The sequence below is a fragment of the Vibrio sp. 10N.247.311.14 genome (assembly GCF_041467715.1).
Taxonomy (GTDB): domain Bacteria; phylum Pseudomonadota; class Gammaproteobacteria; order Enterobacterales; family Vibrionaceae; genus Vibrio; species Vibrio crassostreae_C.
The window spans coordinates 1-42,586 of sequence record NZ_JBFSVE010000048.1; the positions used below are offsets into that span (position 1 = coordinate 1).

Here is a 42,586-nt window from a genome sequence, read left to right on the forward strand (position 1 = left end):
TGTACGGTGGTGTGAGAGGACGGAGGCCGTGAGGCCTCCTCCTACTCGATTGGGTTGAATATGGAATTAACAAGGTTACCTAACGTACGTGCCTAGCGATTATCTTCGCTAGTGTCACAAGCCCTTCTTTCCACTCTTTGCTCTCTTCAATGTTGGCGACAGTGAAGCGCAGACAGTGTTTATATTGGTCGTTGGTGCCAAATACTGTTCCGGGTAAGATCCCCAATTTATGCTTCAAACAATCTTGATAGACCGCGTAGCTATCGACTGATTCAGGCAGTGTTATCCAGTTTAAAAAAGAGCCTTCCGGTTTTGATAGGTGGTATTGCCCGACAAGGTGTGGGTGGCTATCTAGTGCTTGTATTAACAGGCTTTGGAATTGCTTTTGGTTGGTTTGGTAGAGCCGTTTCATTTTGGATAAGTGGCTGCGATATTTACCGGTAGTGAGGAATTGCCCCACCGCGGATTGCATCAGGTTTGAGCTGCCCATGTTGTCGCATAAAAGGTACTTTTCGACTAAAGGTTGGTAGCGCCCCGACAATAACCAACCGATTCGCAAGCGTGAGTCTAAGGTTTTAGACAGTGAGTTGACGTAGATGACTCTATCTTGGTCATCAAGCTCTTTGAGGCTCGCGATTGGTGGGTATTACCTGCGGCACTCTGTATCAGAAGCGTTTCTGTCAGGGGACCGATATGGTCGGCGGTGCGATGGTGCAATACTTGGCTTCGGCTGCGCTGTTTCTGCCGTTCGCAATGCGCTACGAAACGATGCAAGTGAACTGGACTGTAGAATTCACGTTAACTCTAATCTGGCTGGTGGTTGTTTTGTCTTGTGTTGCCATCCTCTTGCTGCTTTACATGGTAGAACACGGTGCATCTTCAAGTGTGGCATCAGTGTTTTACTTAGTTCCACCGACGACAGCAATTCAAGCTTGGCTTATTTTCGGTGAGTCGTTCGACATCTATGGCGCAATGGGCTTTGCGTTGTCGGCAGCTGCAGTTTATTTGGTGGTGAGGAAGCCAGAATGGATTAAGGTTCGCAGACGAACAGTGTTACAGCGGTAGTTTGTATACCAAAACTCACTCTACTTAAAGTCGATGACTAGAAACCAAAAAGAGCCTGACAATGCAGGCTCTTTTTTTACTCATTTTTTCGCTAGCGATTGATGACTAGCGTTTCATCAAACAAGCGTAAGCCGTTGTAAACGGTGCTTCTTGGTATTGCTTAAGGCCAGTTTCTTTGAACTTCATCATTAGAGGGTTACGCTTAAGGCTCTCTTTGATTTCAGCTGGAGACACAACGGTTACATCTAGGCCGTCGATTAGCTGAATTGCTGCTTCAAGTTTGAAGCCGAAACCACCGCCAGCAAATTTGCCTTTAGTCTGACGTTGGCGAATTACAACTTTTTCTACTTGGTAATCTTCCATTAACTTTGCAAAAGAGAATTGAAAGTCTTTCATATTCTGTGTGTCGTTTGCGTCGCTAATCGCAACCTTAGAAACTCGGCAATCAGGAATGTTAAATACGCCGTCTGACAGAGAAAGAAGACAGATGACTGCATCGTTACCTTTGATTTCAACACCACAAATTTTCATGTTCTTACCTACTTATTTTAGAGCCCTACATTATGGTGTTATTTCTAACACTTCTCCAGTATTTGCGCGTATCAGCAGCAAATAAGTCTAAATCAGAGAGTATTTTAGTCGCCGAAAGTTAACCTTTGATTGAAAAAACACCACACGAATTTACGGTATCGTTTGCTATGAGATGAAGCTCACAAAAGCTTAGCGGGATTTCATATGTGTGCTGTATATTGCGCGCGCATCCCTATTTGAAGTGTGGTTATTAATCCCAATGAATATCAATAATCTTTCGATTAAGAGTAAAATCGCGATCCCGCTGTTGGTGATTGTGATTGTTTTTTCTACCGTTACTGTGCTCAACGTTATCAGATCAAATGCTCAAGCTGCGATTAATAACGAGCTCAATAATGTGGTTCAGCCAGTGCTAGATAACCTAGAAGATGGCTACCGAGATATCTACCAAATTATCGCTTCGGCACAAGGTCTGTTGCTTGCTAAAGACCAAGCGGCGGTCGAGTACCAAAAGTTTGAATTTAAAGACAACGCTTACAAAGCGGTTCCTCGTTTTCAAAGTGTCGAAACCTTGTATCAAGCGGGCGTGTTGGACCCATCTTCACGTGGCGAGTTAGCAAAGCTTGTTAACGCGATGAGCAAGTGGGTGGCACTGCACGAGCCAATGTTCGCTGATCCGGCAAACGCAGACCAATACAATATTGATTACTCACCAGCGCTTGACGCAGAGTTTGCGATCATTCGTACTCAATTGCGCGATATCCGAACTCTGATCGAATTGAAACAGAAAGAGCTTCGCCAGCAAGCCGATGACTCTATTGAATCAAGCAAGTTGATCATTGAAGTGGGTATGGCAGTTGCTGTTTTTGCCGCGCTTTTTGCTATGTGGTTATCGAATCGCTTTATCGTTCAGCCAATCCAGAACGTAGAGAAAGCGATGAATGAGATCGCATCGGGCGACGGTAACTTGTCTCAACGTATGAAGGTCGAAGGTAATGACGAGATCGCTCGTTTGAGTTCTGCTTTCAACCAGTTTGTTGGCAAGATCCATGTCACCGTGGAGCAAGTTATTCTCACATCGAACGCAGTACGTGGCGAGATGGAAAACATCAAATCACTCACGCAAAGTGTTGCTGAATTCTCGTCTAATCAACAGCGAGAAAGTGAAGTGGTCGCGGCTGCAGTTCATGAAATGCAAGCAACCAGTGAAGTGGTGAGTGGTAACGCATTAGATGCGGCAACCGCAAGTAACGTTGCAAACCATGAAGTGGAATCGGCCGATACTACGCTTGGCTTGACCGTGACTTCGATTGAACGCCTTGCGCAAGATATCGAGAACGCGGGTGGTGTGGTTCAAGAACTAGATACAGACGTGAAGAACATCGCCTCAATCCTTGGCGTGATCAAAGGTATTGCAGAACAAACCAACCTACTTGCTTTGAATGCGGCTATTGAAGCGGCACGAGCGGGTGAACAAGGCCGTGGCTTTGCGGTTGTGGCTGATGAAGTTCGAGCGCTTGCGAGTAAAACTCAAGACAGTACTGGCGAAATCCAATCAATGATTGAACGCTTAGAAGTGGGTGCTAAACACGCGGTTGGTGTGATGACTGAAAGCAAAGTGAGTGGCGAGAAAACCATTGTTCAAGCAGGAACTGCAGCATCTTCATTGCGTGAGATTCGTAACTCAATTGGCAAGATGAATGACATGAACACACAAATTGCTACGGCGGCTTCGCAACAGTCTCAAGTGTCTGAAGAAGTGAATAAGAATGTTCAACGCATCGCTGAAAGCACCATGCAAATGGTTGAGATGGCAAGCAGCGCAGAAAATGCATGTATGGCATTGGCTGAACAGTGTGAAGCGCTAGATAGCCTTGTGTCTCAGTTTGAAGTGTAATTTTCAAAATTAGACAGACGAATATGAGCTGATAATGGTTGCTCGTTTGAATTCCATTAATCAGCGCTGAACGAAAAAAAGCCCGTACTCTATGAGTGCGGACTTTCTTTTTGACTAGGTGATCAGTTTTTAGACCTGATCAATCACTCAGTGTTAGCTGCTAAGACCGTCTTTGTATGTGTAACGGTAGTCCACTTTTACGTTCGCTTGGTAGTGGATGTCGCCGTTCATGTTAGTGATCTTTTTCACTTCCATATTTGCATCATCAATCTTGAACGAATCGTATTTGGTTGTCTGTTGGAACTGTGGCAGTTCTCTTGAAAGCTCAAAAGGTGTTTTTGCGCGTAACTCATCCATAAGGTTGGTGCCTGCATCGTATGCTTCGACTTCACTAGCATATGTGTCAGATTTTAGCGTTGTTTCTTGAATTGTTGTTTTAGTTGCTGCAAACGCAGTGGTGCTGAGTACAAGAGTTGATGCAAGTATGATTAACTTCTTCAAAGGGATACCTTACTTTGTTGTACCAGTGTTTTAGAGATTCTCACCCTAGCAATAGAGGATGAGGTTAATGTTAGGACAAAAATATGGTTCTGTAAGGGAATGACTATAGGTGCCGAAGATTAATGCACAGCGCATATCAAGCAAGGTGACACTGATATCTAACTTCAATACACTGTATGGGTAACCAAAGTTCAGCATAAGGTAAAGGCATGGCCAATTGGGAAGGGGTAAGTGAGTTTGTTGCAGTGGCAGAGCGTGAAAGCTTTACTGGTGCGGCGCAGAAGCTCGCTACGTCGGTGGCTCAAATCAGTCGTAGAGTAGCAAACCTCGAAGAACGACTCGCAGTGAAACTGCTCAATCGAACGACTCGAAAGGTGTCTCTTACAGAGGCTGGGCAACTCTATTACCAACAATGTAAGTTGTTGGTCGAAGGTTTAGAAATTGCTGAGCTTGCGGTCACGCAGATGCAATCCACACCCAAAGGCTTACTGAAAGTCACCGCGCCTGTGACTTATGGTGAGCGCCAACTCGCCCCAATACTGCATCAATTCTTAAAGCTTCACCCGCAAGTAGAGCTTGAGCTGATGCTGACCAATCAAAAGCTCGATCTTATCGATTCGGGTGTTGATGTTGCGATTCGTCTTGGCCGCTTGGAAGACTCAAGCCTTGTGGCAAAGAGGCTGTCTCAACGCCAACTTTATGTATGTGCAAGCCCTGAATATATTGAACGTTATGGCGAGCCGCATACATTATCAGAATTAAATAATCACCAATGTTTAGTCGGTGGATTTGAACATTGGCGTTTCAAAGAAAATAGACGCCCTCGCTCAGTTCGTGTTAACGGACGCATTAAGTGCAACAGTGGTTTAGCCTTGTTAGACGCAGCTAAGCAGAGCATTGGCTTGGTGCAGTTGCCTGAATACTATGTGAGTGAAGACCTTGATTCTGGTGAGTTGGTTGAGGTGCTGTCCGATTATCGAGATGACAAAGAAGGGATCTGGGCGCTTTATCCTCAGAACCGCAACTTATCTTCAAAGGTTCGCCTGCTGGTGGACTTCCTTTCTGAGCAATTGGATTAGTGTATGGCTTAAAACCTCCACCGATAAAAACGGGCTTCAGAATAGAGATTCTGAAGCCCGACGTGTTTTAGGATTAATTATCGTTTGATTACGGCTTACTAGACCGAAAATGTATTAGACGGTGAAGCGATCCACCAAGTGATACAGCTCATTTGCACGACTGTTGAGGTTTTGGCTACCTGTACGGTTTTGATTCGCGAGTTCGGCCGATTGTGAGCTTTGGTCAGAAATCACCACGATGCGTTGAGATATCTCTTGGCCGACAATATTCTGCTGTTCAGTCGCTGTCGCAATAAGCGAGTTCATGTCCATGATGGTATCAATCGACGCTTGGATCTTCGCCAGTGCTTCGGCTGCGGCATTCGCTTCTTCCACGGTTTGCGCACTTCGGTTTTGACTTGAATCCATCGCTTTCACAGCAGCATCTGAGGCAGCTTTAAGTTGCTCAATCATCTTGTGAATGTCGCCAGTGCTTTCTTGAGTACGGCTTGCCAGTTTACGAACCTCATCGGCAACCACAGCAAACCCACGACCTTGTTCGCCTGCACGTGCAGCTTCAATCGCGGCATTCAACGCGAGTAGGTTAGTTTGCTCGGCAATGTCTTGGATGACCGCCAACGAAGAGGAGATATTCTGCACATCACCTTCTAAACGAGACACGACAGTGTTGGCTTCTGATACTTCGCTCGCTAGGCCTGCCACCGAATCTGCAGCGGCGTTTACTATCTGTTGCGCTTCTTTGGCATTGCCCTCTGCAAGTTTAGCGGAATCCGCCGCTTGGCTAGCGTTGCTCGAGATCTCTTGCGCCGTTGTGGTCATTTCAGTCATCGCCGTTGCAACTTGTTCAGTCTCTTCACGTTGCCCAGTAGCAATCTCGTCGACCTGCGCAGCGCGAGAAGACATGCTAGATGTCTCGGCTACGACTTGCTGACCGACATCGCTTACGCTGCGAATGATGGTTTGAAGGCTTGCCACGAAGGCGTTGAAGTTCTCGCTGAGCTTAGTGAACTCAGGCGCTTTAAATGTTTCCATTCGAGCGGTTAAATCGGCTTCGCCACTCGCGAATGCGCTGATTGAACGATCAAACTGCTCGAGTGGTCGCATGATTGTGCGGTTGACGGCAACGGCAAACGCAGCAACTACTAGGGCAATCAAACCACAGAATATAGCGATCGCCGTCAATGAGCTTTGTAACGCGACATTCGAGCTCTCTTTCATCTCTGCGATTACAGCATCGATGTCGTCAGTATAAAAACCTGTGCCTAGCATCAAGTCCCACTGGGGAACGAATGTCGAGTAGCTCAGTTTCGGTAGAGCTTCTGATTGACCAAGTTTTGGAAAGTAGTAGGTGGTGAACTCACCAAGCTTTGAGTTCTTGATCAAGTCACGAATCAGGTAGTTGCCTTTTTTGTCTTGCAGGTCGTAGTAGTTTTTACCAATGCCATCGTTATTTTGCCCAACAACTACTCGAACGCCTTTAGAGTCGTAGCCAAAGATGTAGCCAGACTCGCCATATTCGAGAGTTCTTAATGTCGGTAAGGCTTCTTCTAATGTTGCACCTCTTTCCAAGAACGGGCTAATAGAAGATTGAGCCATTTGCAGATACGCTTTAAGTTCCTTTTCTTTCATCGCCATCATATTGCTACGCGTCGATTCTACTTGTTGTGCGGTTAGCTCGGTGCTCTTCATATACGTCACGCTCATCATCCCAATTGCCATCAGTAGCAGTGGAATAAAAGAGAGAATATAAAGGCGGTTTTTGATGGTTAGGGTCATGTCACGCTTCCTGTGTGATTGTCTCATGCAATTTTCAACACATTATTAATGTGGTTTTAAAATGTAAATGGACTTGTTGTTGAATTGTTATCCAGAAATGTTTTTGTTTTATAAACATGATGGCGGTTAGGTTTTTGACGTTAGAAGACTTGCAACTAGGGGCTTAATGATAAAAAGAGCGGTTTGTTACGATGCTTTTGAATTTGGCGCTGCTTTGGTAGAATGCGACGCTTTGTAGCACCCTGCTATGTCTATTCGTTAAGTGAGAAAGATTCATGAACAAAAGCCATGTGACTATTGGTTTAACTAACCCAAAGAGCCCGACAAACGTTGGTGCTGTTATGCGCGCGGCTGGTTGTTACCAAGTCGACGAAGTTAAATACACAGGGCAACGCTACGAAAAAGCCGCTAAATTTCATACCGATACCAAGAGTGCTGCGCGTACTATCCCACTAACGGGTGTCGAGTCGTTTTTGGATAACCTTGATTCAGAAACGAAAATTGTTTGTGTAGAACTCGCTGAGGGTGCAACACCACTGCCGCGTTTTAAACACCCAGAAAATGCCATCTATATCTTTGGCCCTGAAGACGGTTCTATTTCTCAAGATGTCGCCGACAGAGCAGATCATGTTGTTTATGTACCAACAGTAGGCTGCATGAACTTGGCTGCGACAGTTAACGTGCTGCTTTATGATCGCCTTGCTAAGTCAGATGAAATGGACGAGAGCAACGAGCTGATTAAGAAAAGCCGTGATAACCGTAACCATCTGCTAATCAAAGAAAAGTAACTATTTACTTCTAGTAAAAGTAACGATCTGCTTCTAGTGTTATCTATCCCGTAAGCAATCGGATATTATCTTTGGTTCATCATTAGATAATTGAAGGGTTAGATAACACCATGGAAGACAAGCAATTACTTGCCGCGCTACAGCAACACTCTGTCCTCGATCTCTATCAGTTATTCCAAGAAGTTGGTCAAAACCGCTCTTTGTATGCATTACTAGAGAGGTTATCTTCCCTTAAAGAACATCATCAACTGAGTACTCGTCTTAGCCCTTTTAAGCCTCATATCGAAGGATTGCTAGCTCAATTTGATAGCGCCACGCCAGATAGCGAGATCCTCAAGGCAGTCGCTCTTCAGTCTGAGATTCAGCAACGAGGCCACAGTATGAGTCGTTACATCATGACATCAGATAACCATCGCCATTTTTCCCCAAGTGCAGACCTAGTCATGTTTGGTGATTCGATCACCGAATGGGCCCCGTGGGCGGATATCTTTCGCGATGTTTCGATGGTCAACCGTGGCTTAGCGGGTGACACCACAACTGGCATGTTGCGCCGTATTGATACCACGTTGAATGTGAAGCCAAAGCTGGTGTGTTTTATGGCAGGGATAAACGATTTAGCTCAGGGTTATGATGTCGACCATATCTACCAGAACTACATTGATATGCTTAAGGTGTGGCAAGAAAATGAGATTCGCATATTGGTGCAATCAACGCTTTATGTTGGCTCTAAACTGCAAGGTTTAAATCCGTCGGTTGAACTGCTCAATAGCAAGCTAAGCGAGTACTGTACACAGCAAGGCATTGCGTTCTTAGATGTGAATTCAGTATTGTCGCCTAATAAGCTGTTGTCGAACAAGTACTCGTGTGATGATCTGCATTTGAATGCGAAGGCTTATCAAACTTGGGCTGAGATACTTCAACCTACGATAGCTGAGCTACTAAAATAGACTCACGCAAAACGCTAGCTAGACCGATAAACAGCTTAGCTAATACAAGAAAAGCCAAACCCTAGATTTGTTTCGCGAACCATAAGGACATCAATGTGAACCTAAGACAATTGGAAGTCTTTTACGCCATTATGCAGACCGGAACCGTATCTGGAGCCGCGCGCAGCTTGCATGTGTCGCAACCAAACGTGACCCGTATTTTGGCGCACACGGAGCAACAACTTGGGTTTGGCTTATTTGAAAGAGTTAAAGGGCGTTTAGTACCAACGGTTGAAGCGAAAACCTTGCTGCCAGAAGCGGAAAAGGTGTATCAGCAATTGGGGCAATTTCGATCTCTGACCAACAAAGTGAAGCAAGGCCATCAGCATTTACGCATTGGTGCGCCGCCGATTTTAGCGACTAAATTACTGACTCCGGTAATCGCCCAAATGTCTCGCGAGCAAAATGGCAGTAAGCAAGAGCTCTCTTTTGAGTTGCTGACTGCAAACCGTGATGAACTGTGTGCTGGGTTATTAAAGCATGAGCTTGATATTGCTATCGCGTTTGGCGATGAAGCACCGCCTGCGATATTAAGTGAAACGCTATTAACCGAATCACTAAAGGTTTTGGTTCCTTCCAATACGGTTGATCATTTCCCCGCGGAATTAACGTTAGATGATCTGATCAATTATCCGCTGCCAATCATCGGGCTCGATAGCCGCGATCCATTAGGCCTCCTGTTACATCAACGCCTTATTGCACGTGAGCAGCATTATCACCACCCGATATCTGTACGTGGGTATAGCGCCGCTGCGGAACTGGTCAAGCACCAAGCGGGGTTTGCGATTGTTGATCCGTGGACGGCAGAGCAATATCAAAATGACGATGCGGTCTGTGTGTTGCCGCTTCAACCAGACATCCAATTTTCGGTATCGATGCTTTGCGCAGAGCACACCCCTCAGTCGATTTCCGTTAAGCAATTTATCGCTTCATTGAAAATCCATACTCACCCTATAACTTAAGGTTATAGGCTCGCCATAAATAGGCATTCGGCAGCTTCGAAGTTCTTAATTAAAGTAAACCCATACAAGGGCTTATTAATTAGGAATACTCATGTCGATCGCTCAACCTTACCTTCTTTTTCTTGGGGATGTTACTGACCCACTCGCTGCAAAAACAGCTCGCGGTATTCATCAATGGCGACCAGAAATCTGCCTAGGTCAACTGCGTTTAACGGGTGATACCGTTTCACTGGGCTTAACGGATATGACCCTGCAAGAGGCGCAAGCGCAGGGCGCGAAGACGCTAGTGATTGGTACCGCAAATCCGGGTGGTGTTATTCCTGATTTTTGGCAGTCAACCATTATGGCCGCTGCAGAAATGGGATATGAGATTGCATCAGGCATGCACCAACGATTGAGTGAATTTTCACCGCTTGCTGACATGCAGCAACAAGGATTGACTAAGCTTCATGATGTACGCCATTTTGACGGTGTTCTTAATGTTGGTAACGGTAAGCTTCGTCAAGGTAAGCGCCTGCTTACTGTCGGAACTGATTGCTCAGTAGGCAAAATGTTCTCGGCATTAGCGATTGAAAAGTCGCTTAAACAAGCGGGAACATCCGCTCAGTTTAAAGCGACAGGGCAGACAGGTATTTTGATTGAAGGCAGCGGTATTTCGATTGATGCGGTGGTTGCGGATTTTATTTCTGGCGCAGTTGAAGCGATTAGCCCTGATTTTACCGACCACGATTGGGACATCATTGAAGGGCAAGGCTCTTTGTTCAACCCTTCGTTTGCAGGCGTGAGTTTGGGTCTTTTACATGGCGCACAAGCTGATGCCTTAGTGCTGTGTCATGAAGTTGGGCGACCACATATTCGTAACCTTCCTCATGCTAAATTACCAAGCATAGAACAGACGATTGAAGCCAACTTGCAAGCGGCGCGACTGACTAATCCAGACGCGAAGCTGGTGGGTATCTGCTTGAACACGTCGGCGATTAGCATTGAAGAGGCTGAGACATTGTGCCAAGAATGGACCACACTCTATCAAGTGCCAGTGACGGACCCAGTGCGCTTTGGTGTACAACACATTACTGATCATTTGCGACATTCACTTTAACGACTTCATCATTTCGACGTTTCCATTTGTTAAAGTGAACATCAACCGAGTGAAATTATGAAGATTACAGCTGAACCCATTATTATCGCGATGCAAACGCCTTTTCGCATCTCTCGTGGCAGTCGAACTGAGTGTCACGTTGTTCGTGTTTACATTGAACATGGTGGCAAACGAGCTCAGGGCGAATGCACGCCTTACCCACGATACGGCGAGTCATCGGAGTCTGTGTTAGCGCAAATCCAACAAGCTGCTAGCTCTCTTGAAATGGCCTTTGAGCGCGGCATGACTGATCCTGAAGAATTACGAGATCATCTTCAGTCTTTATTGACCGGAGGGGCAGCGCGCAATGCGGTCGATTGTGCGCTTTGGGATTTTGAAGCTCAGCAGAACGACCAGACGTTTCCGAATAGCTTGTTTGAGTTGCCTGCTCAAATCGTGACTGCAATGACAGTCTCGATTGGCACGCCAGAAGGCATGGCGACTCAGGCTCGAGACTATGTCGCGAATGGTGCGAAACTTCTGAAAGTGAAGCTTGACGGCGAGCAGGTGGTAGAGCGTGTTCGCGCGGTACGAGAAGCTGCGGCAGATGTTCAAATTGTATTGGATGCGAATGAAGCGTGGACAGGATTGAATCTCGAAGAGTTGTTCAATCAACTGGTAGAATTTGATATTGCGATGATCGAGCAGCCGTTACCCCAACAGCACGATGCCTCATTGGCGCACATCAAGCACCCGATACCACTGTGTGCTGATGAAAGCTGTCATACCACTTCGCAACTTTCATCTTTGTTAGGCAAATATGAAATGGTCAACATCAAGCTCGATAAAACAGGTGGTTTGACCGAAGCATTGGTACTTGCTGAAGAAGCTCAAAGGCTAGGATTTACGCTGATGTCGGGTTGTATGCTCGGTACATCGCTGGCGATGCGTGCAGCTCTGCCTATCGCCGTTCAATCTGAAATCGTCGACCTCGATGGCCCAGTCTTACTTGGTCAAGATGTAGCACCATCACTGACTTATCGAGATGGGATGATTATTCTCTAAGTTCGTTGAGCCCGTTTAATCGATGGACATGACATGAATGAAATCGTATGAGTGAAAACTTGTGCGATTTTTGCTTCAAAGTCTGAGCGATTATCTAAATTACTTCACTTTTAAGCCTCAGCAGCGCATCCACAAATTCTGCAAACCCATAGCCACCAGGCTGCGACATGACCCTGCTTGGATGATGCTCTAGCTTATCCCAATAATGTTGAATGTTTGCCACGCCAACGGTAAGTGGAAGTGATTCGAACATCTGCTGATCATTCATTGAATCGCCGACATAGCAGGCTTGATTGTGGATTTGCTCAAGCGATAAGCCTTTATTAGCCAGGAAACGGTGCACGGCGTTTTTCTTTGAGTGTTCGCCGTACCAAGCGTTGATATGAATCGAACTTGCCGTCGCGTGTGCGCCTAAAGCGTGTATTCTTTCGAGTACCGCTTGAACAGTTTCAGGATCAACAGGCTTACGGTTTTGGCCGATATCAATCGCGACCTCACACAAGCGGTAAGATTGATCCAAAGTTAGCGATAGGTCGGGGTAACTCAACAAGATCGCTTCAACTTCTTGTTTTAGCTTAGCTTGGTTCTTACGCACTTGTTCTAGCGGTGTTTCAGATGAGAGTTGTAATGCATCATCTTGCTTCTCTAGTAAGAAGGCGCCGTTTTCTCCAAGCACGGCATCGACAGGCCAGAGCTGCGCAATATGGTCACACCAACCAGCACAGGCTCCCGTTACAGCGACCACTTTGATTCCATTGTCTCTCAGCTTTTGTAACACAATCAGGGTTTCTGGAGGGAGTGAACCTTGCCAAGTGAGCGTGTCATCGACGTCGGTTAATACCCATTCGATGTGCTTCCAGTTGTTGTCTAGTTGGTGTTCCATTAAAACTCACTTATTCCATGGATTGTTTTACACAGAGCGTATTAATTCAGCCCAATGTAGAATTAGAAGCTAACGTGTTTAGAAAATACAGTGTTTAGCAAAATCGCCCGCTTCATTAGCCGTCCAGTCACCTTTAGGCTTTTCTTTCATATCCGCACACCAAGCTTCACTGCCAACCTCGGTACAAGCCATTAATTGAGTAGCAAGGAAAAGTATCAACGCGATTTTCTTCATAATAAACATTCCGTTGTGGTCTAAATTTCTGCTTATAACTGTATCAAATCCCACAAGTGATTGTTATAGCTGCTAAGAACTTAAGGGCGTTAATAATGATGTGGGGTTGAGCTGAATTCGAGGGACGGTAAAGAAGCGAAGGTTTGCTTGGCTTTAAGATCGAAAAAGCCAGCAATGTATGCTGGCTTTGAAATTCTTAATAAGTTTCTATTCGTTATTTCGCTTTAACTACTTATCGATTTATACCAATTTCATCTCTTGGATGATGTCCGAAGCAATCTCTGGCTTCGTGCTTGTTGGTTTCTCGTGTAGGTCGGCTTTCAATTGTCCCTTACGGTTACTTAGGCCCGCTTCAAGTTTCTTAAGTGCTGCAGCGATAGCTGGGTACATAACATCGTCTGTCGATTTTGCTGTTACTCGTACACCTTCGTAGTTGGTGAATACTTCAACCTGATGTTGACCGTGTTCTTTAGTAATGATGATGTCGCAACTGATCAGTGATGGGAAATGGTTAGATATCTTCTCGAATTTACCTTCGATGTCTTTGCGTGACTCGTCGTTAATTGATACATGATGTGTTTGAACATTTATTTTCATAAATCATACCTTTCCAATGACTGTGTCATTTAAACGTAGCAAACATCGCATAGATTAACCAACTGAGAATTAGCACATGTGTGATTGACTTCAGTGTTATCAAATATTCTCTTGTTACTCCCTTGAAAGTCCGATGAACTGATCGCATATTATGTTTCGTGTTTTAAAGACATGTTCAAAAAAACTCCATCCTTGATAATTTGCGCTAACCTACAGCGAATTCCCAGTGAATCTCTCTTTATCGGTTTTATAATTCCGAACTTGTCACTCCATTGATTTTCTTTCCAGCTCACTCACTTTTTCTTCTTTGATTAAAAACTCAGCTTAAGTTACTAATTTATAGACACTCAACTGCCCACTCCATATTGAAGTGAAACTCTCCTGCTGTGAGTTGAGACTCGGGTATGGTAATGCGTGCTCGAATATCGACTTCTTTATTGGATGCCAGTTGATCGACAGGAAATTCGACGCCCTGACGCCAATAATTAATGTCACCGTCATAACGAACCGGCGTTTCGACTTTGAATCGCACAAGTTCTGAAATGCGAGACTCATCAATTGAGCCTAGATCAATATGTTGCAGTTTGAGCAACAATCGAGAATCTTTGCGATTGGACTCAAGCTTAAGCGTTATCGCTCGGCCATCGTATTCTCGGCCACTGAATTTAAGCCGTTTAAGCGTATTAAAACCATCAAAGCCATTAAGATTGATGCAGAAATGCTGGAGCTGTTAGGCAGTGAAGATGGCAACACGGCGATGATCAAAGTGAGCTGGGATGAGAAGGGAATGAAGGTCTATAAGGATGGCTACTTAGCGGATTATGAGTACGGGATTGCCCCTCATGAGATGTAAGAAAACTACGAATTAGCACCTAAGTAACTCGATTCGATTGCAGAAAAGCGCCTTACTTATTAGTGGGCGCTTTTCTTTTGCTCACCAAAGCATGACGAAACTCACACTTTTCTGACAATTAATGACTCGTTATGCTAGTATGCGCCGCTTGTCTTTGTAATTGATAAAAAACGCATTACCCAAACAGTCTTTTTCTGTTTATCTGCTTGTAATGACCTCATTCAGTTTGGCCTGACTTGGCCGAACATCTGCATTTTGCTCGGACGCAAAGAGAGTAGTTCTCACTACTTCACTATGTACATTTGAGAGCACCATCTATCAAAGGCCTTTTAGAAACAGCCTAGTTAGCGTGAACTATGTTCTGCGTGAAGGGTTTCGTTTTTCCAAAAATCCCTCCGGCGGCTAAGTGAACCTTAGTTGCTGACAAATAAGGAGTCTATATGACGACTACGGTATCTACGTCCGTACCTACATCTCAAGCTGGTAACACAGCTCCGATAGAGAAAGAAGTAAACCACCCGTTTCTCTCTTTGGTTATCATGGTGATCGTTGCTGCAATTGCAACTTACTTCATCCCTGCTGGTGAATTCGAGCGAGTGGTCATGAATGGCCGCACGGTTATCGACCCAGACAGCTACACACAATTGACCAGCAACCCAACAACATTAGCCTCTTTTTTCGAATCATTTTTTAAAGGCTTCAAATCCGCTTCTGGCGTGATGGGCGTTGTGGTATTTGTGGGTGGTGCTTTTGGCATTATCAAACACATGGGTCTGTTAGACGCATCCGTTGTTGCACTAACTACTAAGCTAAAGAAGCAAGGCTTATACGTGATTGCGCCTGTGATCATGACGGCGATCTTCTTCAACGTTACCTTCACCGGTATGCGTGAACTTGATGTCATTTTCATCTCTTTGATGATCCCGATCTGTATCAAGCTTGGCTATGACGCGATTACGGCACTTGGCGTTGTTTTACTGGCAAGTTGTGCCGGTTTCGCGGCCGCTTTGGCTAACCCATTCTTTACGGGTATTGCACACACTATCGCTGAACTGCCTATGTATTCAGGCATGTGGTACCGCTTTATTGTTGGTATGTTCATGTTGTTAACGGGTGCATGGTATGTGCTTAACTACGCGCGCAAAGTTAAGCAAGATCCGACCAAAGGCTTGTTACACGGCACGGGTTACCACTATGAATCAAATGTTGAAGCGAAAACACTGACCACACGTGAAAAGCTTGCGGGCATCGCGTTCTTGGGCGTATTCGCATACATGATCTTCGGCACGTTGACGATGGGGTTCGGCTTCACCGAGATTGCGGGTGCATTCGTGGCGATGGCTATTATTCCGGGTTTGGTGGCGGGTTTATCTCCGAACAAGATCTGTGAGTATTGGACCAAAGGTGTTAGCGACGTATTGATCGCGGTACTGATCATCTTTTTTGCTCGTTCAGTGCTAACCATTATGGAAGACGCGAAGATTGTTGATTCTATTATCTTCTATCTTGCACAGATCATTTCTGGTAGCTCTAAACTTGTGGCAGCAGCAGGGATCTACTTCTCGCAGGCTGCGATCAACCTGTTCATTCCATCGGGCAGTGGCCAAGCGGTGATCACCATGCCAATCATTATTCCGTTGGCAGATATTGGTGAAGTGACTCGTCAAGTGGCGGCACTGGCTTCTCAATTGGGTGATGGTATTTCTAACTATATTTACCCAACCAATGGTGGCTTGTTGGCGGTATTGGCTATAGCAAAAGTACCTTACACCAAGTGGGTTCGTTTCTTCTTACCACTGTTCTTGTTCTGGTCGGTAGGCGCTTTGGTTTCTGTTGTGATTGCTCAAATGATTGAGTTAGGGCCTTTCTAAGGTTTCTGTTTAATCGAATACATGGACAGTTAAGGCTTAACTGAAGCTGTGTGAGTAAATAAGAAGGCAGCGAATTCGCTGCCTTTTTTCGTTTAAAGAAAAGCTATTCCAACGTTAAAGGTTACTCTTCAAATTGGTAAGAAGAGGGCACCACAATCACGCCTTGTTTTGATATGTGGAAGCGTTTCGCATCGGCAAGGCCATCAAGACCGATCTGGGTTCCGTCAGGCACCTTAACGTTCTTGTCGATGATGCAGTTTTGTATGTGGCAATTTTTTCCAATCTCAACATCTTCAAACAGAATACTATCAATCACAATCGCGGCATTGCTGACTTTCACTTTCGGGAAGAAGATTGAGTTTTGCGCCGAGCCGCCTTCAATTACAACGCCATTCGCTATCATCGAGTTGATGAATATTCCTTGATTACCTTCAACTGAAGCAATGGTTCGTGCGGGTGGCAGCTGCGGTTCGTAAGTACGAATCGCCCAATCAGGTTGATATAAATCGATAGGCGAAGCTGGCTTTAACAGGTCCATGTTGGATTGGTAATAAGAGTCGATAGTACCAACATCTCTCCAGTACGCATCTTGGGTCACTCGGCCTTCTTCATCCCCAAACTTGTATGCGTAAACACTGTTGTTGCCCACCAATTTAGGAATGATATCTTTACCAAAATCGTGGCTTGAGTCTGGATCTTCTGCGTCTGCCAATAATGCCTGTGTCAGTACTTCTTTATCAAAGACGTAAATACCCATTGAAGCCATGCTTCGAGTTGGCCTTCCAGGTACACATGCAGGGTAACGTGGCTTTTCGGTAAAGTTATTGATCTCTAGAGATTCATCTATCTCCATCACACCAAACTCTTTGGCTTCGTCAATCGAAACCTCCATGCACGCCACAGTTAGGTCGGCCTCGTTCTTTTTGTGCTGCTTGAGCATTGGTGCGTAATCCATGCGATAGATATGGTCACCGGATAACACCACCACATGCTTGGCTTCACTGCGTGAAAGTAGATACAAGTTTTGATAAATCGCATCGGCAGTACCGCTGTACCAGCTATCACCGGTTCGCATTTGTGGAGGAACATTGGTGATGTATTCGCCGAGCTCAGGGTTAAGCACCGACCAACCATCTCTTAAATGTTTTTGCAAAGAGTGAGATTTGTACTGAGTCAGCACCAAAATTTGGCGTAGCCCAGAGTGTAAGCAGTTCGCGAGTGTGAAATCGATGATTCGATATTTGCCACCAAAGGGTACCGCAGGTTTTGCACGGTTATCGGTGAGAGGGGAAAGCCGAGAGCCAACACCGCCGGCCAGAACGATTGTTAGAGTGTCTTGCATGATCAGAACCTCAATGTATTTATGATTATGAACATAGACTTGCAAGCACTAAGCCAAATGTAACTCATTGAATATTATACGAGGCGAGATTGATTCTTGTTGTTCTGCACCAAAATGATGCACGTGAGATATTGGCTTGCTCTATTTTGATCCAAAAAAGATCCGAATAGAGTGAATTGACTGGATTAACAAAATGACGCACGGAAAAGCTGCATTACAAAACTGTCAATAAAATGAAGGAATAAAGTGATCGGGTCGATATAAATTTACATAAATAATCACAACTTTTCACAAATTGATTTCCATCAATAAAGTAGGGTTATTCTATGATACCTTGCACGCAAAATAAGAAATGATTACTCATTCACCAATAAAGATTAAGCCCCCCAAAAGGAAATTATAATGAAAAAAACAGTATGTGGTATTGCGGTTATTGCGGCTCTTATGTCAACCAATGTTCTTGCTCATAAAGAAGGTGATTTCATCATCCGTGCAGGTGCAGCAATGGTATCTCCTAACGATAGCAGTGGAGATGTTCTGGAGACATCGGGGTCAAAATTTGGTGTGGATTCAAACACCCAACTTGGATTGACATTTGGTTACATGTTTACAGACAACATCAGTCTCGAGATTCTTGCAGCGACACCGTTCTCCCATACAATTTCTACAAACCATGGTGGTTTAGGTGATATCGCCGAGACAAAACACTTACCACCAACGTTGATGGTTCAGTACTACTTCGGCGAAGCAAACAGCAAGTTCCGCCCTTACGTAGGTGCGGGCATTAACTACACCGTATTTTTCGATGAAGAACTTAATGGTACGGGCAAAGATGCTGGTTTGAGCGACTTGTCTCTTGATGACTCTTGGGGTCTTGCTGCAAACATCGGTATGGACTACATGATCAATGAAGATTGGTTCTTGAACGCATCGGTTTGGTATGCAGATATTGGTACAACAGCTAAGTACAAGCAAACAGTGGGTGGAACTACAACACAATACTCAACAGACGTTGATATCGACCCATGGGTATTCATGATTGGTGGTGGTTACAACTTCTAATCTCCCTATTCAGTTTACTAAAGGCGCTCAAGCATCAGCCAGCTTGGGCGCTTTTTTTTGCTTATTTGTTAATGGATTGCTCGCCTTGACCCTCTGTTGTTATGGGTAAGGAAAACCTATTGTCGTCATTTATTGTTAATAAAAGGGAAAGATAAGTGTCATAACAGCCCTCTATGATCGCGATTCAAATTATGGAGGATATATGAATCGTAAATTTAATAAGCTGACATTATTACTGCCTATCGCGGTAAGTTCTGCTCTAGTAGGCTGTTCTCAACCAACATCACCAACGACTGCTACGCCATCTCAAACATCACTTGATGCTTTTAGCCTTCAATGCCAATCCATCGAGCAGCCAAGCGCTTCCAATGCTGAGGTAACTGGAATCAGCCTAGTTGGCCGTTCAATTGCTGACGCCCCGTTTGATACTTCTGCAGCCGAAATCGTCAGCTACGATTCATGTACCGACAAGCTTTATGTTGTGAACGCTCAAGCTCAGAAAGTTGATGTTTTATCAATGAACTCAGCTAGCGAACCAACATCTTCGGATTCGATTGATCTTCAATCAGCGGCTGCAGCTTCTGGTATTGATATTGGTGCAGCGAACAGTGTGTCGACTCATCAAGGATTAGTTGCTGTCGCGATTGAAAATACTGACAAGCAACAAAACGGCATCATTGCACTTTATCGTTCAGACACGTTAGAGCTGATCACTACTTATGCGGCTGGTGCATTACCGGACATGGTGAGCTTCTCGAAAGATGGTCGCTACATTGCCTCTGCAAATGAAGGTGAGCCGAATGCGGATTACAGCATTGATCCTGAAGGTTCAGTGACATTGGTTGATTTAGCCAATGGTCCTCTGCAAGCGACAGTCACTCAAATCGATTTCAAGGCATTTAATCAAGGTCAGCCTCGCCATGCAGAATTGACCGACAAGGTTCGAATCTCGGCGCCTAATGCAACCGTTGCTCAAGATCTAGAACCGGAATACCTAACGTTTGCTGATAACGGAAAACTCTACGTTGCCCTTCAAGAGAACAACGCTTTGGCCGCGATTGATGTGGCGAGTGCACAAGTGGATGCGATTCTTGGACTAGGCGGAAAGCCTTGGGATAGCGCTAAGCTAGACGCGTCAAATAAAGATAAAAACATCGGTAACCTACAAAGCTACGCAATGTTAGAAGGTCTCTACATGCCAGATAGCATCACTAGCTACAGTGTTGAGGGCAACACCTACATCGTGACTGCGAACGAAGGTGATGGTCGTGAATATGGCATCAAGACCACGCAAAAAATGTGTGATGAGAAAGGTTTTGAGTGGGACGGTGACGATTATCAAGACACCGAAAACTACACCACAGAAAAAGACTTTTGTATCGCGTATGTCGATGAAGTACGCGGCAAGAAGTTAGACGTTGACGCTAACCACCCATTAGCTGGCGCATTGAAAGACAACAAGCAACTTGTACGTCTTAAAGTGATTAAGCCACAAGGGACACTCGCTGCTGACCAAAAGGTTCAAGCATTCGGCAGCCGCTCGTTCTCTATCTGGGATGAGTCAGGCGAGTTAGTGTTTGATAACGGTGATGATTTTGCTCGAATCGTACTTGAGCAAGATCCTGCAAACTTCAACAGCACCAATGATAACAACCAAAGCGGTGACGATCGTAGTGATGATAAAGGCGTAGAACCTGAAGCGATCGAAGTGGCTGAAATCAACGGCAAGCACTATGCCTTTATTGGACTTGAGCGCCAAGGTGGCATCATGGTTTACGACGTAACGCAGCCTAAGAGTACAAGTTTCATCAGCTATCTAAACAACCGCGACTTTACTCAGCCAGTGTGCACCAAGGTTGATGAAGACGGTGATTGCGACAACGATACTTACAACTCGAAAGCGGGTGACTTAGGTCCAGAATCAATCAAGTATTTCACTCGCTCTGGTAACCACTTTATCGCGGTCGGCAATGAAGTGAGCGGCAGCACATCAGTTTACCGCGTTGAGTTTTAATCACGGTTACTGCTTGTAGCTAGACTTAATAAAAACAAAAGCGCCACTACTGGGTAAGTAGTGGCGCTTTTTAGTTTATTGATGGCTTGCTGAAACTAAAATAAACGATAGTAAGTTGTAGGGTTTAGTCGCCGAACAACAATCAGAGAAGAGCAAACGTTTTGATAAAAAAATTTCATACCTTCATTTTGGGAAGGTTTAACATAGTAACGTCTCTTCAGCCATGCTCGCTTACTGGTATCAAAAGTTCCTCTAGCGCTTATATAGAAAGCTTGCTTTTTCTGCTGCGTAATAAATATGTTTGTCAAACGACATCTATTCAATGACACACTTTTAAAGAAGTAGGTAAACGTCGATTTCAACTGTTTCCCCATCAGTTAAATGGGGGAGATTAAGTTAATTCATCATAGGTAAGTTCACGATTGCAAAGACTACCGTGATATACGACAGACGTGTTGATAAAAATAGGCACCCTATAGATTTAGCGCTTACGGTTGTTGAATTAACAGTAATATATTCGGGCAACAAATGTACTCCGAAGTTACCTCACCATTTTGTAAATGACCTTTCTAATTTATAAAATAATCATTTGTCGGGCTAAGTGTTGCTGTCTCATATCTCAGTTTAATAACTAGATGATAAGTATTTGTTGCTCAAATGTTAATAAAAATTAATGTGGTCTGACCAAGTGGTGGTTAAATTTACACCTTTTTTGGGGAGCTTGAATTTATCGAAGTGCTGTAGCGTTGTTGAATTTAAGGTCTGAAACCGTTTAATAACTAAGGAAAGTTAAACTATGACAACTTACTGTACGCCGTTAGAACAGTTGAAAGCTAATGTTAAAAAGCACCCTGACAAAGTGTGGCTTCATCAACCTGTTGATCGTAAGTGGCATACTTATACATGGTGTGAGGCAGATATCGCGGCACGGAAAGTCGCAAAAGGTTTAGTTGACAATGGACTAGTCGAGGGGGACAAAGTCTCCATCATCGCTAAAAATTCGGCTGAGTGGTACATATGTGACTTAGCAATAATGATGGCTGGTCTGATTAGTGTCCCGATTTACCCAACAGCAAGTTCAGACAACATAAAGTACGTGTTGGAACATAGTGGCGCTAAAGCGATGTTTATTGGCAAGCTTGATGATTCCAAAGAGCTCAGCAAAGCTTTACCTGATTCATTAATTACCATAGCAATGCCTAGTGCTAAAGTTGATTGTAAGCTTGATTGGCGTGCTTGGTTGCCGATGTTAACGCCACTTGAAAATATTAACATCCCCAGCCTTAACGATACGTTTTCGATCATCTACACCTCTGGTAGCACTGGTTTGGCAAAGGGAGTTGAACTTAGTTATTTAAACGTTGCGTCGTCAGCAACATCTGGCAGTGAGATATTTTTTCAACCGGGGGAAACTCGCGTTATGTCTTATCTGCCATTAGCTCATATCACTGAGCGTTGTGTGGTTGAACTTCCATCGATTTATAATCCAGCTGAAGTGTTTTTTACTGAATCAATTGATACCTTCATTGAAGATGTTAAATATGCTCGCCCAACTGCTTTCCTCTCAGTACCAAGACTATGGACTAAGTTCCAGTCTAAAATCTTGGCGAAGATGCCAAATAATCGTTTACAGCTACTACTAAAAATCCCGATTATTGGCCAAATTGTTGCGCGTAAAATACGTGAAAATCTAGGACTTCAAGACACGGTTTTATTTGGGTCTGGTAGTGCACCTATTTCCCCAGAAGTGCTTCTGTGGTTCCATAAGATCGGTATTAGTATCGGTGAAGGTTGGGGGATGACAGAAACGTCAGGCCTATCGTGTAGCAATGTCCCTTTTGATTTCGAGCACCTTGGAACAATTGGAACGCCTCAACCGTGTGTCGAAATGAAATTATCTGAAGAAGGTGAAGTTCTGATCAAAGGGGATGCTGTCTTCTCGGGATATTACGCAAATGAAGAAGCCACCAAAGCCGCTTTTGAAGAGGGTTGGTTTAAGACGGGTGATAAAGCCGAGCTTAATGCTAATGGCTCGTGGCGAATTATTGGACGAGTAAAAGAACAGTTTAAGACGAGTAAAGGAAAATACGTTTCACCTGTACCCATTGAAAGCAGCTTAGGTAGGAATCCAGATATTGAACAAGTGTGTGTTATGGGAATTGGTAGAAAACAACCGATTGCATTAATTGTTTTAGGCGAAGGCACACCTAGTACCGCTGCGCATGTACGAAAAGAACTTAAAGCTACTTTAAGGAAAGTAAACAGAGAATTAGAAGCTCATGAGCGGCTAGATCACCTGATTTTAGTTGAGCTGCCCTGGAGTATTGAGAATGGCTTGCTAACGCCTACATTAAAGCTCAAAAGGGATAAAATTGAAGAGCGTTATGAACACTTACTTAACTTGAATTTACCTTATGAGGTCATCATTGAAAGTAAATTAACAGAGAAAGATAAGTCTTCTAACACTGCTTACTCTAAACGAGTGTCTGCAAGCGCATAAATAATCTAAATTAGACGGAACTAACAATGTCACAGCTATTAAGAAGGACAGACAACTTATCTAAGTTGTCTGTGAATAAGCACAACTATGCATTTAGTTTTTTGCACGTTATCTAAAATAACTTACATTCCTCTCAACAATACATTTCCTGTTGAAAAAATTGCCTCGATTATTCGTACGAGCGGATGCAGTACTTTATTAGTCGATGAAGAAAGCATTGACTTACTAGAGTCTCTATTACCTTTGTGTGATAGGAAGCTGAAAATTATTCGTTCATATGATTTAGCGATAGATATCCATGAGGATAAGATTTTCAAAATAGGTTCTAGGCGTAGTGATCTTACTTCAGGTTGCAATGAACAAAAGTTTGATAATTTGCAGAGTTCTTATGTTTATCTAATGTTCACTTCAGGTAGTACAGGATTACCAAAAGGCGTACCAGTTAATGAGCAGAACTTACTTAGTTATTTAGATGGCATTACTTCACTGTACAACTTCGATCATCTAGATAGACATAGTCAGTTTTTCGATTTTACGTTTGATCTATCGGTTCATGACATTTTTGTATGTTTGACCACTGGTGGGTGCCTATATGCAGCCACTGAGTTTGATAAATTGCTTCCGACTAAGTTTGTTAACACCCACAAGTTAACAGTCTGGTTTTCCACGCCATCAATGGTGACATTTGCGAAGCAGGCAATGGGAGAACGTTTTCAGTTTGAAAAGATGCCAACATTGAAACACAGCCTTTTTTGCGGTGAGGCTTTAACGGACAATGTTGTTGAAGACTGGAGTTGTTTGGCTGAAAACTCAACATTGGACAATCTGTATGGGCCAACAGAAGCAACAATTGCGTTTACTTTGTTTAGGGTTAATAGAGACGATGAAGCAGCGCATCCAATAGTCCCAATTGGAAAGCCTTTTGGCCAAAACCGCTGCGTTATTTTGAATGATGAGCTGCTCCCTGCCGAGTTTGGTGAAGTGGGGCAACTTTATTTGACTGGCCCTCAGGTTGTAGACGGGTACTGGACAGATAGTGATAAAACAAACCAAGTTTTTATAGAATGGTCACCATGGAATGATAGCGTTGTTCAACGGCTTTATAAGACCGGAGATCTGGCGAGCTATGACTCTAGTGGCGTAATGTACTTCCATGGACGTGTCGATCATCAAGTCAAGCTCAGAGGCTATCGTATAGAGATACAAGAAATTGAATCATTGATTCGTCGTTTTACTGCTTCAGATAGGATCGTAGTCGTTCCGTACCCTTATGGAGAAAAGGTGTGTACTGGTTTAACTTTGTGTCATAACGAGCTTGGCTTTAGTGCAGAGGATCTAGTTGAACTTTGTCGTTCGTCGCTACCTACATATATGGTGCCCGATACCATCGTTTTTTTAGATAAGATTCCTACAAACAGTAGTGGAAAGTTAGATCGTAGAGCCATTATGGAGCTGTTGAAAGCCAATGAATAAAGTTTTTAACGCTACTCAATCATGTATTTTTTGTCAGATTAATCGTGATCAATCTGCTCATTTCCTCATTGCGAAGTCTAACAGTTTGAGAGCTGTACTTGACATACATCCGATAACGGAAGGTCACTTACTTATTCTCAGTAGAAGTCACGTTTCTCATCTTGAAGAGCTAAATGATGATGAATACAAGGAGTTGTTCTTGTTCGCTAAGAAGTTGGGGCTGAGAGTTATCGAGGCATTTGATGATGTCAATGATTATACATTGGTGGTAAACAATGGAACATATTCAGGACAGCATATTCCTCATGCTCATATTCACTTAATTCCACGACGGAAATGGGACAACATTAATTTTTACTGGCGATTACTTACAAGGTTTATTAACCCGACCGTTTCAAAAAGGCGCTTGCTAAAAGTGTCTCAAAAACTGAAAAGTCATTTTTGAAGTCGACGACTGTTTGTATCAAGCGAAACGCAATGGTAGAGACAGGGTAGAGAGCAGTTCTGACAGAGATACAAAAACGTGTTTTCAGCGAACAAGCAGCAAATAAAGAAGGGACCTGCAATCTATTTCTAGTTACAGGTCCCTTCTTTATTCAATGTCAATTATGACGTGATGTTTGTTATTGCGTAAAGCCTATGGCTGTTGCTTAGTTGGTGCTAGAGCGATCTCACGGATACATACGTTCTGTGGTTGTTGGTAAGCGAATGATACAGCGCGAGCGATATCGTCAGCTGCCAATACGCCGCCCATGTCTTCTTTCCAAGAATCGTAACCGTCTTTGATCTCTTGAGATGTAGTGTGAGACAGAAGCTCAGTCTCAACAGCACCCGGTGCGATAGTAGTAACACGAACATTTGAAGCTGCTACTTCTTCTCGAACGTTCTCAGAGATAGCGTGTACCGCGAACTTAGTACCACAGTAAGCAGCGTGGCTTGGGAATGTTTTCTTACCCGCAATTGAGCTGATGTTGATGATAGTACCTGTGTTGCGTTCCATCATAGGAGCAAGTACAGATTGCATGCCGTTTAGAAGACCAATTACGTTCACATCGAACATTGTCTTCCACTCTTGTGCGTCTTGAGTATCGATTTGACCAAGAAGCATTGCGCCAGCGTTGTTGATAAGTGCATCGACAGGACCAAATTTCTCTTCACCTTGTGCGATTGCTGCATCAAATGATGCTTTGTCTGTTACGTCTACTTTCACTGACAGTGAGTTTGGTAGATTCAGCGCTTCAAGGCGGTCAATACGACGAGCTAAAAGTAGCAGAGGGTGACCTTCATCGCTTAGACGACGAGCGATTGCTTCACCAATACCAGAGCTTGCACCTGTAATTACGATTAGTTTTTTCATTTTATTTCCTCTGTACTTTTATTGCGTCGGTTGGCTACGACGTATTGTTTAAGTGCATTCGAATCAAGTGCTTGTTGCCTTGCTTCGTTGCGATGGAGGTATATTAAGGAAAATAGCATTGTTGATATATAGCGCTTTACTTGAAACACTGTTGCTGTGGTGCAACAATAAGTGCGTTCATTTTATTACTTCATGCTTTTTAAATTTCACAAGTAAGCTGGCGGCCATGCTCAATCAAATTAACCTGTCTGATATTCGTTCTTTCGTGCTTATCGCTCGTTTAGGTAACTTCACCAAAGCGGCGGAGGAGCTGGATGTGTCACGCTCTCACGTATCACGCCAAGTGAGTAGCCTAGAAAAGCAAATGGGAGTGACTCTGTTTATCCGCACTACTCGAACCTTAAGGCTGACTCACGCTGGGCAAGATCTGTACGCGAGATGTGAACAAGCCTTAGATAATATAGACCAAGCTCTGATTGCTGCTGTGGATGATGTCGAAGAAGTACGTGGCGACATAAAAGTAAACTGTGTTGGCGGTTATTTGGGTGAAGTGATCATCGCGGATTTGGTCAATGAGTTTATGCAGCTCTACCCAGACATCAGCATCAGCCTTGATTTCAGTAGTAACCGAGTCGATTTGATTGAAGACGCCTTTGATATCGCTTTTCGTATGGGGAGCTTAGAAGACGCGGGCTTTATCGCAAGAAAGCTATTGGATATTGAAATGGGAACACTCGCGAGCCCTGAGTATTTCACTCGCAAAGGGAAGCCAAGCCATCCTAAAGATCTCATTCACCATGACTGCTTAACGGGGTCTGTGCGTAAGTGGAGCTTTCAAGCTTTGGATGACACCAAGAAAACAGTCGATGTTCATGTCACGGGTAGGCTGCAATGTAAGAATGGGCGAGTGTTAGTACAGGGCGCGAAATCGGGCAACGGAATTATTCGTGTTCCAACTATCTATTGCTTACAAGAACTCAACGACGGGCAACTGCTGCAAGTGTTTGATGAGTGGATAGTACCTAAAGTGGACTTTTCAGCGATCTACCATCGAGACCGCTATCAACCAAGTCGAATTCGAACCTTCATTGATTTTGTAAAAGGTCGCTTTGAGCAAATGCCAGTGAGCTAAGTGCTGCTTGTTGCCTTCCTTTTTCTGTCTGCTGTTTTTGGCAATAGTTGGACTGGCTCAAACTTACATCTCGTCGATTTCGTTTTGTAGGTTTTCCAGCTGGTCTAGAATCAACAAGAACTTCTCGCCGAACGGCGTCACTTGGTATTCAACTCTTGGTGGCAGTTCGTTGAACATCTGCTTATCTAAAATCCCAAACTCCACATTTCGCTTCAAGCATTCATTCAATACCTTGGTCGATAACCCTTCGACCGAGCGCACCATTTCACCAGGGCGCTTAATGCCATTTGCCAGTAATTGGTAAACCGTTAGCGACCATTTACAGCCGTAGATGGTTTCTACCATGCGAGCCGAGCGCTCTGGTGCCGATTTTCTTGAAAAAAAGTTTTCCTGATTTTTCATAAAGATGTACCAATAAGTACCTACCTAACCGATTTGTACTTACTATTCATAGTGTTAGTTCAAAGCCTAAGATTACCACGTTCACATGACTTAGGAGATAACAAAATGAACTTCACTAAAAATGGTATTGCAGTAGTAATCGGTGGCACAAGCGGTATGGGCTTTGAAACAGCGAAGCAATTAGTCGCTCAAAATATCCATGTGTTGGTTGTCGGCAATAACCCAACTAAGTTAGATAAAGCAGTGGCAGAATTGCAATCGTTAGGTCACGCTTCAGGTTGGCAAGCTAACCTTTATGATGATGCAAGTGTGTCTCGTCTTATAACGCATCTAGAGTCGTTAGATGAAGGTATTGGTTATCTTGTGAATGCTGCGGGTTACTTCAACCCTAAAGCGTTTATCGAGCACCAAGAATCTGATTACGAGCAGTACATGCAGCTTAATAAAGCAACCTTCTTCATCACTCAAGCTATAAGCAAATTGATGATCAAGAATGGCGGTGGCAGTGTGGTTAACGTTGGTTCTATGTGGGGTAAGCAAGCAATCAAAGCGACGCCATCTTCTGCGTACTCAATGGCAAAAGCTGGCTTGCACGCATTAACACAGCACATGGCGATGGAGCTTGCGGACCACAACATTCGAGTGAATGCGGTTTCTCCTGCTGTTGTTAAAACGCCAATCTACGAATCTTTCATTAAACCTGAAGAAGTGGACCAAGCGCTAGAAGGCTTCAACGCATTCCATCCGATTGGTCGAGTAGGTTTGCGGAAGACATCGCAAACAGCATCTCTTTCCTATTGTCTGACAGTGCCGATTGGGTAACGGGTGCAATCTGGGATGTTTGATGGTGGCGTGATCGCTGGCCGCAATTAATCAGGATTCTTTTTAGGTGGCTGTCGCGCAGGCAAAATAGCAGCGAGATGGCCTCCTTGATGAGTATTCGCGTAGAATAGAAGCTAGAAAGACAATCATAATTAAAACAATATTTAGAGTAAGGTCGTCATTATGCTCAACATGGACTTTTCAAAGAGATTGGTTATCGAAACCGATAAACAAGATTGGGTTGCAAGCCCTGCCAAAGGAGTGTGGCGTAAGCCCCTAGAAAGAGAAGAGAAAGAATCAGGTCACACGACTAGCGTGGTGAAATACGATCCTGACTCTTCGTTTTCTGAGCACCCACATCCGCAAGGTGAAGAGATCTTCGTATTAGAGGGTGTGTTCTCTGATGAAACCGGAGATTTCCCAGCGGGCACTTATATCCGTAATCCGCCGGGCAGCGCGCATTCCCCATCCAGCAAAAATGGCTGTACGATCTTGGTTAAGCTCAACCAGTTTGACGCGAGAGACTTAACTCAAGTTCGTATTAATACTTTGGAAACAGAATGGCTTCAGGGTATTGGCGGCTTACAAGTGATGCCACTGCATGAGTTCGAACACGAGCATGTCGCGTTAGTGAAGTGGCCGGTTGGCGAACGTTTTCAGCCGCATCACCACTTTGGCGGTGAAGAGATATTTGTACTTTCTGGCACCTTTAAAGACGAACATGGTGAGTATCCAAAACACACATGGATGCGCAGCCCACACATGAGTGAGCATTTTCCTTATGTGGAAGAAGAGACGGTTATCCTAGTGAAAACAGGGCATCTGCCATTGGATTAAAGGAATGCTCAGTAAAAGATGAGAAAGCCGCATTGTTTTGAACAAGCGGCTTTTTTTAGTTTTTATATATGATCTGACTAGTACGCAACACCAATACGTTGGCGTGGGAATTTGCCAGCTTCGAGTTCATCAATCATCGCAATAGCGTAATCGCTGACTGAAATTTTGCTGTTACCATCTTCGTCGGTGAGCAGTTGATCGCCACCAGTGCGGTAGGTCGATAGTTTCTCGCCCGGGAATATTTCTGCGGCAGGGCTAACGAACGTCCAGTTAACTTCGCTATTAGATTGCTTGAACACTTCAAGAGCTTCGCCCTGTGCTAGCGCTTCATTTTTGTAATCCGCAGGGAAGTCAGGAACAGTCACTAGCGGTACGTTTGGCGCTACTTCTAATGAGCCAGCTCCGCCAACCCAAAGTAGGCGATCGATACCGATGCTTGGCAGTGTATCAAGCAGCTTAGTTGCTGTACTTTTTACGATGTCGTGATTGCCTAGAGCACGTCCGCCAATCGAAGCAATAACCGCATCAACGCCTGAGAAAGCATCCGTTAGACTGTCTGTTTCATCTTGTAAATCAAATGAACGAACCTCAACATCACTGATTTCTACACGGCTTGCATCTCTTACAACAGCAACGACTTCGTGTCCGCGAGCTTGAGCTTCTTGAGCGATGTGACTACCAATCCAACCTGATGCGCCTAATACTGCAATTTTCATAATGTTTCTCCAATTATCTAATTTATTGAGTCTGTTTCTCGACAGCCATTGCAGTCTAATAGCTCACTAGATTGCAATAAATATCGTAAAATGATGTAGATTGTATCTATATGGTTAACTAATAGGCTTGGTTCAGTGGATAAGGGAAAGTGTGATGGATAGATTGACGGCGATGCGTAGCTTTGTTGAAGTCGCAAATTGTGCCAGCTTCACCCAAGCAGCTGAGCATTTGGGCATGAGTCGGTTGCAGGTTTCACGTCATGTTCAAGAGATAGAAGGGTGGCTGAAGCAGAGGCTATTACATAGGACGACTCGAAAGGTGAGCTTGACGGCGGCAGGGGAAATCGCTCTGCAGCGCTGTGAGAAAATCCTCCATGAGACCGCTGAGTTAGAAATTACGTCACTCAATCAAACCGATGATCTTTCTGGAACCATTCGAATTGCAGCCCCCATCGGGTTAACTCAGCATATGTTGTTGGATGTGGTCGAGCAGTTCACCGAGCGCCACCCTAATATCACGGTCGAACTGTTTGCCTCAGACCGCTTTACTCAGCTGGTGGATGAGAGGATCGATATTGCACTTCGTTATACCGATCAACCTGACGATAGCTTGATTGCACGAAAGCTAATGGTTATTGATTCAGTGGTGTGTGCCTCGCAAGCCTACTTGGACAAACATGGTGAACCTGAAACGGTCGAGGCGCTTCGAAAACACAATTGTTTTCGTCACTTGAATGTTTCTAAGTGGGATTTTGTTAAGGACAATCAACACTATTCGGTTGAGGTGTCTGGCACTATCAAGGCTAATGATGTTGGAGTGCTAACTCGTGCCGCACAGCACGGGAAAGGGGTAGTTCGTTTACCTTGTGACTTAGCCAACCCACTGATTGCGAATGGCAAATTGATACGAATATTGGATGAGTTTGTTTCACCGAGTAGTGTGCTGTGGGCGGTGTATTTGTCTCGTAGTTATCAGCTGCCGGTTGTTCGTCAGTTCATTGATTTTGCCGCAGAAGCTTGGTCTAGCGATATCAAATCTGGCGATGTTTGAAACTTCATAGGCAATGATACATAGCGATAGAATTTTAAAAGCTCATAAATACAAAAATCCGATATCAATGGTGATATCGGATTTGAACTCAATAATTCAGAGTTCCAGCACGCTCTCCTCTCACGAAGTCTTTACATGTAATGATGTACGGATAATCGGGTATTTATTACCTTTTCGTTTACGTCTGGTAAAGGCTGATACAAGCTTCTCGTAATGTCGGATAATACTTGGTCGTAAACTTGCGACACGACGCTAGAGATATCACTGGTTAATTCGTACATGCTATCTGCCGGTTGGGTCGCTTCGTTACTTGATGCGATCTCTGAGAGTGCATGCATCGCTCGCGTACAAACCGGTGACCCACTACTAAGAGGGCAGATAATCGATAACTGGTTGAGTTTTCTGTGTGTCTGAGAGGCGTAGAATTTGAATCTCGCGTACTCCTCAGGCTTCTCCATATCAGGGATACACATTCGTAATTTGGTCAGGATCTCCATGCAATCTAAGATCTGTTGCCAATTCATGTGGTACTCACGGCTCATGTCTTCACGCTCAGACTGAATTAGCCAGATGATCATTACTTCATCCATCAAGAACATGCTATGGCGAATTGTTTTGCCATGAATCGATTGGTTACGCACCAAGCTACGGTTTTGCCAGTCGCTGTGCATAGCGATGAGCTTGAGGTGATAGATGCGATACATAGGGCGGCTGTCAAACGACACATGGGATTGAAGCAGCTCAGATACCTCAAGTATGTTGTCGTAAATCTCGTTCACTTTACGAATCGAGTCGCTAGACAATTTATACGCCAGAGCGTAATGCGTTGCCGCGCGGTGTTTGCGTGATAACAACAATAACTCTCTAAGCAGAACTAAGGTTTCAAACCTGTGTGATAGCGCTGTTTGTCTCTTCCTTGAGAAATGAAACAGGGCTGCAAGTACTAATAGGGATAAACCCACTGAAATAACTACAAACATATTCAACTCCTAATATTTGTATACCTACTTAGTGGTAGTGCAGACACCATGCCAAAATAAATAAGTGTTATATTTCATTGATTTATGATTTTTCTCAAATTATGGATGATCAATCATGGTGCATGACTTCACCATTCGAGTGAATGTTTCTCATATTTTGCAGGATTTTTTGAGAGGTTACGCTTTTCTAACGATAGGTTGGGGAGGTTTCGGTAAGTAGAGACACTTTGGCGATCCATTTCAGGCTCGTTTCAAGCTACGGAAATTAAAAAGGCCTCACCCTATATGCTTTAACTCTAAAAGCAGTAAGAGTGAGGCCTTTCAATGTTCACTTCGCAGTGTAGTTGACTTAACGACTAAGTGTTTAGCATTGAGGGCTAAACGTTATGCAAGCTTAAGGTCGAACTCAGTGCGGTACATCACCATGTCTTCAATGGTCAGTACTGGCATGTTGTGTAGTTTGCCGAAAGCAACGATCTCTGGCGCTTTTGCCATCGTACCATCCGGATTGGTTACTTCACAAAGTACACCGGCAGATTGAAGACCAGCCATTTGCATAAGATCTACTGTACCTTCTGTGTGGCCGCGACGAGCAAGTACACCACCTTTACGAGCACGCAATGGGAATACGTGGCCAGGGCGAGCAAGGTCAGTAGGCTTAGCTGTTGGATTTGCAGCTGTCTTGATCGTTGTTACACGGTCAGCGGCAGAAACACCTGTTGTTACACCAACTTTCGCTTCGATAGTGACGGTAAACGCAGTTTGGTTTGCGCTGTTGTTATCAACAACCATAGGTGGAAGTTCAAGTTGGTTCGCTTGCTCGTCAGTTAGACACAGACACACAATGCCGCTGCATTCGCGGATCATAAGCGCCATTTGAGCATTCGTCAGGTGTTCTACTGAGTAGATGATGTCGCCTTCGTTCTCACGATCTTCATCGTCAAGTAGAAGTACGCCACGACCTTCGCGTAGAGCTTGCAGTGCGTTTTCAACGCGAGTGATTGGTTCGCCAAATTCGGCAAGTAGTGAAGACTGATTCATGGTTAAACTCCTAAAATATCACCAGAATCAGGGCTGTATGAGGGATCTCAACCGAGCACGACAAAGCCAACTCATTACAAGTCGATCTGTACCAATCGTAGTAAACAACTGGTCATTCTAGCTGGTTAAAACTCTTGATAACGGCGTTAAAATTTTTGACTGTAGAATAACTACTTATCGAAAAATTTTGCCTTGTTCTCAAGCGTTTTTCCTGCGCTATCTCTGATCATTTATTTACTGTGATTGGTATTAGCTCATTATGGTTTTATCCAAAACGAAATGCACCCGTCTGAGTTGGAGGCATCAACCCAATAGATAAGTGCGCCTTTCCAACTTAAACGAGTGTGTTTTCATTCTCTCTCATCCGGACTATAACCGTCGGCTCTGGCATCTCACCAGATCTGCTGACCTCGACGAATCGAGCGCTCGCGGGCTTATCTTTAGATTTTGCTAAGGACATACCGCCGGTGGGGAATTTCGCCCCGCCCTGAGAATAAAAATTAATAATCTGTTTTGCTTTTGAAAGCAGACCAGATGGTAATCCTTTCAATAGTGGATTTAAAGGACTGACAGCAAAGTTTTTAAGATTCTGGCCTTATAATCCGGTAAGTGTTCACTTTATCAGCAGAACGCGTCCGGTAGTCTGTTAATGGGATGATGCCTTTGTCTCGTCTGGTTTCAGTGGTTTTTGCTATCTCTATGAACATAAATGGATGTTGAACATTATTGGTGCTGGCGTGGCTGTTCACCGAATCAATACTCAAGAGGTCCATTAATCGAATATTGTTACACCATGACGGCTGACTGACCGTTTTGACATAAAATTGATATTGACGATGCTAAGCTGCGATAGCATCCGACCACTTTATCTAAAAGATCTTAGCCATGACTTCTCTGTTCTCTAACAAATCCAAAGGCTTATTACTGCTCGTTCTAAGTTTGTATTCCCTCATACCCTTTTTGATCTTTGGATCTGACTTCGACCTTGGAAGTGCTGTTTTGCCTTTCTATGGTGCTGTGATGACATTCGTGACTTATTCAGCGGGTAATCAAGGGTTCCTAATCACACTCGCGATTCTCTCTTTGTTGGTGCTGACATTAAAGTTCTCAAAAGCAAAGCTAGTGAGCCTTTGTTTGCAGCTTGGTATTTTATTGGTGTTAAGCTTTGCAGCAAAGACATTCCTTAAATCAAAAACGGAGAGTCCACGCCCATATACTGAGTACTTAGTTACCCAAGAAGTGGTTGATATGCCGGAGCTGTTTTATGAACTGCCACTAGAAGAAAAGAACGTGGCCATTGAGTCAGTAGAAGATAAGGTGAGCGAGTGGCGAACGCGTCACTGGTTGGGTGAAACTGACTACTCTTTCCCATCTGGACATATGATTTTCGTCGGTGTGTGTTTGGCGTTCTTTGGTGGTCTTCTCCTAGAGGCGAAACGCTTTTATCTAGTCGGCGGTTTACTGGTTTGGACTGGTGGTGTCGCCTATAGCCGTGTTTGGCTTGGCATGCATCGACCAGAAGACTTAGCCGGATCTATTGCCTTTGCGGGTTTGATCTATTTATTGGTGCCGCTTATCTCAGAGCAAAAAATAGAACGCTATTTACCTGCATTTTTGAAACAGACTTCTTAGGGATCCGTCCTCACTGCAAAAGAAGGGCTCAGATTAGCAGTACGTAATAAACGCTACTGATTGAGCCCTAGCTCTGCTTGCTTCTTTTTGGTTAGACCTAAGGACACAATTCGGTGTGACTCAATGAGATAGTATCTCAGCTCCTCATCCCTTTGTGGCGTGCTTTCAAACAGCTGAATCCATTTCATACCGCGTGAAGCAAAGTAGGGTGCGGGTTTATAGCCCGGCTCTTCTTTGAGAAAGTCGAAATTCTGATCGGACGCCTTGAAGATAAACGCAGGCTCATCTTTCGGTCCCCAACCACCAATCGCAAACACCTTGCCACCCACTTTCCAAACGTGCGAGTTATTCCACTGCATCACATAACTGGTTGCAGGCAGTGACTCGCAGAATGCGTTGAATTCGTCGTAAGTCATAGAGCGTCCTTTTATCTACTGGGTGTTTGTGTTGGTTTTCTAAGATGTCTTTCTTCTTCTTGTCTTTATCGCCAATAACTAGCCAGCTAAACCCTGCCAGATTGCCGTAAAGCCACTGAGAGAACATAGCAGTAATGAACCAATGCGTATCTTCTCTTTAGGGATGCTTTGTGTCGTCATTAACGCCACTTTGTAACCCAACCAAGCAGCAGGCAGCAAAGGTATAGTGATGATCAAGTGGTGTAGCGTGAAGAAGCCAATTGGGATCTGTACAACCAACGAAATGATCGAACTAAACACGAAAAACGCAGAAAGGTTACCACGAAGCTGATTGGCATCTTGGTGTTGGAGTAGCAGTGCCATCGGTGGACCACCAATACCAGAACTGGTGCCAAAGAACCCAGAGAAGAACCCTGCAATACCCATCTTAGTTGGGGTTGGTTCGAGTCTAAAGGGCAGTAGGCTAACAATCACGGCAAATACTACCAATAAGCCCAACCATAGTGATAACACGCTCGTTGAAACCATCACCAACAAAGCACCACCTGCCAGTGACCCAGGAATACGGCCCAGCAATGCGATTTTTAATCCGCCAATAGAGATATTTGCTCTATGTTTAAAAGCGTTGAATAACGAGATAAACAGACCGATCAAACAGATAGGCGCAGGCACATAATCTGGAGAGACCAAAAACAGCAGTGGGGCTGCAACAATGGCCAAACCAAAGCCGATTGCGGTTTGCACAAACGAGCCGACAAAAATGAGTGTCATTGCGATAAGGACAGTCTGATCTATGTATTCCATAAGCCTGCGGATTAGTTTTAAAGGAGCGGGTGGATACTATAAATGAAAACTAAAATAATAGTCTTATTATTCAGTGAGCTTTATGCCAGTTTCGCTAGTTATAATTTCTACTATAACGACCAACAAAAAAGCGAGTGAGTATCTCAGGATGCTTCCTTTCAATACTCACTCGCTTTATTGGAACGACTTGTTTACGCTAGTGGGGGAGTCAGCATAAAACGTTAAGCCATTGCCAATTTCAGTCGCTCAATGGGCTTGTCATTGATTGGTAAATGGATAAGTGCTGCTGCAAATGCCAGCACCACCGTTGACCACCAGATTGGCTCGTAAGAACCGTAGTAATCGTAAATACGACCACCCACCCAAGCGCCTAAGAAGCTACCCACTTGGTGAGTAAAGAATACCAAGCCGTACAACGTTGATAGGTAACGGGCACCGAAGATCTGACGAACTAAACCAGACGTTAGCGGAACTGTACCCAACCAACAGAATCCAATGGCCGCACCGAAGATAGCCGCGGTTGATTCAGTCACAGGCAGAGTCACAAACGCACCGATAACCACAGTACGCACTAAGTACAGTGCAGACATAACGTGGCGTTTGCTGAACTTGTCGCCCATTACACCCCAGAAGTAAGACCCAAAGATGTTGAAGATGCCAACGTAAGCCAGTGCCATCGCAGCGCTGCTCGCGGGTAGGTCTTTATCTGCTAAATAGCTCGGTAAGTGCGTTGCGATAAACATTACGTGGAAACCGCACACGAAGAAGCCCGCGTGAATCAACCAGTAACCTTTGTGAGCAAACGCTTCAGACAACGCTTCTTTGAGTGTTTGGTTCTCTTCAGCTTGCGCTTGTTTGTTTGAGGCTGCTTTAGGCGCTCGCATGAACAGCGCAAAAGAGATCATCAAACAACACAGTACGCCAAACACTTGCATCGCACTCTGCCAGTCAAATTCATTCAGCATGTATTGTGCGCCCGGAATTACCGCGAACATACCAAATGAACCTGCAGCCGTGGTTAAGCCAAACGCCTTAGCCGCGTGCTCTGCTGGTACAACTTTCGCTACTGCGCCAAGCACGATCACGTAACTTGTCGCACTCAAGCCAAGACCAACCAGTGCGCCTAACGAAACGTAAAGCATGCTCGATTCGGTAGAAATTGAGGTAAGAAGTAAACCCAAACCGTAAGCACATGCGCCAGCAATAATGATGCGTCTTGCTCCCCATTTGTCAGCGGCCATACCAACAAAAGGTTGGAACACACCGAACAATAAGTTTTGTAGAGCAATAGAGAAGCTGAAAAACTCTCGACCCGTGCCGAAATGCTCTGAAATTGGCATCATGAAAATGCCGAATGATTGTCTGATCCCTAGACTGATAATAAGTGTGCCTATCCCTAGCCATACCAGTAAAGGAAAACGGAAAATGCTCATTCTAATACTCTTAAATTAATGGTGGTGATGTGAGTGGTCTTGCGCTGACATGTGTTGGTCAGTCATCTCATGGTGATGTTCGTGCCCAGAATGATCATGCCCTGACTGCTGGTGGCAACCACTGCTTACGGCATGCTGAGCCAAGAGATCAATCAATGGCTGACTGTGATGCACAATAACCAAACTAATGACGAGGAATAACGTCATTCTGGCAAGTTGGGCAAAAAGAGATTGTGAAAACATACGGTGTTGACATGCGCTCAATGTTGTAAGAAGTCGCGCATCATAGTGATGAGTCGGGTATGTATCAAATGACCATTTGTGATGTAGTCTATGCGTTTTATGCATAGATTGTCGCTTGATTGGAATTGGTATAAAACGCGCTCAATAAATAAGAAAACTTGAAGCTCGTTAGTTAATAGAAACAAGTATCTAATTAAGAATGAAAGTCTAAATTAAGGCTTATAACTAGCTGTTTAATTTAAAGTTTCACAAAGCTGTAAAAACTAATATACAAACTAATCACTAAGCAACATTGCTCGTTCACTCGACTTATCTGTCAAACATCGTAAATTTGGGCATAAATCGTTTCAAGACTACTGAAACGCGATGTTAAAAGATTCAGGGAGAGTCATTCACATGGATAAAGATCATAATCTTCGCGAAAACTTACTGGCACTGATCTTAGGTAGCGCATTGGTTTCACTCGGCGTTATCTTTTTCAACCAAGTCGGTTTGCTCACCGGGGGCACGGCTGGTCTAGCGATCTTCATTACCAAAGTAACAGATTTGAGCTTTGGCCAAGTATTCTTCGCACTTAACTTACCTTTCTATATTTTGTCGGTTGCTCGTATGGGCTGGCGCTTCACAATCAATACGTTTATCGCGGTTTCGATTGTTTCGTTCGCCGTGGATCACTTGTATCACGTGATTCAAATTGCCGAAATTCATGCATTGTATGCAGCTTTACTTGGTGGTGGCTTGATTGGTACCGGCATGCTGGTGATTTTCCGTCACAAGATGAGCTTAGGTGGCTTCAACATTCTGGCGTTGTTCTTACAAGAACGTTTTGGAATTCGAGCAGGTAAGGTTCAGATGGCATTAGACTGCACGATTGTTGTGCTTTCTCTGTTCATTGTTGATGTGTCATTGGTTCTTCTGTCTGTGCTTGGTGCGATAGTCACCAACTTGATTCTAGCAATGAATCATAAACCGGGGCGCTATCAACCTGTGGTAAAAGCGGAAGCAGCATAGTTCGGTTCGCTCAAGCTCTAGATTTGCTTAAGTAAAGAGTGATTTGCAGATTATGAAAACAACAAAGCCAGCATTAATTGCTGGCTTTGTTCTATTGAAATAACGGATTCGATGTAACGATTAACACTTGCCGCAGCTGGCGTTCGGCTTAAGCTCGCAATCAATCACATTGCCTTGTTGATCAAGGGACAAGTTACAACACTCTTCAAACAGGTTCTTAAGATCAGCACGGCTTTTTTGCACGCGGGATTTAACCGTTGAATAGCTGACGTTCTGCGCTTCTGCGATCTCTTTTTGGCTTTGGCCTTTGATGTCGACCGCAAGCAGTAGCGATGAACTTTGTTCTGGCAATGCCTGAATAAAAGGTTCAATACACAATGAAAGTTTCTGCTTAAATTCAGAGTCGTGGTCTAAATCGGTAAACCACAGATCTTCAGCATCAATTTGGCTATCACGTTGTTGGCGTGCATGCTTACGGTAGAAGTCGATAATGGTGTTGTTGGCTAACTGGAACAGCCAAGCCTTAACACTGCTAGCATCTTGTACCTTATCTAAGTTCTGATAGGTCTTAATCAAGATATCTTGGAGCAAGTCGTCTACATCCGCAGAGTTGTTGACCTTTGAATGCAGGAATGACTTTAATGCTTGCTGATACTCGGCCCAGACTTGTTCGAGCTTCAAAGGTGCATTAGTTGCACTGTTCATTTACGCAACATTCGTCTTGTAAGAAATCAATCACACCTTCTAGGCACTCATACTTCGCCACGCAGAATAGAGTTCTTCCTTCTCGTCTTTGGCTGATTAGGCCCGCAGACGCCAAGCTTGATATGTGGTGAGACAAGGTAGAACCGGGAATGCCTAGCTCTTCTTGTAGGCCGCCAACTGCAATGCCTTGGTAGCCAGCTTTAACGACACTCTTATAAATGGTTAGGCGAATAGGGTGCCCCAACTCTTTAAGTGCTTTCGCAACGACTTCTAAGTTCATATTAACTCCTCAAGATTTAATTTCGATGTTAGTCGAAATGTATGTCGAATTCAAATTTAAAAACGGTGTCTGTGTAAGTTATTGAAAAACTGTGTTTTCGAAAATCATTTCGATTTTTATCGAAATAATGCTTGTTCTGGAGCTGTTTATTTCTATAATTCGAGAATATTCGAAATTAAGGGTTGGTTACTTTTCTCATAGAGCCCGACCTTCAATCCAGTTTGGAGTTAATTATGAGCAATGAAATGTTAACAATGCTAAAAGACGCGCTTGATATGTTTGCTTTCTTAGCAGTAGAGCTAATCATCCTTTTCTTGGCAATTAGCTACATTGTTGGGATTCTGCAAGAGTTCCTTACGCCTGAGAAGATTCAATCTATCTTGAGCTCACGCAACGGTAAGGGTTATGTGATTGCCGCACTACTAGGTGCGATTACACCTTTCTGTTCATGTTCGACGATTCCTTTCCTAAAAGGTTTACTGCGTGCACGAGCGGGTTTTGGTCCAATGATGGTGTTCCTATTTGGTAGTCCACTATTGAACCCAGTGATCATTGGTTTGTTTGTGATTACCTTCGGCTGGCAAGTTGCTGTGTTCTACTTCCTTGTAGCAATGACGGTGTCTGTAGTGGCTGGTTACGCACTTGAGAAGCTTGGCTTTGAGCGTTACGTAAAACCTGAAGCGTATGAATCAACAGGTTCAGCTTCAAGCTGTGGCACTAGCTGTGGTGACTCTGCTCCTAAGAAAGCAGCACCGGTTAAAGCAGAATCTTCATGTGGTACAAGTGCATGTGGCGAACCCGCACCCGTAATGGCGAAAGAGACATCTTGCTGCGATTCTAAAAAAGAAGAGCCACAAGTAACGGTTTCATGCTGTTCAGCGGATGGAAGCGCAACAGCTGAAATCGTAGAGAAGAAAGAACCTAGCCGTTGGATGAGAATTTGGTTCTCAACTTGGAAAGATTTTAAACAAGTTTTCCCTTACCTAATGATGGGTATCGCGATTGGTTCATTCATCTACGGCTTCATTCCTACAGACCTTATTGCACAGTACGCTGGTGAAGGTATGTGGTATGCGATTCCAGTAGCAGCCGTGATTGGTATTCCACTGTATATTCGTGCTGAAGCGGTAATCCCACTAAGTGCAGCTCTAGTACAGAAAGGCATGGCGCTGGGTTCAGTTATGGCATTGATCATTGGTAGTGCAGGTGCAAGTTTGACGGAAGTTATCCTGCTTAAATCAATCTTCAAGAACCAAATGATTGCAGCATTCCTATTCGTTATCCTAAGCATGGCGATGGGTGCAGGCTTCCTATACAGCTTCATCTTTGGTTAATCAGGCTTGATTATGAGATAACACCATTGATACAAAGAGATAGATAATAAAAAAGAGCTCACATAGTTGAGCTCTTTTTTGTTTAGCTTATCAGTCCGGAGGCTAGAAACCGCGAATATCTAGCTCATTGTTGATCAACACGACGCACTGAGAAGCGAACAGCATATTTGGACCCAAACTGATTTTCTCTGTTCCTAGACGTTTTAAGCTGTTGTAGCTTTTCTTCGGCATAGGGATGTGGTCAGTCAGAAGGAAACATGGGTTTTCAGCAATCTCTGCATCACGGATAAAGTCGCCTTTCTTATCCATCATGTAGAGCTGGTGGTCTTCAGCTAGCTCTTTAACTAGCTTTTCAAAACTCATAGTACGAACAGTGATACCCGATTCAACCTGACGCGTCTGTTCTTTTGTCATACCTTGAGAAGCGTCAACCGCTCTTACTACCGCAGACAACAATGCTGACTCATGGAAGCCACCAATATTGGTGATCTCGTTTGAATCGAATGTAATCGTACGTGAAAAGTCTTTAGTACTTTCTAATACAAGGTGCACGGTGACATTCTCACGGTGAGATTGAGCAACGAAGATCGTGTTCATCAGAGTATGAGCCAGAATCTCAGTATGAGCATCTTGCCCAACACCTTCTAAGATAAGTTTGCTCTCTGTAGGGGCTGCGCGAGCGCGTAATACAAATGAACGCATGGAATGTACCTTGTCAGTATGTGATAAAGCGAAACGGGCTTTATCAACATGAATTGATGAATAACCAAAATTGTGGCGGTATGTAACTCTTTTCTATTAATGAAGTCAAATAGAGTTGCGTATAGCGCCAACCAGAAGAACTCTGCGTATTAAATAGAGAATGACCACATTACAAGATGGTAAGGGTTGAAGCGACCCAATGTTTACGTAGATAGTATGCGCAAATTATTAGGTGACTTACATAAGGAAGTAGTCGATGAAGTTACAGAAGATCAATAAAGAAGAATATAGAAAGAAGATGAACCTGCTGTTGGTTTCGTTGGTTGGGTCACTCGCAGTGTTCGCCATTGTATTCGGAACCATACTGATCGAGCTATTCGGTTCAGGGCAATCAATCGCAGGCGAATCGACAGGTAATTTCCACTTGAACGTATTAGGTGTGATCTTATCAGTCGCATTGAATGCATTTATCGCGAGCCGTGTGAAAGGGCATGATTACTTCAAAGAAGCGCTTTATGTATGGAACCTTAAACAAATCCATAATCAAATCTATCGTAAGCTCAAGCGTATTCAACCCAAAGCTGAGCAAGGCGACCGAGACGCGCTGACCATCCTTTATTTCTATTACACCACGCAAAAACAGGTATACGACCTAGACAACAACACATTGACGATAAAAACAGTTCAGCAATCGCTAGATAACATCCTAGAAGTGAGTGAGAAATGGAGCATTGAGCTAGATATAGAGGCTTTTTCGAAAGATCTAATCGCAAAGTTTTAAGTAATACACCCATTATTGTATGAGCTTTGAGCTACGAAAGAGCCTTTTGACGTAAAAGTAGCCACTTAAGCAAGTTTTTTGAATTTTTATCAAAAAAGGGGTTGCCATGTTTTCGATGATCTCTATAATGCCGCCTCACTGACACGGCAGATGCCATAAGGCTTCAGCGGTAATCAGTAAGACGGAAAGTTCGAAAGAAATTAATTTTAAAAAGTGTTTGACACTTAAGATTAAATCGCTAGAATTCACGTCCGCTTTCAAGGGTTTCTTTGTAAAAAGAAAGTTTCGACAAGCAAAGCTCTTTAACAATTTAAACCTATCAATCTGTGTGGGCACTCGTTGATGAATAT

40 protein-coding genes, 4 pseudogenes and 1 riboswitch are annotated in these 42,586 nt (G+C 44.1%); of the genes and pseudogenes, 24 read left to right on the forward strand and 20 right to left on the reverse strand.

Annotated features, from left to right (window positions below; all coding sequences use genetic code 11):
• Positions 1-79: 79 nt before the first annotated feature.
• A pseudogene (locus AB6F11_RS16465) lies at positions 80-640 on the reverse strand (aminotransferase class I/II-fold pyridoxal phosphate-dependent enzyme); the annotation flags it as partial.
• On the opposite strand from AB6F11_RS16465, the pseudogene AB6F11_RS16470 reads away from it, so the two are divergent.
• Positions 637-1,065 (forward strand): annotated as a pseudogene (locus tag AB6F11_RS16470) (DMT family transporter); the annotation flags it as partial. The pseudogenes AB6F11_RS16465 and AB6F11_RS16470 overlap by 4 nt on opposite strands.
• Before the next feature lie 105 nt (positions 1,066-1,170).
• On the opposite strand, the gene AB6F11_RS16475 reads toward AB6F11_RS16470, so the two are convergent.
• Positions 1,171-1,596 (reverse strand): DUF3010 family protein, encoded by a 426-nt coding sequence (locus AB6F11_RS16475; RefSeq protein WP_017061669.1) that lies wholly within the window; start codon positions 1,594-1,596, stop codon positions 1,171-1,173.
• A gap of 259 nt (positions 1,597-1,855) precedes the next feature.
• Here AB6F11_RS16475 and AB6F11_RS16480 point away from each other — a divergent pair, with 259 nt between their 5' ends.
• Entirely contained in the window at positions 1,856-3,493 is a 1,638-nt protein-coding gene (locus tag AB6F11_RS16480) for a methyl-accepting chemotaxis protein (protein ID WP_104216081.1), read from the forward strand.
• Between the two features lie 153 nt (positions 3,494-3,646).
• Here the strand turns inward: AB6F11_RS16480 and AB6F11_RS16485 are convergent, their stop codons facing one another.
• Positions 3,647-3,994, reverse strand: a complete 348-nt coding sequence (locus AB6F11_RS16485; protein ID WP_017064934.1) for a DUF3316 domain-containing protein — start codon at positions 3,992-3,994, stop codon at positions 3,647-3,649.
• Between the two features lie 209 nt (positions 3,995-4,203).
• On the opposite strand from AB6F11_RS16485, the gene AB6F11_RS16490 reads away from it, so the two are divergent.
• Positions 4,204-5,073, forward strand: coding sequence for a LysR family transcriptional regulator (locus AB6F11_RS16490; RefSeq protein ID WP_017064933.1), 870 nt, complete (start codon positions 4,204-4,206; stop codon positions 5,071-5,073).
• A gap of 114 nt (positions 5,074-5,187) precedes the next feature.
• Here the strand turns inward: AB6F11_RS16490 and AB6F11_RS16495 are convergent, their stop codons facing one another.
• Entirely contained in the window at positions 5,188-6,849 is a 1,662-nt protein-coding gene (locus tag AB6F11_RS16495; RefSeq protein WP_102393445.1) for a methyl-accepting chemotaxis protein, read from the reverse strand.
• A gap of 275 nt (positions 6,850-7,124) precedes the next feature.
• On the opposite strand from AB6F11_RS16495, the gene AB6F11_RS16500 reads away from it, so the two are divergent.
• The 5 genes from AB6F11_RS16500 to dgcA all read left to right on the forward strand — a co-directional run bounded on the left by AB6F11_RS16500 (position 7,125) and on the right by dgcA (position 11,728).
• Entirely contained in the window at positions 7,125-7,637 is a 513-nt protein-coding gene (locus AB6F11_RS16500) for an RNA methyltransferase (protein WP_017111519.1), read from the forward strand.
• Between the two features lie 110 nt (positions 7,638-7,747).
• On the forward strand, positions 7,748-8,584 hold the full coding sequence (locus AB6F11_RS16505) for an SGNH/GDSL hydrolase family protein (protein ID WP_017061675.1): 837 nt from the start codon (positions 7,748-7,750) through the stop codon (positions 8,582-8,584).
• Between the two features lie 95 nt (positions 8,585-8,679).
• Complete coding sequence (locus AB6F11_RS16510) at positions 8,680-9,585, forward strand: LysR family transcriptional regulator (protein ID WP_102393446.1); 906 nt, start codon at positions 8,680-8,682, stop codon at positions 9,583-9,585.
• Between the two features lie 91 nt (positions 9,586-9,676).
• On the forward strand, positions 9,677-10,684 hold the full coding sequence (gene dgcN / locus AB6F11_RS16515) for an N-acetyltransferase DgcN (RefSeq protein WP_102393447.1): 1,008 nt from the start codon (positions 9,677-9,679) through the stop codon (positions 10,682-10,684).
• Positions 10,685-10,741: 57 nt separating this feature from the next.
• On the forward strand, positions 10,742-11,728 hold the full coding sequence (dgcA, locus tag AB6F11_RS16520; protein WP_102393448.1) for an N-acetyl-D-Glu racemase DgcA: 987 nt from the start codon (positions 10,742-10,744) through the stop codon (positions 11,726-11,728).
• A gap of 94 nt (positions 11,729-11,822) precedes the next feature.
• Here the strand turns inward: dgcA and AB6F11_RS16525 are convergent, their stop codons facing one another.
• From AB6F11_RS16525 to AB6F11_RS16540, 4 genes are all read right to left on the reverse strand, one after another.
• Entirely contained in the window at positions 11,823-12,611 is a 789-nt protein-coding gene (locus tag AB6F11_RS16525; protein WP_102393449.1) for an HAD-IIB family hydrolase, read from the reverse strand.
• 78 nt (positions 12,612-12,689) lie between these two features.
• The gene (locus AB6F11_RS16530; RefSeq protein WP_017061679.1) at positions 12,690-12,845 is read right to left on the reverse strand and encodes a DUF3012 domain-containing protein; all 156 of its coding nucleotides are present in this window, start codon (positions 12,843-12,845) and stop codon (positions 12,690-12,692) included.
• Between the two features lie 240 nt (positions 12,846-13,085).
• Entirely contained in the window at positions 13,086-13,442 is a 357-nt protein-coding gene (gene hpf, locus AB6F11_RS16535; RefSeq protein ID WP_017061680.1) for a ribosome hibernation-promoting factor, HPF/YfiA family, read from the reverse strand.
• 337 nt (positions 13,443-13,779) lie between these two features.
• Positions 13,780-14,037, reverse strand: a complete 258-nt coding sequence (locus AB6F11_RS16540; RefSeq protein WP_240698170.1) for a hypothetical protein — start codon at positions 14,035-14,037, stop codon at positions 13,780-13,782.
• A 57-nt stretch (positions 14,038-14,094) separates the two neighbouring features.
• Here AB6F11_RS16540 and AB6F11_RS16545 point away from each other — a divergent pair.
• Positions 14,095-14,295: pseudogene (locus tag AB6F11_RS16545) on the forward strand (hypothetical protein); the annotation flags it as partial.
• A gap of 440 nt (positions 14,296-14,735) precedes the next feature.
• Positions 14,736-16,166 (forward strand): YfcC family protein, encoded by a 1,431-nt coding sequence (locus AB6F11_RS16550; RefSeq protein WP_102393452.1) that lies wholly within the window; start codon positions 14,736-14,738, stop codon positions 16,164-16,166.
• Positions 16,167-16,287: 121 nt separating this feature from the next.
• On the opposite strand, the gene glgC is transcribed toward AB6F11_RS16550, so the two are convergent.
• Positions 16,288-17,508, reverse strand: a complete 1,221-nt coding sequence (gene glgC / locus AB6F11_RS16555) for a glucose-1-phosphate adenylyltransferase (RefSeq protein WP_102393453.1) — start codon at positions 17,506-17,508, stop codon at positions 16,288-16,290.
• A gap of 402 nt (positions 17,509-17,910) precedes the next feature.
• On the opposite strand from glgC, the gene ompW reads away from it, so the two are divergent.
• The 5 genes from ompW (at position 17,911) to AB6F11_RS16580 (ending at position 25,002) form a co-directional block, all read left to right on the forward strand.
• Complete coding sequence (ompW, locus tag AB6F11_RS16560) at positions 17,911-18,570, forward strand: outer membrane protein OmpW (RefSeq protein WP_102393454.1); 660 nt, start codon at positions 17,911-17,913, stop codon at positions 18,568-18,570.
• 202 nt (positions 18,571-18,772) lie between these two features.
• Positions 18,773-20,584: a choice-of-anchor I family protein gene (locus AB6F11_RS16565; RefSeq protein WP_102393455.1), complete on the forward strand. Its 1,812-nt coding sequence runs from the start codon at positions 18,773-18,775 to the stop codon at positions 20,582-20,584.
• Positions 20,585-21,380: 796 nt separating this feature from the next.
• A complete protein-coding gene (locus AB6F11_RS16570; protein WP_102393456.1) occupies positions 21,381-23,084 on the forward strand; it encodes an AMP-binding protein in 1,704 nt (567 codons plus the stop codon).
• 87 nt (positions 23,085-23,171) lie between these two features.
• Entirely contained in the window at positions 23,172-24,557 is a 1,386-nt protein-coding gene (locus tag AB6F11_RS16575) for an AMP-binding protein (protein ID WP_102393457.1), read from the forward strand.
• Positions 24,550-25,002, forward strand: a complete 453-nt coding sequence (locus AB6F11_RS16580; protein ID WP_017094498.1) for an HIT family protein — start codon at positions 24,550-24,552, stop codon at positions 25,000-25,002. Before AB6F11_RS16575 ends, AB6F11_RS16580 begins: the two co-directional genes overlap by 8 nt.
• Before the next feature lie 192 nt (positions 25,003-25,194).
• On the opposite strand, the gene AB6F11_RS16585 is transcribed toward AB6F11_RS16580, so the two are convergent.
• Positions 25,195-25,914, reverse strand: coding sequence for an SDR family oxidoreductase (locus AB6F11_RS16585; protein ID WP_008216572.1), 720 nt, complete (start codon positions 25,912-25,914; stop codon positions 25,195-25,197).
• Positions 25,915-26,140: 226 nt separating this feature from the next.
• Here AB6F11_RS16585 and AB6F11_RS16590 point away from each other — a divergent pair, with 226 nt between their 5' ends.
• Positions 26,141-27,046, forward strand: a complete 906-nt coding sequence (locus AB6F11_RS16590; protein WP_102393458.1) for a LysR family transcriptional regulator — start codon at positions 26,141-26,143, stop codon at positions 27,044-27,046.
• 63 nt (positions 27,047-27,109) lie between these two features.
• Here AB6F11_RS16590 and AB6F11_RS16595 read toward each other — a convergent pair whose 3' ends face one another.
• Positions 27,110-27,448 (reverse strand): helix-turn-helix domain-containing protein, encoded by a 339-nt coding sequence (locus AB6F11_RS16595; protein ID WP_017076885.1) that lies wholly within the window; start codon positions 27,446-27,448, stop codon positions 27,110-27,112.
• Positions 27,449-27,553: 105 nt separating this feature from the next.
• Here AB6F11_RS16595 and AB6F11_RS16600 point away from each other — a divergent pair.
• Both AB6F11_RS16600 and AB6F11_RS16605 read left to right on the forward strand, forming a co-directional pair.
• Positions 27,554-28,321, forward strand: a pseudogene (locus AB6F11_RS16600) (SDR family NAD(P)-dependent oxidoreductase).
• A 132-nt stretch (positions 28,322-28,453) separates the two neighbouring features.
• Positions 28,454-29,107: a cupin domain-containing protein gene (locus tag AB6F11_RS16605; protein WP_102393459.1), complete on the forward strand. Its 654-nt coding sequence runs from the start codon at positions 28,454-28,456 to the stop codon at positions 29,105-29,107.
• A gap of 77 nt (positions 29,108-29,184) precedes the next feature.
• On the opposite strand, the gene AB6F11_RS16610 is transcribed toward AB6F11_RS16605, so the two are convergent.
• The gene (locus AB6F11_RS16610) at positions 29,185-29,823 is read right to left on the reverse strand and encodes an NAD(P)-dependent oxidoreductase (protein ID WP_102393460.1); all 639 of its coding nucleotides are present in this window, start codon (positions 29,821-29,823) and stop codon (positions 29,185-29,187) included.
• Positions 29,824-29,977: 154 nt separating this feature from the next.
• Between AB6F11_RS16610 and AB6F11_RS16615 the strand changes: the two genes are divergently transcribed.
• The gene (locus AB6F11_RS16615; protein ID WP_102393461.1) at positions 29,978-30,874 is read left to right on the forward strand and encodes a LysR family transcriptional regulator; all 897 of its coding nucleotides are present in this window, start codon (positions 29,978-29,980) and stop codon (positions 30,872-30,874) included.
• A gap of 131 nt (positions 30,875-31,005) precedes the next feature.
• On the opposite strand, the gene AB6F11_RS16620 is transcribed toward AB6F11_RS16615, so the two are convergent.
• Both AB6F11_RS16620 and ribB read right to left on the reverse strand, forming a co-directional pair.
• Complete coding sequence (locus tag AB6F11_RS16620; RefSeq protein WP_017064918.1) at positions 31,006-31,854, reverse strand: hypothetical protein; 849 nt, start codon at positions 31,852-31,854, stop codon at positions 31,006-31,008.
• A 384-nt stretch (positions 31,855-32,238) separates the two neighbouring features.
• A complete protein-coding gene (gene ribB / locus AB6F11_RS16625) occupies positions 32,239-32,895 on the reverse strand; it encodes a 3,4-dihydroxy-2-butanone-4-phosphate synthase (protein ID WP_017054827.1) in 657 nt (218 codons plus the stop codon).
• Between the two features lie 348 nt (positions 32,896-33,243).
• A riboswitch (FMN riboswitch) is annotated at positions 33,244-33,394 on the reverse strand.
• A gap of 386 nt (positions 33,395-33,780) precedes the next feature.
• Here ribB and AB6F11_RS16630 point away from each other — a divergent pair.
• A complete protein-coding gene (locus tag AB6F11_RS16630) occupies positions 33,781-34,527 on the forward strand; it encodes a phosphatase PAP2 family protein (RefSeq protein WP_102393463.1) in 747 nt (248 codons plus the stop codon).
• A 53-nt stretch (positions 34,528-34,580) separates the two neighbouring features.
• Here the strand turns inward: AB6F11_RS16630 and AB6F11_RS16635 are convergent, their stop codons facing one another.
• From AB6F11_RS16635 to AB6F11_RS16645, 3 genes are all read right to left on the reverse strand, one after another.
• The gene (locus AB6F11_RS16635; RefSeq protein WP_017061695.1) at positions 34,581-34,943 is read right to left on the reverse strand and encodes an MmcQ/YjbR family DNA-binding protein; all 363 of its coding nucleotides are present in this window, start codon (positions 34,941-34,943) and stop codon (positions 34,581-34,583) included.
• Positions 34,944-35,021: 78 nt separating this feature from the next.
• Positions 35,022-35,747, reverse strand: a complete 726-nt coding sequence (locus tag AB6F11_RS16640) for a sulfite exporter TauE/SafE family protein (protein ID WP_170962367.1) — start codon at positions 35,745-35,747, stop codon at positions 35,022-35,024.
• 221 nt (positions 35,748-35,968) lie between these two features.
• The gene (locus AB6F11_RS16645) at positions 35,969-37,180 is read right to left on the reverse strand and encodes an MFS transporter (protein WP_017061697.1); all 1,212 of its coding nucleotides are present in this window, start codon (positions 37,178-37,180) and stop codon (positions 35,969-35,971) included.
• A 29-nt stretch (positions 37,181-37,209) separates the two neighbouring features.
• On the opposite strand from AB6F11_RS16645, the gene AB6F11_RS16650 reads away from it, so the two are divergent.
• Both AB6F11_RS16650 and AB6F11_RS16655 read left to right on the forward strand, forming a co-directional pair.
• The gene (locus AB6F11_RS16650; RefSeq protein WP_017061698.1) at positions 37,210-37,359 is read left to right on the forward strand and encodes a hypothetical protein; all 150 of its coding nucleotides are present in this window, start codon (positions 37,210-37,212) and stop codon (positions 37,357-37,359) included.
• A gap of 460 nt (positions 37,360-37,819) precedes the next feature.
• Positions 37,820-38,434, forward strand: coding sequence for a YitT family protein (locus tag AB6F11_RS16655; RefSeq protein WP_017065874.1), 615 nt, complete (start codon positions 37,820-37,822; stop codon positions 38,432-38,434).
• 120 nt (positions 38,435-38,554) lie between these two features.
• Here the strand turns inward: AB6F11_RS16655 and sigZ are convergent, their stop codons facing one another.
• Both sigZ and AB6F11_RS16665 read right to left on the reverse strand, forming a co-directional pair.
• Positions 38,555-39,139 (reverse strand): RNA polymerase sigma factor SigZ, encoded by a 585-nt coding sequence (gene sigZ / locus AB6F11_RS16660; protein ID WP_017061700.1) that lies wholly within the window; start codon positions 39,137-39,139, stop codon positions 38,555-38,557.
• Positions 39,123-39,419: a helix-turn-helix transcriptional regulator gene (locus AB6F11_RS16665; RefSeq protein WP_104216080.1), complete on the reverse strand. Its 297-nt coding sequence runs from the start codon at positions 39,417-39,419 to the stop codon at positions 39,123-39,125. Before AB6F11_RS16665 ends, sigZ begins: the two co-directional genes overlap by 17 nt.
• 233 nt (positions 39,420-39,652) lie before the next feature.
• Here AB6F11_RS16665 and AB6F11_RS16670 point away from each other — a divergent pair, with 233 nt between their 5' ends.
• A complete protein-coding gene (locus tag AB6F11_RS16670; RefSeq protein ID WP_102393464.1) occupies positions 39,653-40,753 on the forward strand; it encodes a permease in 1,101 nt (366 codons plus the stop codon).
• Positions 40,754-40,855: 102 nt separating this feature from the next.
• Here AB6F11_RS16670 and trmY read toward each other — a convergent pair whose 3' ends face one another.
• Positions 40,856-41,455: a tRNA (pseudouridine(54)-N(1))-methyltransferase TrmY gene (trmY, locus tag AB6F11_RS16675; protein ID WP_102393465.1), complete on the reverse strand. Its 600-nt coding sequence runs from the start codon at positions 41,453-41,455 to the stop codon at positions 40,856-40,858.
• A 256-nt stretch (positions 41,456-41,711) separates the two neighbouring features.
• On the opposite strand from trmY, the gene AB6F11_RS16680 reads away from it, so the two are divergent.
• A complete protein-coding gene (locus AB6F11_RS16680; protein ID WP_065584102.1) occupies positions 41,712-42,236 on the forward strand; it encodes a DUF3087 family protein in 525 nt (174 codons plus the stop codon).
• Positions 42,237-42,586 lie beyond the last annotated feature (350 nt).

Bases quoted from the DNA above. Each gene is read 5' to 3' on its own strand.
- hpf (WP_017061680.1), bottom strand. From the start codon at position 13,442: ATGAAAATAAATGTTCAAACACATCATGTATCAATTAACGACGAGTCA.
- AB6F11_RS16565 (WP_102393455.1), top strand. From the start codon at position 18,773: ATGAATCGTAAATTTAATAAGCTGACATTATTACTGCCTATCGCGGTA.
- trmY (WP_102393465.1), bottom strand. From the start codon at position 41,455: ATGCGTTCATTTGTATTACGCGCTCGCGCAGCCCCTACAGAGAGCAAA.
- AB6F11_RS16530 (WP_017061679.1), bottom strand. From the start codon at position 12,845: ATGAAGAAAATCGCGTTGATACTTTTCCTTGCTACTCAATTAATGGCT.
- AB6F11_RS16490 (WP_017064933.1), top strand. From the start codon at position 4,204: ATGGCCAATTGGGAAGGGGTAAGTGAGTTTGTTGCAGTGGCAGAGCGT.
- ompW (WP_102393454.1), top strand. From the start codon at position 17,911: ATGAAAAAAACAGTATGTGGTATTGCGGTTATTGCGGCTCTTATGTCA.
- AB6F11_RS16495 (WP_102393445.1), bottom strand. From the start codon at position 6,849: ATGACCCTAACCATCAAAAACCGCCTTTATATTCTCTCTTTTATTCCA.
- AB6F11_RS16505 (WP_017061675.1), top strand. From the start codon at position 7,748: ATGGAAGACAAGCAATTACTTGCCGCGCTACAGCAACACTCTGTCCTC.
- sigZ (WP_017061700.1), bottom strand. From the start codon at position 39,139: ATGAACAGTGCAACTAATGCACCTTTGAAGCTCGAACAAGTCTGGGCC.
- AB6F11_RS16570 (WP_102393456.1), top strand. From the start codon at position 21,381: ATGACAACTTACTGTACGCCGTTAGAACAGTTGAAAGCTAATGTTAAA.
- AB6F11_RS16640 (WP_170962367.1), bottom strand. From the start codon at position 35,747: ATGGAATACATAGATCAGACTGTCCTTATCGCAATGACACTCATTTTT.
- AB6F11_RS16630 (WP_102393463.1), top strand. From the start codon at position 33,781: ATGACTTCTCTGTTCTCTAACAAATCCAAAGGCTTATTACTGCTCGTT.
- AB6F11_RS16610 (WP_102393460.1), bottom strand. From the start codon at position 29,823: ATGAAAATTGCAGTATTAGGCGCATCAGGTTGGATTGGTAGTCACATC.
- AB6F11_RS16620 (WP_017064918.1), bottom strand. From the start codon at position 31,854: ATGTTTGTAGTTATTTCAGTGGGTTTATCCCTATTAGTACTTGCAGCC.
- glgC (WP_102393453.1), bottom strand. From the start codon at position 17,508: ATGCAAGACACTCTAACAATCGTTCTGGCCGGCGGTGTTGGCTCTCGG.
- AB6F11_RS16605 (WP_102393459.1), top strand. From the start codon at position 28,454: ATGCTCAACATGGACTTTTCAAAGAGATTGGTTATCGAAACCGATAAA.
- AB6F11_RS16670 (WP_102393464.1), top strand. From the start codon at position 39,653: ATGAGCAATGAAATGTTAACAATGCTAAAAGACGCGCTTGATATGTTT.
- AB6F11_RS16595 (WP_017076885.1), bottom strand. From the start codon at position 27,448: ATGAAAAATCAGGAAAACTTTTTTTCAAGAAAATCGGCACCAGAGCGC.
- dgcN (WP_102393447.1), top strand. From the start codon at position 9,677: ATGTCGATCGCTCAACCTTACCTTCTTTTTCTTGGGGATGTTACTGAC.
- AB6F11_RS16590 (WP_102393458.1), top strand. From the start codon at position 26,141: ATGCTCAATCAAATTAACCTGTCTGATATTCGTTCTTTCGTGCTTATC.
- AB6F11_RS16575 (WP_102393457.1), top strand. From the start codon at position 23,172: ATGCATTTAGTTTTTTGCACGTTATCTAAAATAACTTACATTCCTCTC.
- AB6F11_RS16475 (WP_017061669.1), bottom strand. From the start codon at position 1,596: ATGAAAATTTGTGGTGTTGAAATCAAAGGTAACGATGCAGTCATCTGT.
- AB6F11_RS16480 (WP_104216081.1), top strand. From the start codon at position 1,856: ATGAATATCAATAATCTTTCGATTAAGAGTAAAATCGCGATCCCGCTG.
- AB6F11_RS16645 (WP_017061697.1), bottom strand. From the start codon at position 37,180: ATGAGCATTTTCCGTTTTCCTTTACTGGTATGGCTAGGGATAGGCACA.
- AB6F11_RS16500 (WP_017111519.1), top strand. From the start codon at position 7,125: ATGAACAAAAGCCATGTGACTATTGGTTTAACTAACCCAAAGAGCCCG.
- AB6F11_RS16665 (WP_104216080.1), bottom strand. From the start codon at position 39,419: ATGAACTTAGAAGTCGTTGCGAAAGCACTTAAAGAGTTGGGGCACCCT.
- AB6F11_RS16550 (WP_102393452.1), top strand. From the start codon at position 14,736: ATGACGACTACGGTATCTACGTCCGTACCTACATCTCAAGCTGGTAAC.
- ribB (WP_017054827.1), bottom strand. From the start codon at position 32,895: ATGAATCAGTCTTCACTACTTGCCGAATTTGGCGAACCAATCACTCGC.
- AB6F11_RS16680 (WP_065584102.1), top strand. From the start codon at position 41,712: ATGAAGTTACAGAAGATCAATAAAGAAGAATATAGAAAGAAGATGAAC.
- AB6F11_RS16655 (WP_017065874.1), top strand. From the start codon at position 37,820: ATGGATAAAGATCATAATCTTCGCGAAAACTTACTGGCACTGATCTTA.
- AB6F11_RS16525 (WP_102393449.1), bottom strand. From the start codon at position 12,611: ATGGAACACCAACTAGACAACAACTGGAAGCACATCGAATGGGTATTA.
- AB6F11_RS16615 (WP_102393461.1), top strand. From the start codon at position 29,978: ATGGATAGATTGACGGCGATGCGTAGCTTTGTTGAAGTCGCAAATTGT.
- AB6F11_RS16635 (WP_017061695.1), bottom strand. From the start codon at position 34,943: ATGACTTACGACGAATTCAACGCATTCTGCGAGTCACTGCCTGCAACC.
- dgcA (WP_102393448.1), top strand. From the start codon at position 10,742: ATGAAGATTACAGCTGAACCCATTATTATCGCGATGCAAACGCCTTTT.
- AB6F11_RS16585 (WP_008216572.1), bottom strand. From the start codon at position 25,914: ATGAAAAAACTAATCGTAATTACAGGTGCAAGCTCTGGTATTGGTGAA.
- AB6F11_RS16580 (WP_017094498.1), top strand. From the start codon at position 24,550: ATGAATAAAGTTTTTAACGCTACTCAATCATGTATTTTTTGTCAGATT.